The organism is Flavobacterium fructosi (assembly GCF_042787335.1).
In the GTDB taxonomy this organism is placed as follows: domain Bacteria; phylum Bacteroidota; class Bacteroidia; order Flavobacteriales; family Flavobacteriaceae; genus Flavobacterium; species Flavobacterium fructosi.
On the sequence record NZ_JBHZQA010000009.1, the window covers coordinates 1 to 57,671 of the forward strand.

Annotated in this window: 44 protein-coding genes and 1 pseudogene (1 of these 45 running past the window's edge); 24 read left to right on the top strand and 21 right to left on the bottom strand. The window is 33.7% G+C overall.

From position 1 onward, the window contains the following. The 7 genes from ACFX5D_RS12820 to ACFX5D_RS12850 all read left to right on the top strand — a co-directional run. A partial coding sequence (locus ACFX5D_RS12820; protein WP_379858581.1) for a hypothetical protein occupies positions 1–222 on the top strand: 222 nt, incomplete at its 5' end. A 35-nt stretch (positions 223–257) separates the two neighbouring features. Then, positions 258–2,558 (top strand): DNA topoisomerase 3, encoded by a 2,301-nt coding sequence (locus tag ACFX5D_RS12825; RefSeq protein WP_379858582.1) that lies wholly within the window; start codon positions 258–260, stop codon positions 2,556–2,558. A gap of 143 nt (positions 2,559–2,701) precedes the next feature. Next, entirely contained in the window at positions 2,702–3,181 is a 480-nt protein-coding gene (locus tag ACFX5D_RS12830) for a DUF6265 family protein (protein ID WP_379858583.1), read from the top strand. Positions 3,182–3,375: 194 nt separating this feature from the next. Beyond that, entirely contained in the window at positions 3,376–5,580 is a 2,205-nt protein-coding gene (locus tag ACFX5D_RS12835; protein ID WP_379858584.1) for a TonB-dependent siderophore receptor, read from the top strand. 61 nt (positions 5,581–5,641) lie between these two features. Continuing rightward, a complete protein-coding gene (locus ACFX5D_RS12840) occupies positions 5,642–6,190 on the top strand; it encodes a PepSY-associated TM helix domain-containing protein (protein ID WP_379858585.1) in 549 nt (182 codons plus the stop codon). A gap of 167 nt (positions 6,191–6,357) precedes the next feature. Continuing rightward, positions 6,358–7,674: an APC family permease gene (locus ACFX5D_RS12845; RefSeq protein WP_379858586.1), complete on the top strand. Its 1,317-nt coding sequence runs from the start codon at positions 6,358–6,360 to the stop codon at positions 7,672–7,674. Between the two features lie 172 nt (positions 7,675–7,846). Then, positions 7,847–8,662, top strand: coding sequence for a hypothetical protein (locus tag ACFX5D_RS12850; RefSeq protein ID WP_379858588.1), 816 nt, complete (start codon positions 7,847–7,849; stop codon positions 8,660–8,662). 105 nt (positions 8,663–8,767) lie between these two features. On the opposite strand, the gene ACFX5D_RS12855 is transcribed toward ACFX5D_RS12850, so the two are convergent. After that, the gene (locus ACFX5D_RS12855) at positions 8,768–11,401 is read right to left on the bottom strand and encodes a valine--tRNA ligase (RefSeq protein WP_379858589.1); all 2,634 of its coding nucleotides are present in this window, start codon (positions 11,399–11,401) and stop codon (positions 8,768–8,770) included. Between the two features lie 161 nt (positions 11,402–11,562). Between ACFX5D_RS12855 and ACFX5D_RS12860 the strand changes: the two genes are divergently transcribed. Further along, positions 11,563–11,952 (top strand): DUF1573 domain-containing protein, encoded by a 390-nt coding sequence (locus ACFX5D_RS12860; RefSeq protein ID WP_379858591.1) that lies wholly within the window; start codon positions 11,563–11,565, stop codon positions 11,950–11,952. Between the two features lie 57 nt (positions 11,953–12,009). Here the strand turns inward: ACFX5D_RS12860 and ACFX5D_RS12865 are convergent, their stop codons facing one another. Continuing rightward, positions 12,010–13,344, bottom strand: coding sequence for a PDZ domain-containing protein (locus ACFX5D_RS12865; protein ID WP_379858592.1), 1,335 nt, complete (start codon positions 13,342–13,344; stop codon positions 12,010–12,012). Between the two features lie 125 nt (positions 13,345–13,469). Here ACFX5D_RS12865 and ACFX5D_RS12870 point away from each other — a divergent pair, with 125 nt between their 5' ends. From ACFX5D_RS12870 to lgt, 5 genes are all read left to right on the top strand, one after another. Then, positions 13,470–14,690: a pyridoxal phosphate-dependent aminotransferase gene (locus tag ACFX5D_RS12870; RefSeq protein ID WP_379858594.1), complete on the top strand. Its 1,221-nt coding sequence runs from the start codon at positions 13,470–13,472 to the stop codon at positions 14,688–14,690. Positions 14,691–14,931: 241 nt separating this feature from the next. Further along, positions 14,932–15,603: a GTP cyclohydrolase I FolE gene (gene folE, locus ACFX5D_RS12875; protein WP_379858595.1), complete on the top strand. Its 672-nt coding sequence runs from the start codon at positions 14,932–14,934 to the stop codon at positions 15,601–15,603. Between the two features lie 118 nt (positions 15,604–15,721). Beyond that, positions 15,722–17,200, top strand: a complete 1,479-nt coding sequence (gene cysS / locus ACFX5D_RS12880; RefSeq protein ID WP_379858597.1) for a cysteine--tRNA ligase — start codon at positions 15,722–15,724, stop codon at positions 17,198–17,200. A gap of 79 nt (positions 17,201–17,279) precedes the next feature. Beyond that, the gene (gene yidD, locus ACFX5D_RS12885) at positions 17,280–17,519 is read left to right on the top strand and encodes a membrane protein insertion efficiency factor YidD (RefSeq protein WP_379858598.1); all 240 of its coding nucleotides are present in this window, start codon (positions 17,280–17,282) and stop codon (positions 17,517–17,519) included. A gap of 66 nt (positions 17,520–17,585) precedes the next feature. Then, entirely contained in the window at positions 17,586–18,512 is a 927-nt protein-coding gene (gene lgt, locus ACFX5D_RS12890; protein ID WP_379858599.1) for a prolipoprotein diacylglyceryl transferase, read from the top strand. Positions 18,513–18,594: 82 nt separating this feature from the next. Here the strand turns inward: lgt and ACFX5D_RS12895 are convergent, their stop codons facing one another. The 11 genes and pseudogenes from ACFX5D_RS12895 to ACFX5D_RS12945 form a co-directional block, all read right to left on the bottom strand. Next, the gene (locus ACFX5D_RS12895) at positions 18,595–20,859 is read right to left on the bottom strand and encodes a T9SS type B sorting domain-containing protein (protein ID WP_379858600.1); all 2,265 of its coding nucleotides are present in this window, start codon (positions 20,857–20,859) and stop codon (positions 18,595–18,597) included. Between the two features lie 208 nt (positions 20,860–21,067). Beyond that, positions 21,068–21,304: pseudogene (locus ACFX5D_RS12900) on the bottom strand (acyloxyacyl hydrolase); the annotation flags it as partial. 520 nt (positions 21,305–21,824) lie between these two features. Further along, positions 21,825–24,797 (bottom strand): protein translocase subunit SecDF, encoded by a 2,973-nt coding sequence (gene secDF / locus ACFX5D_RS12905; protein ID WP_379858601.1) that lies wholly within the window; start codon positions 24,795–24,797, stop codon positions 21,825–21,827. A gap of 222 nt (positions 24,798–25,019) precedes the next feature. Beyond that, entirely contained in the window at positions 25,020–25,955 is a 936-nt protein-coding gene (gene mdh / locus ACFX5D_RS12910; RefSeq protein WP_379858602.1) for a malate dehydrogenase, read from the bottom strand. Positions 25,956–26,070: 115 nt separating this feature from the next. After that, entirely contained in the window at positions 26,071–28,014 is a 1,944-nt protein-coding gene (gene gyrB / locus ACFX5D_RS12915) for a DNA topoisomerase (ATP-hydrolyzing) subunit B (protein ID WP_379850983.1), read from the bottom strand. 484 nt (positions 28,015–28,498) lie between these two features. Next, the gene (locus tag ACFX5D_RS12920) at positions 28,499–30,124 is read right to left on the bottom strand and encodes an amidohydrolase (RefSeq protein WP_379858604.1); all 1,626 of its coding nucleotides are present in this window, start codon (positions 30,122–30,124) and stop codon (positions 28,499–28,501) included. Between the two features lie 177 nt (positions 30,125–30,301). Further along, positions 30,302–31,978, bottom strand: coding sequence for an asparagine synthase B (gene asnB, locus ACFX5D_RS12925; protein ID WP_379858606.1), 1,677 nt, complete (start codon positions 31,976–31,978; stop codon positions 30,302–30,304). 199 nt (positions 31,979–32,177) lie between these two features. Further along, complete coding sequence (locus ACFX5D_RS12930; RefSeq protein ID WP_379858607.1) at positions 32,178–32,627, bottom strand: hypothetical protein; 450 nt, start codon at positions 32,625–32,627, stop codon at positions 32,178–32,180. 113 nt (positions 32,628–32,740) lie between these two features. Then, entirely contained in the window at positions 32,741–34,561 is a 1,821-nt protein-coding gene (locus ACFX5D_RS12935) for a porin family protein (protein WP_379858609.1), read from the bottom strand. Positions 34,562–34,611: 50 nt separating this feature from the next. Beyond that, complete coding sequence (locus ACFX5D_RS12940) at positions 34,612–35,472, bottom strand: PhzF family phenazine biosynthesis protein (RefSeq protein WP_379858610.1); 861 nt, start codon at positions 35,470–35,472, stop codon at positions 34,612–34,614. Between the two features lie 83 nt (positions 35,473–35,555). After that, positions 35,556–38,570 carry a tetratricopeptide repeat protein gene (locus tag ACFX5D_RS12945; protein WP_379858612.1) on the bottom strand — a complete coding sequence of 1,005 codons (3,015 nt, stop codon included), beginning with the start codon at positions 38,568–38,570 and terminating at the stop codon, positions 35,556–35,558. A 239-nt stretch (positions 38,571–38,809) separates the two neighbouring features. Here ACFX5D_RS12945 and ACFX5D_RS12950 point away from each other — a divergent pair, with 239 nt between their 5' ends. From ACFX5D_RS12950 to ACFX5D_RS12960, 3 genes are read left to right on the top strand one after another with little or no spacing between them, the layout of a single operon-like run. Further along, positions 38,810–39,493 (top strand): cell division ATP-binding protein FtsE, encoded by a 684-nt coding sequence (locus ACFX5D_RS12950; RefSeq protein WP_379858613.1) that lies wholly within the window; start codon positions 38,810–38,812, stop codon positions 39,491–39,493. After that, complete coding sequence (locus ACFX5D_RS12955; protein WP_379858614.1) at positions 39,493–40,383, top strand: glycosyltransferase family 2 protein; 891 nt, start codon at positions 39,493–39,495, stop codon at positions 40,381–40,383. Before ACFX5D_RS12950 ends, ACFX5D_RS12955 begins: the two co-directional genes overlap by 1 nt. After that, on the top strand, positions 40,384–41,310 hold the full coding sequence (locus ACFX5D_RS12960; RefSeq protein WP_379858616.1) for a glycosyltransferase family 2 protein: 927 nt from the start codon (positions 40,384–40,386) through the stop codon (positions 41,308–41,310). On the opposite strand, the gene ACFX5D_RS12965 is transcribed toward ACFX5D_RS12960, so the two are convergent. Then, positions 41,296–41,700 carry a sugar 3,4-ketoisomerase gene (locus ACFX5D_RS12965; protein WP_379858617.1) on the bottom strand — a complete coding sequence of 135 codons (405 nt, stop codon included), beginning with the start codon at positions 41,698–41,700 and terminating at the stop codon, positions 41,296–41,298. The genes ACFX5D_RS12960 and ACFX5D_RS12965 overlap by 15 nt on opposite strands. A 4-nt stretch (positions 41,701–41,704) precedes the next feature. Continuing rightward, positions 41,705–42,787, bottom strand: a complete 1,083-nt coding sequence (locus ACFX5D_RS12970) for a glycosyltransferase (protein ID WP_379858618.1) — start codon at positions 42,785–42,787, stop codon at positions 41,705–41,707. A 41-nt stretch (positions 42,788–42,828) separates the two neighbouring features. Between ACFX5D_RS12970 and ACFX5D_RS12975 the strand changes: the two genes are divergently transcribed. Then, positions 42,829–43,977, top strand: coding sequence for a glycosyltransferase family protein (locus ACFX5D_RS12975; RefSeq protein ID WP_379858619.1), 1,149 nt, complete (start codon positions 42,829–42,831; stop codon positions 43,975–43,977). Positions 43,978–44,034: 57 nt separating this feature from the next. Here the strand turns inward: ACFX5D_RS12975 and ACFX5D_RS12980 are convergent, their stop codons facing one another. From ACFX5D_RS12980 to ACFX5D_RS12995, 4 genes are read right to left on the bottom strand one after another with little or no spacing between them, the layout of a single operon-like run. Further along, positions 44,035–45,309, bottom strand: a complete 1,275-nt coding sequence (locus tag ACFX5D_RS12980) for an O-antigen translocase (protein ID WP_379858620.1) — start codon at positions 45,307–45,309, stop codon at positions 44,035–44,037. A gap of 1 nt (position 45,310) precedes the next feature. Next, complete coding sequence (locus ACFX5D_RS12985; protein ID WP_379858621.1) at positions 45,311–46,438, bottom strand: DegT/DnrJ/EryC1/StrS family aminotransferase; 1,128 nt, start codon at positions 46,436–46,438, stop codon at positions 45,311–45,313. Further along, positions 46,435–47,436: a GNAT family N-acetyltransferase gene (locus ACFX5D_RS12990; RefSeq protein ID WP_379858622.1), complete on the bottom strand. Its 1,002-nt coding sequence runs from the start codon at positions 47,434–47,436 to the stop codon at positions 46,435–46,437. The genes ACFX5D_RS12985 and ACFX5D_RS12990 overlap by 4 nt, the downstream gene beginning before the upstream one ends. A gap of 35 nt (positions 47,437–47,471) precedes the next feature. Beyond that, positions 47,472–48,074 (bottom strand): trimeric intracellular cation channel family protein, encoded by a 603-nt coding sequence (locus ACFX5D_RS12995; protein WP_379858623.1) that lies wholly within the window; start codon positions 48,072–48,074, stop codon positions 47,472–47,474. Positions 48,075–48,214: 140 nt separating this feature from the next. Between ACFX5D_RS12995 and ACFX5D_RS13000 the strand changes: the two genes are divergently transcribed. The 7 genes from ACFX5D_RS13000 (at position 48,215) to ACFX5D_RS13030 (ending at position 56,486) form a co-directional block, all read left to right on the top strand. Then, a complete protein-coding gene (locus ACFX5D_RS13000) occupies positions 48,215–49,000 on the top strand; it encodes a TrmH family RNA methyltransferase (RefSeq protein WP_379858624.1) in 786 nt (261 codons plus the stop codon). A 130-nt stretch (positions 49,001–49,130) separates the two neighbouring features. Continuing rightward, on the top strand, positions 49,131–50,711 hold the full coding sequence (locus ACFX5D_RS13005) for a serine hydrolase (RefSeq protein ID WP_379858625.1): 1,581 nt from the start codon (positions 49,131–49,133) through the stop codon (positions 50,709–50,711). 77 nt (positions 50,712–50,788) lie between these two features. Continuing rightward, positions 50,789–53,014 carry a RelA/SpoT family protein gene (locus tag ACFX5D_RS13010; protein WP_379858626.1) on the top strand — a complete coding sequence of 742 codons (2,226 nt, stop codon included), beginning with the start codon at positions 50,789–50,791 and terminating at the stop codon, positions 53,012–53,014. A gap of 156 nt (positions 53,015–53,170) precedes the next feature. Next, positions 53,171–53,641 carry a Fur family transcriptional regulator gene (locus tag ACFX5D_RS13015; RefSeq protein ID WP_073210514.1) on the top strand — a complete coding sequence of 157 codons (471 nt, stop codon included), beginning with the start codon at positions 53,171–53,173 and terminating at the stop codon, positions 53,639–53,641. A 44-nt stretch (positions 53,642–53,685) separates the two neighbouring features. Then, a complete protein-coding gene (locus ACFX5D_RS13020) occupies positions 53,686–54,957 on the top strand; it encodes an adenylosuccinate synthase (RefSeq protein ID WP_379858627.1) in 1,272 nt (423 codons plus the stop codon). Positions 54,958–55,019: 62 nt separating this feature from the next. Beyond that, entirely contained in the window at positions 55,020–55,601 is a 582-nt protein-coding gene (gene nudK, locus ACFX5D_RS13025; RefSeq protein ID WP_379858628.1) for a GDP-mannose pyrophosphatase NudK, read from the top strand. A gap of 3 nt (positions 55,602–55,604) precedes the next feature. Then, positions 55,605–56,486 carry a DMT family transporter gene (locus ACFX5D_RS13030; protein ID WP_379858629.1) on the top strand — a complete coding sequence of 294 codons (882 nt, stop codon included), beginning with the start codon at positions 55,605–55,607 and terminating at the stop codon, positions 56,484–56,486. 92 nt (positions 56,487–56,578) lie between these two features. Here ACFX5D_RS13030 and ACFX5D_RS13035 read toward each other — a convergent pair whose 3' ends face one another. Together ACFX5D_RS13035 and ACFX5D_RS13040 are read right to left on the bottom strand one after the other, a co-directional pair. Continuing rightward, complete coding sequence (locus ACFX5D_RS13035; RefSeq protein WP_379858630.1) at positions 56,579–57,217, bottom strand: peroxiredoxin; 639 nt, start codon at positions 57,215–57,217, stop codon at positions 56,579–56,581. Between the two features lie 188 nt (positions 57,218–57,405). After that, a protein-coding gene (locus ACFX5D_RS13040; protein WP_379858631.1) for an MFS transporter crosses the window boundary here: on the bottom strand, positions 57,406–57,671 show its 3' portion. 952 nt of this gene lie beyond the right edge of the window; the window shows 266 of its 1,218 coding nt (coding positions 953–1,218); the start codon falls outside the window, past its right edge; it ends in the stop codon at positions 57,406–57,408.

Consider the following 57,671-nt stretch of genomic DNA (forward strand, 5'->3'; position numbering starts at 1 on the left):
TTTCTCTTAACGCATCGGGATGCTTTTTTTTGTAGTCATAATTTACGAATTTTAATTATCTTCGTAAGGTACAAAATCTCGGTAAGTGCTACCGAAGGTTTAGTTCAACAATGGCTAACTAAAACAATAGACAAACTGGGATGTGATTGCTTCGTTCCTCGTAAAGCCTCACTCCTATCCGTTCATAACTCCTACCGATTTTTTTTTAATACCAATTTCTAAATTCCTAATTTGCGCCCTTAAATTAGAAGGAGAAAATGAAGGTCTGTATTGCCGAAAAACCAAGTGTAGCACGCGAAATCGCATCCGTTTTGGGAGCTAATACCAAGCGAGATGGGTATTACGAAGGTAATGGTTATGCTGTAACCTACACTTTTGGGCATTTATGTACCTTAAAAGAACCGAACGATTACAAACCCCATTGGAAAAGTTGGGAACTGAACAACCTGCCCATGCTTCCCGATAAATTTGAAACCAAAGTGGTCGAAAATTCGGGGATCCAAAAGCAATTCAGAATCATAAAAAGCCTGTTTGACAAAGCGGAATTGGTCATCAACTGCGGGGATGCCGGGCAAGAAGGAGAACTTATTCAGCGCTGGGTGATGAACGAAGCCAATTACAAAGGTGAAGTAAAACGCTTGTGGATCTCATCCCTAACCACCGAAGCCATCAAAGAAGGCTTTCAAAATCTAAAACCATCCGCCAACTACGATAATTTGTACTATGCCGGATTTTCCAGAGCCATTGGCGACTGGTTGCTGGGTATGAACGCCACACGTTTGTACACCGTAAAACATGGCGGATACAAGCAAGTATTGTCCATTGGAAGGGTACAAACCCCAACATTAGCGATGGTCGTGGACCGCTTCAAGGAAATTGAAAATTTCAAGCCGCAACCGTATTGGGAGTTGCAAACGGTATATCGAGAGACGCTTTTTAGTTACGAGGAAGGACGCTTTTTGAAGAAAGAAGATGGCGAAATTTTGGCCCAAAAAGTCAAAGAAAGTGATTTCGAAATAGTTTCTGTCGAAAAAAAGAATGGCAATGAATTTGCACCTAAGCTTTTTGATTTAACAGGCTTGCAAGTATATTGCAATACCAAGTTTGGATTTACGGCAGATGAAACGCTTAAAATTGTTCAGACTTTGTACGAACAAAAAGTAGTCACGTATCCCAGAGTCGACACCACGTTTTTGCCGAATGATATTTATCCAAAAGTGCCCGGGATTCTGCAAAATTTAACCAATTATGCCCCGTTGACGCAAGCACTTTTAGGAAAAAAGATTAAAAAATCGACCAAAGTTTTCAATGACAAAAAAGTAACCGATCACCATGCGATTATTCCAACGGGGATTCAAAGCAATTTGCAATACAATCAGCAACAGGTGTATGACATAATTACAAAGCGTTTTATTGCCGTTTTTTATGACGATTGTTTGGTTGCCAATACCACCATAATCGGGAAAGCAGGCGATTTAGCTTTCAAAACCACCGGAAAAGAAATCTTAAAAAAGGGCTTTCGAATAGTCTTCGAAGACTCAAACGCCAAAGAAAAAGAAGCCGATATATTACCCAGTTTTGTTGTAGGCGAAAAAGGACCGCACGAACCTTCGTTTTTAGAAAAGGAGACCAAACCACCCAATCAGTTTACGGAGGCAACCTTATTGCGCGCCATGGAAACCGCGGGCAAACAAGTGGACGATGAAGATTTACGCGAATTGATGAAAGAAAACGGTATTGGGCGTCCATCCACACGAGCTAACATTATCGAAACGCTGTTTAAACGTCAGTACATTGTTCGAAACAAAAAACAGGTGTTGCCAACGCCAACGGGAATTCAGCTGATTGACACCATTCAAAATGATTTGGTAAAGTCGGCAGAACTGACGGGTTCCTGGGAAAAGCAGTTGAAAGATATTGAAAAAGGAACCTTTACCGCTGCTGCGTTCATCAATAATATGAAACGCATGGTAGAAGTCTTGGTTTATGAAGTACGCAGTGAAACCAGACGCGCCAATATTTCGCATGCAGGAAGCGTTCAAAAAGTAGTGGTTAAAGTTGAGAAAAAGAAAGCGGCAGGAATTTTGGCGGAAGTCTGTCCGAAATGTAAAAAAGCGACACTTATTAAAGGAAAATCTTCTTATGGTTGTGGCGATTATAAAGCAGGTTGCACATTTCTATTGCCTTACACTTTTGCGGAGAAAAAAATATCTGAGAACCAATACTTGCGATTGCTGCAAAAAGGATCTACCGTAAATTTAAAAGACTTTAAAACCGATGCTGGTGCTGTGGAAGGTTTGCTCCGCTTTGATAAAAATTTTAAACTCAAATTAGAACCTAAGAAAACGGAGGCGAAAGCTATTCCAGACGAATTAGCCTGTCCGAAATGTCAAAAAGGAACGGTTTTGAAAGGAAAAACCGCTTATGGTTGCAGCAACTATAAATTGGGATGTGATTTCAAAGTTACTTTTGAGGTGGTCAGAGCAAAACTAAAAGATCAAAAACCGACTAAAGAATTGGTTTATACTATTTTGAAAGAAAACGAAAATAATTGCTGATTTCTGATTTGGGTTAATAAATTAGTAGATTGTCAATTTAAGAAATCTATAATATCAAAAATCGTTAATCTAAAATCAAAAATCTTTCTATTCTATTTTTTCATACTTTAGCTTATCCAAAATAAAACTCAATATTTACACCAATGTTTCAAAAAACGACTCTTATACTGCTTTTGTTAGCCATTGTTTCTTGCAAAAATTCTGATTCAAACAAAATTGAAAAAATCAAAGCAGCAAGTTGGCTTTTGGGCAATTGGGAAAACAAATCAGCTGATGGCAATTTAACGGAAAATTGGGAAAAAGTAAACGACAGTACTTTTCAAGCACAATCCTATTACATTAAAGAGAAAGATACGTTACATTTTGAATCGATCACATTACAACAAAAAGGAGAAGATTTGACTTATAATGCAGCCGTAAAAGGACAAAACGATGACAAACCGGTTTCTTTTAAATTGACAACTGCAACCGAGAAACAATTGGTTTTTGAAAATCCAAAACACGACTACCCTCAAAAAATCAGTTATACCCAAATTACTCCTGACAGTTTGGTGGCTAAAATTTCGGGAATTCAACAAGGGAAACCAAGTTCAGAACAGTTTTCGATGAAGAAAATCAAATAAAATTTTAACATTTAAGTTCCAATCAAAACCTTGCTCTACATAAGCAAGGTTTTTTTATGTCATAAAATACTGACTTCCAAATCACTAAAAATTATTTTTAAATATTATTTATATTTAGTCTAAATAAGTTTTATTAAATCAAAAGTGGGTTATATCTTTGCATTATTATTTTTAATCATTCCAAATAAATAATCATGAAATATATTTTGCTCCCAACTTTAACATTATTATTTAGTATGGCTGGCTTTGCCCAAGAAGCTGCAAATATTATTGAAAAAGCAAATTCAATTGAAACATTCGATACTGTTTCAGATACTATAAAAAATAAAAAAGGAGGAATTCTTAAAGAAGTTATTGTAACACAACAACAAAAATCAGTTTCAGCGGTACGATCAGGCTTAAAACCAATGGATGTTCCGCAAAGCATGCAAATAATTGGTGCAGAAATCATAGCGCAACAACAATCAATTCGACTGAGCGATGTAATAAAAAATGTTAATGGTGTTTACGTTGGATCTATACGCGGTGGGGCTCAGGAATCTTTTTGGTCAAGAGGCTACGATATGACTACTAACAACATGTTTAAAAATGGATTTCGTTTTAATGGCGGTTCAATACCTGAAGTTTCTTCATTAGAAAAAGTAGAAATACTAAAAGGAAGTGCTGCATTATTATACGGAAACGTAGCCCCGGGTGGAATTTTGAACATGGTAACCAAAGCGCCTTCATTCAAAAAGGGAGGAAAAATAGGGATGCAAATAGGAAGTTATTCATTTTACAAACCAACAATTAATATTTATGGTCCCTTAAATAAATTTATCGCTTACCGCTTTAATGGTACTTATGAAAATTCGGAAAGCTATAGAGATGTAGTAAAAAAAGAACGTTATTATATCAATCCCTCTTTTCTTTTCAAATTGAGTGATAAAACCGAAATTACCTTGCAAGGAGACTATTTAAAAGACAATTGGACACCTGATTTTGGAACGGGAAGCATTGGAAAAGAAATTCTCGATCTTCCTCGTAGTCTATATTTAGGGGCAACTTGGTCTAATGGACAAACCAAAACAGCTTCCATTTCTGGATTGGTAAGCCATGATTTCAATAAAAACTGGAAACTCGATTTTAATACTTCATTGCAAGATTACAGCAGAACTTCTAAAGGAACAGAACGTATCGTACCTGCAACTAATGGAGATTGGAAACGACCATTGGGAGAAAATAAAAACTTAGAACAAATCATAGGAGAACAATTCAGTTTGCAAGGAACTTTTACAACGGGAAAAGTTAAACACCAATTATTTATTGGTATGGATTTTGAAAACTCTTTTTTACAAGCCTATACCTTTACCTTTTCTCCAACAACTTATGGTAGCGGTACTATTTTTGATTTTAATAATTTTGATCAAGGTGGAGCTATACCAAATTCAAAAAACACTAAAATAGTAAAGACAGATACCAATCGTTTTGGAATTTACGCACAAGATTTAATTTCCGTTACCGAACAATTTAAGGTTTTGGCAGGAGTACGTTGGTCTTGGCAAGAAGCACAAGCGGAAACATCAGACATAATAAAAAACACCGTTACGGAAGAGAAAAAACGTATTGACGAGGCTTTTTCGCCAAAATTGGGACTGGTATTTCAACCCGCAAAAAACATGTCTTTGTTTGCTAGCTACGCCAACTCATTCACACCAAATACTGGATTTACAGTAAACAATGAAGTAATTAAACCTTCGGTTATAGATCAATATGAAGTTGGAGTTAAAAAAGATTTCTGGAGAGGAATATTTAGTACTAATGTAACTTTATACCAAATTACAAATAACAATTTAGCTCAGACTGCTGAATTTAAAACGGATGGTGTTACACAAAATACAGATTCGAACGTAAAAGTTTTGAGCGGAGCAACTAAAAGTAAAGGAGTAGAAATAGACATCACCGCAAAACTAATGGATGGTTTGAATATCATGGCTGGTTACAGTTACAATGACATGCGTTATACTAAAACTTCAGGATTAAACGGAAGCAATATTGAAGGAGATCGTTTGGTTAGAACTCCTGCCAACACTGCTAACTTCAGTTTATTCTACAAATTACCTGCAGGCATATTAAAAGGATTTTCTGTAGGAACCATAGCTAATTACATCGGAAAAAGAATGGGAGGATGGAACAATCAAATCGATACCACATTGCCTTCAGGAATTAATATACGAGAAATTCCTTTAAACGATTACACCACTATTGACGTATCTGCAGGGTACGAATGGAAACAGTTTTCAATCCTTTGCAAATTATCTAATATTACAAATGAATTGAATTATACCGTTCATGAAAACTACAGCGTGAACCCTATTGCACCGCGCCAAGTAATGACGAGTTTAAAATATAAATTCTAATTAAACCTTTTATTAAAAAAAAAGTCTAATTTTTTTCAAACCATTTTAACAGACCAAAAACATGAACAAAAAGACTTTCAGAAATTTACATAGAGATTTAGGCTATTTCTATATTGGACTAATCGTATCATTTGCTTTATCAGGACTTATGATGAATCATAGAGATTCTTGGCATCCTGAAAAATACACGACTGAAACTAAGACTATAGAAGTACAACTTCCTGCAGAAAGCGAAATCAACGAGAAATTTGCTGAAGATTTTGGGAAAAAATTAGGCATCGATGATAAGATGAGACGTCACACGGTAAAAAAAGGAACATTTAAAATTTCTTATGAAAACCACGATGTCGAAATTGATATGAAAACAGGAAAAGGAGAAATAGTCTCTTTTATGAAAACGCCAATCATCAGCCAATCGATGAAATTACATAAAAACGATTCCAATTTTTGGATTTATTATTCAGATATTTTTGCTTTAAGCCTAATTACCATTGCATTAACCGGAACAATAATGATCAAAGGAGGAAAATTCAGTTTCAAGCAGCGCGGCTGGAAACTGGCAGTCGCCGGAGTTATATTTCCTTTACTATTTTTGATTTTCTTTGGGTAAAACGCGTTCAACAACAATATAAAAACCTCGTATCGAAAGAAACGGGGTTTTTTGTTTAAAAAAAGAAATTGCGTTTTACTATATTTGGAGAACGGATAACAGGTTTCCAATAACTCAAATTATCGAAAAACACACCTTAATCAAAAAGTGAAAGCGAAAAAGTCATTATGAAAAATACAAACAACAACCAATTAAAGAAAAGTCTAGGTTTTGGTTTTGGTATTGCAGTATTAATTGGCGGTACAATTGGTGTTGGAATTTTACGTACACCAGGTATTATTGCAGGTATGTTAGATAATTATTGGCTTATTCTTGCCTGTTGGCTTTTTGGTGGAATTTACATCCTAATTGGGGCAAACTCCTATGCTGAATTAGCCACAATGCTACCAAAAGCGGGGGGATCGTACAATTATATAAAAAGAGCTTTTGGGGATTACGCCGGTTTCCTTTCAGGGTGGTTTGACTATATCGCAAATTCAGTTCCACCCGCTTTTTACTGTATTGTTATCAGCGAATATATTGTTGTTTTATTTCCAAGTTTAGAAAGTCAGACTACAGTTATCGCCATTGCTTTTTTAATCGCCTTTACCACACTTCATGTCAGCGGTGTAAAAAATGGAAGTTACTTCCAGCAGCTGACAAGTATTATTAAAGTTGGAGTTTTTCTAGCCTTAATCGTCGCCTGTTTTATGTATTCGGGAGTCCAGTTTAATCCTATAGAGAAAGATACCCCGTTTTTTGAAATGGGAATACTATTTGGATTTTTTAAATCACTTCAATTAATAATTGGAACTTACGATGGCTGGTATGCCGTTTGCTTTTTTGCAGAAGAGGATAAAAACCCCAGCAAAAACATTCCAAAATCATTATATACCGGCGCTATAATTGTCATTGTCCTTTATGTATTAATAAATACAGCGTTCTTTTATGTATTGCCTGTTTCCGTATTAGCCAATTCACCATTGGTAGCTGCCGATGTTGCTAAAGTGGTGTTTGGAACTCAGGGTGCAATTATAGTAACCGTTATAGCCATTTTTTCTTTGATCAGTATTCTCAATGCCTATATGATGATTCCGGCACGAATCCTATTCGGATTAAGTCGCGATGGTTTTTTTATTCAAAAAGGAACTAAAATTAACAAAGGCGGTACTCCAATAGTAGTACTTTTAGTCTCATCCTTAATTAGTTTACTACTGATCTATATCGGTTCCTTCGAAGTCTTATTTTCATTTGGAACCTTCATGTCGGTCATTGTTTGGGGATTGGCCTATTGTTCGCTTATAAAATTGAGAAATAAAGAACCCGATTTACCCAGACCTTATCGCTCTTGGGCTTATCCTTGGTCTACAATACTCGTGATTATAGCTACAGTGGCCCTATTGATGGGTTTTGCCTATAGCGACACTAAAAATTTTGTAATTATTCTCGCTATTTCATTGTTTTCCTATCCTGTTTTTTTATTTATAAATCGAAACAAAAATTAAGAAAATAAAACATATAAAAACATTTGAGATTGATCTACGTTAGAGATTTTTTAAATAAACACAATCATTTACAATGTGTTTTTTATAACATTAGCTGCGAATATTTTTTCATTTTTAAAGATTTCTATTGCAAAACTGACAACCATTAACTTTCTTTAAAAAAATCATTTAAATGAATAAATTAACGACCATAATTGGAGTTTTATTCCTAATCATTATCTCATGTTCAGAAAATGAAACCAAAGAACCAACAAATGAGAATAAAAATCCACTAATTAAAACAATAAAAGAGATAAGCTCCACAAACGGTTTGTCAACTTCATTTACTTATGATGGATTTAAGATTAAAGAAGCGACGACTACTGGTTTAAATGTTGGTCAGTTTAAAATTATTTATACCTATACTGGAGATTTGATAACTCAAGAAGATGGGTATATAAATGATATTCTTTATGTTAGTACTGAATATACTTATGAGAATAACAGGCTAAAAACTACAATTTTTAAGGATACAAATAGTGGAACTATTTCTCCCCCAATGAATCAGACTAAATTAGTTTATAACTACCTATCTGGAAACATTGTAGACATAGATATTTACACCTATAGTAATGTTTGGCAACTACATTATTCTTTCCCTAAAGTAAAAGTTCATTTTAATGGTGGTAACATTTTAAAAAGAGAAAAATTTAACTCAGAGGGGGCACTTATATCTACTATTAATTATGAATATGATAACAGCCCTAATATCTATAAAAATATAATAGGATTCGATAAGTTGTTTTTTATAAATTCCTTTGAGAATAATTTTAATAGACATTTTGATATAAAAGATATAAGCAATACTAATAATATTAAACGTATTCCGTCAGAAAATGAATATTATGGTTATAATTATAACTTAGATGGATATCCAAAAGAAAAGCTAAATTATTACAATTACGGTTTAGGTCAATATATTATCGAAAAAGGATATACTTATTATTAAACTCTATTCGTTTTTTAGTTTATGATTTTCTTAAACTATAAAATTAAAAAAATCCCAATCCTGAAATTTTCAGCATTGGGATTTCATATTTTAGAAAACTAATCCTTATTTCAATCCAGCCAAACTATGCTTGATGGTTTCAATCTTAGACAAAGCATCTGCTTCTTTTTGAACTTCGTTAGCCAATACTTTTTCTGGCGCACCAGCCACAAATTTCTCGTTTGCTAATTTGCTTTGAACTGATTTCAGGAAACCTAGCGTATAAACTAATTCCGCTTCTAATTTTGCAATTTCTTCTTCTACATTTATATTTCCGGTAATAGGAATAAAATACTCATTTGATTTTACACGGAAAGATAAAGCGCCATCCACTTTATCAGAAACATAATCCAATGAAGTGATGTTCCCTAATTTCGCCACTACCGAATCAAAATAGGTTGAAGCTTTATCATTATTCACGATTTTCAATTCAATGGTATCTCTAAAAGGAATATTCTTGTCTTTACGAATCGTTCTGATTCCAGAAATTACTTCAATAGTATTTTCGAAGTCTGAAATTAAATGGGCGTTAAAAGGTTTTATTTCCGGCCAGGTCGAAACGATTAATGCTTCTTCACTAGTTCTTTCGGCAAGAATTTGCCAAATTTCCTCTGTCAAGAACGGCATAAACGGATGCAATAATTTCATGTTGTTTTCTAACATTTCTATGGCTTTCGCCAAAGTTGCGCTGTCAATTGGTTGCTGGTATGCCGGTTTTATCATTTCCAGGAACCAAGAACAGAAATCATCCCAAACTAGTTTGTAAATCGCCATTAAAGCATCTGAAATTCTATATTTTTCGAAATTGTCCTCGATTTCCAGAAGCGTTTGTTGCAATTTGGCTTCATACCATTCAATTGCTACTTTAGATGATTCCGGTTGCGCAATAGCATCTGAAACTTCCCAACCTTTTATAAGTTTGAAGGCATTCCAAATTTTATTGGTAAACGCTTTTCCTTGGTTACACAATTCCTCGTCAAACATAATATCATTACCGGCAGAAGCGCTCAAAAGCAATCCTACACGAACTCCGTCAGCTCCAAATTTTTCGATTAAATCCAAAGGATCAGGTGAATTTCCTAATGATTTAGACATTTTACGTCTTTGTTTGTCCCGTACCAAACCAGTCAAATAAACATTCGTAAATGGTTTTTTTCCCGTATATTCATAACCCGCAATAATCATCCTCGCCACCCAGAAAAACAAAATATCCGGACCGGTTACTAAATCATTGGTTGGATAATAGTATTTAAAATCTTCGCTTTCTGGATCCATTATCCCCCCAAAAACGGACATTGGCCATAACCAAGAAGAAAACCATGTATCGAGAGCATCAACATCCTGAGTTAAGTCTGAAGTTGTAAGTAGTAAGTTATTGGTTCTTTCTTTAGCCAAAACTAAAGCTTCCTCGATGCATTCAGCAACTACAAAATCTTCCTTTCCGTCTCCATAGAAATAAGCAGGAATTTGTTGTCCCCACCATAATTGACGGGAGATATTCCAGTCACGTATATTATTTAACCAGTGTGCGTATGTATTATTAAAACGAGCAGGGTGTAATTTAATTTCACCATCGACCAATACCGATTGAATTGCAGGTTTAACCAAATCTTCCATTTTCAGGAACCATTGGTCCGACAATCTTGGCTCGATAACTGCTTTGGTTCGTTCAGAGGTTCCTACTTTATTCAAGTGTATTTCCATTTTTGCCAAAGCACCGATACTTTCTAGTTCTTTGGCAATTTCTTCCCGAACCACAAAACGATCTTTCCCTTGGTATTGTAATCCAAAACTATTCAACGTTGCATCCTCATTGAAAATATCTATTATCTCCAAATTATGCTTCTCCCCTAGTGCCTTGTCATTCATATCATGAGCAGGCGTCACTTTTAGACAACCGGTACCAAATTCGATATCTACATAGGCATCTTCAATAATTGGAATCACTCTTCCACAAATAGGGACAATTGCCTTTTTCCCTTTCAGGTGAGAAAAACGTTCGTCATTTGGATTAATACAGATAGCGGTATCGCCAAAAATAGTTTCTGGACGCGTCGTAGCAATTGTCAGGAAATCTTCACTTCCATCGATTTTATATTTTAGGAAATACAATTTCCCTTCTTGTTCTTCATAAATTACTTCTTCGTCTGACAAAGTCGTTTTTGCTTCAGGATCCCAGTTTACCATTCGGTATCCTCTGTAAATCAATCCTTTGTTATATAAATCTACAAAAGAACGAATTACCGAAGCTGACATGTCTGGATCCATAGTGAATTTTGTTCTTTCCCAATCACAAGAGGCACCCAATTTTTTCAATTGGTCTAAAATTACACCACCATATTTATCAGTCCATTCCCAAGCGTGAGCCAGAAATTCTTCCCGAGTCAAATCATTTTTATTAATTCCTTCTGCTTTCAATTTTGCAACAACCTTAGCTTCAGTAGCTATCGAAGCATGATCTGTTCCAGGAACCCAACAAGCGTTGAAACCTTTCAGACGTGCTCTTCTTATTAAAACATCCTGAATCGTATTGTTTAACATATGTCCCATATGCAAAACTCCAGTTACATTCGGTGGCGGAATTACAATAGTATATGGCGTTCTCTGATCGGGCTCTGAGTGAAAGTAATTGTTCTTCATCCAGTAGTCGTACCACTTATTCTCAATAGTTTTAGCGTCAAATTGTGCAGGAATTATCATAAAAAGCAACTGTTAAAACCAAAATTATACTTTGGTCTGATATTTGTAATTAATAGTGGGAACAAAAGTAAATAATTAAGTACACTATAAAAAGAGAAATAAATATTTGTACGTTAATTAAAACAAAGTACTTTTACTAAAATGAATTTAAAAAAATGAAAATGAAAAAAATAATTACTTTAATAGCAATCCTGTTAGTTAGCAGTGTGGGTTTTGCTCAGTCTGGAGCTAAAATTGATTTTTCAGCTAAAGACAATACTATCGATTACGGTAGAATAGCTAAATCAAACGACAATGGAATACGGGTTTTTGAATTTACAAATACGGGGAATGCACCTTTGATTATTTCCTCAATTCAGTCAACAGCAAATTGCACCATATTATCGAGTACAAAAGACCCTATACTACCTGGTAAAAAAGGAAAAATTGAGATAAAATACAATATGACTGCAGGGCCAATTCGAAAAACAATTACGGTTGAATCTAATGCCGTGAACTACGAAGAAGGAAGAGTAGCCCTAAAAATAAAAGGCGAAGTTATTGGCAATTAAATTTCCGCAGATAATTATAAAAAGCACTTTATGAAAATAATCATAGAGTGTTTTTTTTTATAAAACATTTTGCAATTGAAACTTAATTTTTAGTTTTTTGTTATTTCGTTCGACTTCCATCGTAATCCAAAGATTCTCTTCTGATTTCAAAAAGGAATTCATTTGTTGCAACGAATACTTATAGCTTGGATTCCCGTTTATAGACAAAATCATATCTCCTTTCTCTAAACCAGCAGCAAAAGAAGGTGAGTTTTTGCGAATATTTGCAATAGAATAAACAGGTTTTAGATTAAAGCTATATTTAAAATTATTGCCAGTCTTTTCTGCTTTTGTTTTAAAAGAATCCTCGGTAACAACAATAGGAACCGTTTGCAGATATACTGTTTCTTGCACCCATTGCATTCCTTGCTGCTGAATTTCGATTCCGCTTTTATTATAATTAAATGGCGCATTAAATTCCTTATTTTTCTTTAAATATAGAAGCCCGTTAGTATAATCCATAATAATTGTAAATCGTCTTAAAATATCACCCCCTACTGAGCCTACTCGACCAGCAACCATTTTTACACTTCGTAATGAACTAGAATCTGGAAAGGCAGCAATTGGATTTTTAAATTCAAATTCAGACATTTTAAATTTATTAATTCGCGCACGTTTCCCTTCAACATCTCCGCTGAATCCTTTTCCCAGAAAATCCTCAAAACTTTTAGAAGGAATTTTTATTAATTTTGAACGATTTTCAAAGAGCCAAATTGCGTCACTGTTGCCAATATCAATTAATAATTTTGCAGGAAACTCTACGGAATCGATAGTTACTGTACTTAATATATATGGTTTTAGACTTTCTATTGCGATAGCAACCTTTTCAAATTTTTTTTCTATTTTTTTTCTATTTTTCTCAATATCCCTGTGAACAATTACTCTTTTTTTTTCGTAATTGATTTCAATCAGATTATTTTTAAAAAATTGATGTCCAATAATCCCATTCACAGGAATCCCAATATGAGAGGAAAGATTAAATTCCTGGTCTAAAACAATATATAGCAAATGATTTATAGATTTTAATCCTTTAATTTCCAAGATATTATTAGTCGATTTTAATCCTTGGATGGCGTCTTCACTTCCTAAACCACGCAAAGTAATTTTTTCCACATTAGAAAATTCAATTTCTTTTTTTTCTTCCAAACTAAACAAAATAGTTTCTTCAACACCTGAATCCAACAAAAAATTTAATTCTACACCGTTGACGTTGATTGGAATGAAAATTAAATTATTAATAAATTTAAAAGGAATACTCACTTTATCAACCTCTTTACTAAACTGAAAACCATCTTGTGCTAAAATAGTCAGGGAGCTGATAAGGATAAAAAATAAAAAAATTACCTTTTTCATTAAAAATTCTTTCTATAAAGTTACTAAAAATACAACATAATTATGTGTTTTTCATGCCAAATAGACTCACTAATTGCTATAAATTTGGAAAAAAATTTGCAAATTTGCATTTCAATAATTAAATCATGCCAGAAATATCAAACCGAGGCAAACAAATGCCCGAATCACCTATACGAAAATTGGCTCCTTTTGCTGAAATGGCTAAGAAAAAAGGCCATAAAGTATATCATCTAAACATTGGTCAACCCGACATAAAAAGTCCAGAAGCCGCCATTAAAGCCATTAAAAATATTGATTTAACTATTATTGAATATGGTCCGTCAGCTGGTTATGAAAGTTATAGAAAAAAATTAGCTCAATTTTATACCAATCAAGATGTAAAAGTCTCTTTTGAAGACATCATGATAACAACTGGAGGGTCTGAAGCACTTTTATTCGCCTTAGGAAGTATTATGGACCAAGGAGATGAAATCATTATTCCAGAACCCTTTTATGCAAATTACAGTGCTTTTTCGGCAGAATCAGGTGCTACGGTAGTTCCCGTAAATTCGGTTTTTGAAAGTGGTTTTATGTTGCCCCCGATTGAAGACTTTGAAAAACTAATTACTTCAAAGACCAAAGCCATTTTAATTTGCAATCCAAGCAACCCTACTGGTTATTTGTATTCTGAATCCGAAATTTTGCAATTGGGTAAACTAGCGAAACAATATGATTTGTTCCTGATTGCAGATGAAGTTTATCGAGAATTTATATATGATGAAGACATTCATTATTCTGTAATGAATCTTGAAGGGCTTGAACAAAATGTTATTATGATCGATTCTGTTTCCAAACGATACAGCATGTGTGGGGCCAGAATTGGCTGTATGGTAACAAAAAACAAAGAGGTAATTTCAGCAGCAATGAAATTTGCTCAAGCACGTTTGTGCCCTCCAACGATTGAACAAATCGCTTGTGAAGCTGCCATTGATACTCCGCAAAGTTATTTTGATGAAGTAATTTCAGAATATAAAGAACGTAGAGACACCTTGATTTCCGAATTAAATAAAATCGAAGGCGTAATCGTTACCAAACCTAAAGCTGCTTTTTACTGTATTGCACAACTTCCTGTTGATAATACGGATGTTTTTGCACAATGGCTTTTAGAAAGTTACGATTTGAATGGTGAAACCGTTATGGTTGCTCCTGCTGCCGGTTTTTATTCGACACCAGGAATGGGATTGAATCAAGTACGCATCGCTTATGTTCTTAAAAAAGAAGATCTAATTAGCGCTGTTCGCATTCTAAAAGAAGCGATTCCAGTTTATAATTCAACTCGATTGCAAAAATTAATTGAAGTAGAATAATTACAAATTAAAAACCTCTTTGTTATTCTATTAATAACCAAAAGATTTCAAATACTTTACAAAAAAAGGCAGTAACCGAAAAGTTATTGCCTTAGTTTTTTTAATACAATTAGAAAATCCTGCTTTGCCGATGATCACTATAAAGTCATCATTAAATAGTATAAACGATAGAAATTCTTTAGTTTTTATTAATTATCTTTACCGCTTAAATTTACATACCCAATATAATAGTACCTTTTTGATGATAAATAACGAAGAATTTCAAGACGAGATAGGAAACAACCATATTAGTACAAGTGCAAAAAATCCATTAAGAGAAGATGCATTTGCTATTTCTGATGAAGAAAAAATAGAAAAAATAAAAAAAGACGTTGAAAATATTCTGATTACTCTTGGAATGGATTTAACGGATGACAGCATGAAAGGAACTCCAAATCGTGTTGCCAAAATGTTTGTAAAAGAAATTTTTGGAGGTCTAAATCCTGCTAAAAAACCAAAAGCTTCAACATTCGACAATAACTACAAATACGGCGAAATGTTAGTAGAGAAAAACATTATCGTCTATTCTACATGTGAACATCATTTACTGCCAATCATAGGAAGGGCTCACGTAGCTTATATTTCTAAAGGAAGAGTAATTGGGCTTTCTAAAATGAACCGAATTGTAGAATATTACGCCAAAAGACCACAAGTTCAAGAGCGTTTAACTATGCAAATTGTTCAAGAATTGCAAATTGCTTTGGGTACCGAGGATGTTGCTTGCGTAATTGACGCGAAACACCTTTGTGTAAATTCAAGAGGAATAAGTGATATTGAAAGTAGTACTGTAACTTCTGAATTTGGCGGTAAATTTAAAAATGATCAAACGCGAAGAGAATTTCTAGATTACATTAAGTTAGAGACGAAGTTCTAAAATACAAATAAATCCTATTTAACCGATAAGCCCTAGCCCTGATTGAAGAGGAAATCCCACGTTTTTTGGCGTGGATTGAAACGGAAAGCAGGAAATAGCTCCAAAAAAACAAACGTAAATGCATTTATACAAATCTCAAACCCTAAAAATATACAATTCTCTTTCGGGAGAAAAAGAAACATTCAAGCCTATCCATGAAGGAAATGTTGGGATGTATGTATGCGGACCTACGGTTTATAGTAATGTGCATCTTGGGAATGTGAGAACATTTATGTCATTTGATGTGATATTTAGGTATTTTTTACATTTAGAATACAAAGTGCGTTACGTTCGTAATATTACGGATGTAGGCCATATCGTCGACGATGTCGACGAGGGTGAGGATAAAATAGCTAAAAAAGCACGTTTAGAACAACTGGAACCTATGGAAGTCGTGCAGCGTTACACGGTTGATTTTCATGATATTTTGAATGCTTTTAACTTTTTACCTCCAAGTATTGAACCTACGGCAACAGGACACATTATTGAGCAAATAGAAATTATAAAGACTATAATTGACAAAGGTATTGGTTATGAAGCCAATGGCTCTGTTTATTTTGATGTGGTAAAATTCAATGAAACCAATCACTATGGTAGATTAAGCGGCCGAAATATTGAGGATATGCTTGCCAATACGCGTGATCTTGACGGGCAATCTGACAAGAGAAATCCACAAGATTTTGCACTTTGGAAAAAAGCCGAACCACAACACATTATGCGTTGGCCTTCCCCGTGGAGTGATGGTTTTCCGGGTTGGCACTTAGAATGTACGGCTATGAGCACTAAATATCTGGGCAATCATTTTGACATTCACGGAGGTGGAATGGATTTGAAATTCCCACATCATGAATGTGAAATCGCACAGAATGAAGCTTGTACGGGCCAAACTCCGGTAAATTATTGGATGCATGCCAATATGCTAACCTTGAATGGCAAAAAAATGGCTAAATCAACTGGAAATAATATCTTGCCAAGGGAGATTTTAACTGGTGATAATAGTATTTTAAGCAAAGCATTTTCTGCTTCTGTAGCTCGTTTTTTTATGCTGCAAGCACATTATAGAAGTATTCTTGATTTTTCTGACGATGCCATTGTTGCCGCCGAAAAAGGATACAAAAGATTGATGGAAGCATTAGAATCATTGAAAGAATTAGATTCAAGTTCCAATAGTACATTAGATATAGCGAGCTGGAAACAGTCTTGCTATGATGCTATGAATGATGATTTTAACACTCCAATTTTAATTGCACAATTATTTGAAGGAGTTCGATTTATCAATTTGTTAAAAGAAGGAAAAGAAACGTTGACCGCTACTGATTTAAAGACTTTTTCAACAGCAATACAAGCTTTTGCATTTGATGTTTTAGGTCTTAAGGACGAGAAACTTTTAGACATCAGTAATGATAAATTAGAAGGTACCGTAAATATGCTTATTGAAATGAGAAAACAAGCCAGAGATAATAAGAACTTTGCATTGTCTGATCAAATTCGCGATCAATTAATTGCCTTAGGAATTCAATTGAAAGACGGAAAAGAAGGCACTACTTTTACAATATAATAGAATAATTTTTTCAATTAGAGAATTAATTAATTAGCCATTTTCTAATTGACACATTAATTAATTTTCTGTTCAAATCATGAAATTAACTGCCCCTTTGATTTTATTAGTTCGGTTTTACCAAACTGTTATATCTCCTTTTACACCTTCTGCCTGTAGATTTGAGCCTACTTGCTCTTCTTACATGATTGAAGCGCTGCAAAAACATGGATTATTTTACGGTGGTTTTTTAGGAGTGAAAAGAATTTTGAGCTGTCATCCCTGGGGCAGAACCGGCTATGACCCTGTTCCTGAAAAAAAATGTAATCACGAACATTAACCTTTTATTGGTACGAATTTTACTTTAATTCTTTATTTTTACAGAACATTAAAAAAACAATCATAAATGACACACGCTTTAAATATAATTTGGAATCCATCAGAAGGAATTGATTTAGGTTTTTTTGTAATTAGATATTACAGCTTAATGTTTGTTATCGCTTTTGGATTAGGATGGTATATTATGAAGAATATATTTGAACGAGAAGGAGAATCAATAGAAAAATTAGATTCTTTGTTTATATGGACCGTATTAGCTACATTAATTGGAGCTCGTTTGGGGCATGTTTTATTCTATGATTGGGAATATTTTCGCAATCATTTACTAGAAATATTTTTGCCTTTTCGTTTTTCTCCTCAATTTGAGTTTACGGGCTATCAAGGGTTAGCAAGCCACGGTGCTGCTATATCCATAATAATTGCGATGTATTTTTATAGTAAAAACGTATTGAAAAGACCGCAACTATGGATTTTAGACAGAGTAGTCATTCCGGTTGCCAGCGGAGCCATTTTTGTAAGATTAGGGAATTTCTTCAATTCGGAAATTGTCGGAAAAGAAACAACATCTTCTTTTGGAATTCGTTTCATTCGTGATAAATTTAGTTCTAATGACGCCACTAACGCAACTCAAATACCTAACCCAAATGACGCTTATCATGCTATAGCTACTGACCCAAAATTTGCTGCTTTATTAGAGCAAGTTCCTGCAAAACATCCTGCACAATTATATGAAGCCTTTTGCTATATTTTTGTTTTTGCAATTTTGTTTTTCTTATATTGGAAAACTGACGCTAGAAAAAAATCAGGATTTTTATTTGGATTATTCTTAGTTCTATTATTTTCTGTTCGTATTGTCGTGGAATCTGTAAAAGAAAGCCAAGGTGGATTTGAAAACGCTTTAGGATTATTATCTACGGGACAGTGGTTAAGTATTCCATTTATATTAATCGGATTATACTTTGTTTTCACTGCCGAAAAGCCTGTTAGAATTTAAACAATATTTCTATTACCGCTTAAAATAGAAAAAAACTTGACTACCCTCAAAAAGCTAGATGCTATTTGGGGGTATTTTATGACTACCTTTTTAAAGAAAAATGAGATTTGAATATTTTAGAAACATTCTGTTCTGCATATTCAACACTAAACCAATAATCATTTGCCGGCATGGGATTTCCATTATACATGCCGTCCCATCCCAAACTTTTAGGTCTAATTTCTTTTAAGAATTTCCCATAACGATCAAATATTAGAATCCTGAAATTTGTTTGATCTTCTAAACTAAAGATGTTCCAATTATCATGAAAACCATCATTATTTGGAGTAAAATATTTAGGATAATCAATCACTAAAACATTTGAACGTGTTATTGGAGGGCTGCAGCCATTTCTATCTTTTACGGTGATGGAATGAATGCCTAAAGCAACATATTCAAAAACAGGGCTATCTTGAAACGGACCGCTATCCAACTGATATAAATAATCTCCAGGAGCAGTGGCTGTAATAGTCACTACCTGGTTTTCAGAAAAAGCATCTGTAACATTCCACACTACATTTACGAGGGTAGATTGGTTAACGGCAACATTAATCGTTTTTTTAGTTGCGCATTGATTTGGATTTGGAGAAAAAACATATGATCCAGCCGTTGTATTATTAATAGTAGACGGAGACCATGTACCACTAATTCCATTAGGAGATACATTTCTCAAAATAGGAGCGATACTACTAAAACAGATAGAGAGATTAGTGAAATCTGGTACAATAAGAGGATTAACTGTTACCGCTAATGTTTGTGTAGTCGCACATTCTATAGTATTAGGTGTAAAAACATAACTACCACTTGCTGTGTTACTTATTGCTGCTGGAGACCAAGTACCTGTTATTCCATTCGGCGACATAGTTGCTAAAGTTGGTGCTGTAGTTCCCGTGCAAAAAGAAGGGATAGCTGCAAAATTTGGAACTGATTTTACTTTGACCGTTACATTTAAGGTTTGAGTTGTAGCACATTGATTTGCGTTAGGAGTAAACAAATAACTTCTACTTGTTGTATTACTGATTACTGAAGGTGACCATGTCCCCACAATTCCATTTGGAGATGTACTCCCCAAAAGTGGCGCGGTTGTTCCAGAGCAAAAAGGAAGAATAGAGGCAAAATTTGGCACTACAGCAGGAACAACTGCTATTGACGCCATTGTAGGAGTTACTACAGTACACTGGCCTGGATTAGGCGTAAAAGTATATGTTACTGGGCCTAAAACTGCGGTATTAACTGTAGCTGGGCTCCAAATTCCTGAGATCGGAGTTGCATTAGAAGAATTTAAAGGCAAAACCGGAGCTGTTGCATTTTGGCAAACTGTAACTGGTATAGTTGTGAAAGTTGGAGTTACTAATGACGAAACCGTTACTGGCAACGTTTGTGTTGTAGCACAAGGAAACAAAACTGGGTTTGGTGTAAATATATAATTCCCACTTGTAGTATTACTGATTATTGCCGGTGACCAAGTTCCTATTATTGCATTTGGGGAAATGGGTCCTAATATTGGTGCTACAGAACCTGAACAAAAAGGGGGAACGGCAGCGAAATTAGGAGTTATCGTTGAGGCCCCGCATGGTACAATACAAGTTAAAGTTTTGGCCGGGACACAAGGATGCGTTGCTGATGTCAGTGTTAATGTTGCGGATTGACCAGGTACCATTCCAAATACTTGGACATGCGAAACACCTGTAGTCCCACTGACTGGAGAACTACCTTGGATCGTATATGTGTAATTATACGAATTAGAAATTAGCGGATTGTTTCCCCAATCAAAAAATACTGAAGAAGCTTTATCAGCCGCTGCTATTTGCGATGGATCACAAGTAAAACCCAAGATAGTTGCCCCATTATCTGCAACCACATTTACAACAATCTTAGAGCGTGAACTTTCAATTCCACCAACAGTTTGACTAACAAAATATGGTGTTGTTCCAACAGCGGCTGTAGAAGGAGTTGGAGCCGTTGGAGATGCCGTTCCGCCCGTTGCATTAGTTCCATACCAATTCAAAGTTCCCCCTGCACTGGCAGTTGCTGTTAATGGTGCTGCAGGGCTATTTTGGCAATAATAAATGGGCGAAGTTACTGCTGGTGGAGCAGTAGCAATACTTGAAAGAAACAAATTCGTATTTGCTTTTCTCAAAATTCCATCAGTAAACATATTCTCAACTGAATATGGCGTATTATGTAAATTACTTTTAACATTAATAATCCAAATTTCAAAATCAACTTCATTACTAATTTTATTGGCGTAAAGATTAACATTGATAAAAAAATAAACAAATAGTAATAGTTTAGTAAATTTTTCCATTGTTTTTGACTTATTAAATAACTTCAAATATCACGTAGTACTAAATCAGAATGCTAAGTAAATATATAAAATTAGAAACTATTAAAGATTTATTTTTAATAATATTATTCATTTCGTAAAATTAATAACATGATTATCAATTTAATAACTAAATGCTCATCAATAAATCGATTTAACTTACAACATAAATAATATAGTTCTGAATTATTTAAAAATGCAAAGAAATACCAAACTCCATATTTTTTGTATTAAAACCTATATTCGGACTTGTCAGACCTGCATTAGTCACATAATAGACATTAGGCCGTACATCTAATTCAAATCTTTTAACTTTGTAAGAAACCCAAATTGCTAAAATATTCGAAAAAGCAAAACCTTTAGCAAAACGCTCAGTTTCACCATCAGAAATCATAGCTCCTGTACTGGCTAAAACATAAATACTAAATGTTTTTGAACTTGTTTTTTAAGTACGACACCTAGAGTCAAAACATACTGATTAATTACCTATTTTGTAGAAAAAATTTCTCTTTTCGCGATATAATCAGGATCATCAGGAGTACTAAAATAAGGTTTAATAAGTTGATGTTCTGCAAATTAATTTCTGGCTGAATCACTATCTTTTACTGAAAAAATTTTTCCTCCCGTAGCAAATAATTAAGTTCCAATTTATAATACTGTGCGGTAAACGTGTAATCATCATTCTTAAATTCATTACTAAAAGCAAAAAAAAAACAACTGATAAATGTGTTTTACTTATTTTGTCCGAAGAAAGCATTAAAAAACAAAAAGAAGAACTACAGTAAAATGGACCTTTTTATAAATACAACTTTAGTATTAATAATTATAAAATATTTCGCTATATCTCCTAAATTAATCATTTTATATATAAAAGACCTTTTGATTTAAACAAAAAAAAGATCCAACTTTCGTTGGATCTTTTCAATTATAATAAGTTGAATACTAAATTAAACTTCTTGATGATGCTGTTCGATTAACTTTTTATCTTCTTTAGAAATCGTATCTACCAATACTGGAGTTGCGATAAATAATGAAGAATAAGTACCCACAATAATACCAACTAACATAGCGAAAATAAATCCTCTGATAGATTCACCTCCAAAAATGAACATGATAAACAATACACCGATCATAGTTAATGACGTATTGATTGTTCTTGACATTGTTGAATTAATTGATTTGTTAACAATTTCAGCGAAAGAACCTTTAGTTTTTCCATCCAAAAATTCACGCACTCTGTCAAATACAATAACAGTATCATTCATTGAGTAACCAATTACGGTAAGAATAGCTGCAATGAAATGTTGGTCAATCTCCATACCAAAAGGCATAAATTTATAACACAACGAATAAATTCCTAAAACAAAAATAACATCATGCGCTACAGCAGCGATTGCGCCTAAACCATATTGCCATTTTCTAAAACTAATAAGTAAGTATAAGAACACAATTAGCATAGCCCCAAGTACAGCCCAGTACGCATTAGTTTTAATATCTTCGGCAACAGTTGGTCCCACTTTCGAAGCCTGTAAAATTCCCAGTTTTTTACCTTCGTAAGCATTTACAAATCTACCATACGTTAAACCTGCAGAAAAATGCTGTTTCAAATTATCATATAATAATCTATTTACTTGTTCATCTGCTTTAGTCCCGTGGTCTTCTACTTTATATTTAGTAGTAATTTTCAATTGGTTGTCATTACCGAATATTTTTACTTCGGCACTTCCTTCAAATACTTTTGCCAATTCTGCTTTTACAACTTCTGCTGCAACTGGTTTTTCAAAACGAACTTGAAAAGTTCTTCCTCCCACAAAATCTACACCTTGATCTAATTTATTTGTAAATAAGGAGATTACACTAACAATAACTACAATTGTAGAAAAAGCATAAGTCCATTTTTTTACCCCTAAGAAATCAAAATGAAAGTTTGTAAAGAAATTTTTAGAAAATCCTGTAACAAAAGTCAAATTATTTTTTCCAGCAATATTTCTATCAATAAAGATTCTTGCGATAAATATAGAAGTAAATAAAGAGGTCACAATTCCAATCAATAATGTTGTCGCAAAACCTTTAATTGGTCCTGAACCAAAAATAAATAATACCGTACCGATCAAGATATGTGTAACGTTTGCATCTACAATAGAACGCATTGCACCTTTCCAGCTGTAGGAAGCTTCAACAGCCTCTCCTAGTGTTTTACCCGCACGTAATTCTTCTTTTGCTCTTTCATAAATAATGATATTTGCATCTACTGCCGTACCCATCGTCAATACAATACCTGCAATACCTGGTAATGTTAATACAGCACCTAAGCTTGCCAAAATTCCGAATAAGAACAATAAGTTAACTGCTAAAGCAATATTTGCATACCAACCCGCTTTACCATAATAAACAATCATCCATAGTGATACCAAAAGTAATCCAACAAGTGCTGAATTTGTACCATTATCAATTGCTTCTTGACCTAAGGATGGACCTACTACTTCTGATTGAACAATTTCTGCAGCAGCTGGTAATTTACCCGCTCTTAAAACATTGGCTAAATCTTTAGTTTGAGTTACATCAAAAGTTCCAGAAATTTCAGATCTACCCCCAGCAATTGGACCGCTAGAAACTCCTGGTGCAGAATAAACTACATCATCCAGAACGATAGCAATGTTACTTTTTTGTGTAAAAGCTCTCCCTGTTAATTCTTCCCATGCTTTTGCACCTTGATTATTCATTTGCATAGAAACAGCTGGCTTTCCTGCTTGATCAAAAGTATCTTTAGCATCAGTAACAACGCCACCAGCCATTGCAGGAATATTGTCTCTATTTCCTTTTAACGCGTATAATTCTACTGCATCAACATCTTTTTCTTTTGCATCCTTAATAATTGAAGGAATGCCCCAAACAAACTTAGCATAACGTTGATCGCCCGCTAATAAAACTCTGATATCTGGTCTTTTTAAATATCCGTTAACAACAGCGGTATCTTTTGGTGAGAAAAGACCCAAAACCGGTCCACCACCTTGACCTATCATTTTATCCAATAAAGGATTATTTCCTTTTTTAGTCGCCGCAGAGTCTTTTCCGTCCGTTAATAAAGCACTCAAAGAGTCTTTAGCAACTGTTTTTACTTCCCCTTTGGTGATTTCGGTTTTTTTCAATGACTCATTGGCAGCCATCAAAAAGTTTCCAATTTCATCAATTTTGTAGGTTTCCCAAAACTCTAATTGAGCCGTACTTTGTAATAATTTCTTGATTCTATCTACATCTTTAGCTCCTGGAAGTTCAACAAGAATTTGTCCAGACTCTCCCAATTTTTGAATATTAGGTTGTGTTACACCAAATTTATCGATACGTTTTCTTAAAACACCAAAAGCACTTTCTACAGACTCATCTACTTTTCTAGAGATTACTTTTTTTACTTGTGCATCCGTCATTTGAAAATCTACTCCACCCTCACCTTGCAAACTTCTGTTCGCAAAAATATCAGGAGAAGCTAATTTTACTGTTCCTTTTGAATTTGCTTCAAAAGCATCAAAAAACTTATCTAAGTACGATTTATTACCTTGTAAATCTGCAGTAGCATCAGCCAAAGACTTATTGAAAACTGGGTTTTTAGAATTATTAGATAATCCTTTCAAAATGTCTTTAACAGAGATTTGAAGTATTACATTAATACCACCTTCTAAGTCAAGACCTTTATTGATTTGCTTGTCACTTACTTCATTGAACGTAAAATCAGTAAACCCAAGATTAAATACTTTTTCTTTTCCAATGGAATCTAAATATTTAACTTCTTTTTCAGGATTTCCACCAGCAAAAGATTTTGCATCATTTTTTACTTTGCTTGAAACAAAAGTGAAAGAAAGTTGGTAAATACTTACCAATGCAAATAGAATTGCGAAAAATTTAATAAGTCCTTTATTCTGCATTATTACTAAAAATTAATTATTTTTATTTATTTATTTTTGTTTTAACCCTATAAAATAAGCCCTGACATCGATTTTTAATACAAAAAACGAATATTCCGAATTACATCATTTTTTTAAACCGAGCAAATATATAATTTAGGTTAAGATTAACAAATTATTTATGGATTAATCTCAAGAAAAAGACTGCAATAATGCAGTCTTCCCTCTTTTATAATTAAAATATTATTCTAATATCGATTTTAATGCATCATTCATTTGTCTGACTGCATCAGCACTTTTAGCAAATAATGCTTTTTCTTGGTCATTTAACTTAACATCAAGAATTTCTTCTACTCCATTTTTACCAATGATACAAGGAACACCAATACAAATATCATTTTGACCGTATTCTCCCTCTACAAAAACAGAACAAGCTATCATTTTCTTTTGGTCATTCAAAATACTATCTACCAAAAAAGCAACAGAAGCTCCAGGAGCATACCATGCAGAAGTTCCTAAAAGACCTGTAAGTGTAGCTCCGCCAACCATTGTATCAGCAGCTACTTTTGCCAATACTTCTTCTGAAAGAAATTGAGATACGGGAATTCCGTTATAAGAAGCCAATCGGGTTAATGGAATCATAGTCGTATCACCATGTCCACCAATCACCATTGCTGAAATATCATTTGCCGGTTTATCTAAGGCCAAAGATAAATACGTTCTAAAACGAGAACTATCTAAAGCTCCACCCATTCCAATAATTCTATTTTTTGGCAATCCAGTAGATTTTAATGCTAAATAAGTCATTGTATCCATAGGATTAGAAACCACAATAATAATAGTATCTGGGGAATGTTTCAGTACATTTTCAGCAACAGTTTTTACAATTCCGGCATTGATACCTATTAATTCCTCACGTGTCATACCCGGTTTTCTAGGAATTCCTGATGTAATTACCACTACATCACTCCCTGCCGTTTTTGAATAATCATTAGTTACACCCGATACTTTAGTATTGAAACCGGTATTGGTAGCACATTGCATGACATCTAAAGCTTTTCCCTCAGCAAAACCTTCTTTGATATCCAATAATACTACTTCACTTGCAATCCCTCTATAAGAAATTACGTCTGCACAGGTTGCACCTACATTCCCTGCTCCTACAATGGTAACTTTCATATTATAAAATTTATTCGGTTATTAGTTAATTTTTATCGTTGATCACATAATTGTTTATTCGATTAATCGCGTAGCTTATCACTAGACAATTAACCAAATAAACAATTACGCTTTATTAAGCGTCGATCTTCGCATAAACTGCATTTTTTTCAATAAATTCTCTTCTAGGCGGAACCTCATCACCCATTAGCATAGAGAAGACTCTGTCGGCTTCCGCCAAACTGTCTATAGTAACCTGACGCAATGTTCTGAAACTTGGATCCATTGTTGTTTCCCATAATTGTTCCGCATTCATCTCTCCAAGACCTTTATAACGTTGAATTCCTGCGCTTCCGCCCATTCTTTCATTCGCCTGATCACGTTGTACGTCATTCCAAGCGTATTCTTTCTTATTTCCTTTTTTAACTAAATATAAAGGTGGCGCTGCAATATATACGTGACCTTCTTCGATTAATTCTTTCATAAATCTAAAGAAGAACGTCAAAATCAAAGTAGAAATATGACTACCATCGACATCGGCATCACACATAATAATTACTTTATGATAACGGAGTTTTGAAATATTCAAAGCTTTACTATCCTCTTCTGTACCAATCGTTACACCAAGTGCTGTAAAAATATTTCGAATCTCTTCATTTTCAAAAACTTTGTGATGCATCGCTTTCTCGACATTCAAAATCTTACCACGTAATGGCAAAATAGCCTGAAATGCACGATCACGTCCTTGTTTAGCCGTTCCACCTGCCGAATCTCCCTCGACAAGATATACTTCACATTTTGCAGGATCTTGTTCTGAACAATCTGATAATTTTCCTGGTAATCCCCCGCCACCCATTACGGTTTTGCGTTGTACCATTTCACGTGCTTTTTTAGCTGCATGACGCGCTTGAGCCGCAAGGATAACTTTTTGAACAATGATCCGCGCATCATTTGGATTTTCTTCCAAATAATTTTCAATCATTTCACTCACCGCTTGACTCACTGGTGAAACAACTTCTCTGTTTCCTAGTTTCGTTTTGGTTTGTCCCTCAAATTGTGGCTCAGCAACTTTTACAGAAATAATTGCCGTCAATCCTTCACGGAAGTCATCTCCTGAAATATCAAACTTTAATTTATCTAACATTCCAGATGCATCGGCATATTTCTTAAGCGATCTGGTAAGACCAGTTCTAAAACCTTGTAAGTGCGTTCCTCCTTCGTGCGTATTGATATTGTTTACGTAAGAAAAAATATTTTCTGTGTAACTCGTATTATAGATCAAGGCAACCTCAACTGGAATCTCTCCTTTCTCATTATCCATTGAAATAACGTGTGCTATAATTGGCTCACGATTTCCATCTAAATAGCGGATGTATTCTTTTAAACCTTCATCAGAATGAAATACTTCTGAAACAAAATTTCCGTCTTTATCTAATTCTCTTTTATCTGTAAAAGTAATTGTGATTCCCTTGTTCAAATATGATAACTCCCGCATACGCGCTGACAATGTATCATAAGTGAACTCTGTAGTTTGAGTAAATATCGTTTCATCAGGGTAAAAAGTAACTATAGTACCTCTTTTTGTAGTTTCCCCAATTTGTTTAACAGGATAAAGTGCTTTCCCTTTTTCATACTCCTGTTGGTATACTTTACCATCACTACTATGAACTGTTGCTATCAAATGATTTGACAATGCATTTACTACCGAAACCCCAACACCGTGAAGTCCTCCGGAAACTTTGTAAGAATCCTTATCAAATTTTCCTCCGGCACCAATTTTTGTCATTACAACCTCAAGAGCCGAAACTCCTTCTTTTTTATGAATTCCTACTGGAATACCACGTCCGTTATCCTCCACAGATACAGATCCGTCTTCATTTATATCAACTATTATCGTATCGCAATGGCCTCCCATTGCCTCATCGATTGAGTTATCAACAACTTCATAAACTAAATGATGCAGACCTCGAACACCTACATCTCCAATATACATCGATGGACGCATTCTTACGTGCTCCATTCCTTCTAATGCTTGAATACTATCTGCTGAATAATTGTCCTTCTTGATTTCTTCGCTCATATATTTTAATCTAAAAAAAATGTAATTTTTGTCTAACACGCAAATATATAAAAACACAATTTATATAACCGTTAAAATCAAATTTTAAGCTGTTAAGTTATTAACAAAAAAGTGTCGATTTCAATAGCAATAGCAAAAATCAATTTCTAAAGAATAGAAGAAAAAACTAGTATAAAAGACAAATTTCCAATACAAACATTTATACTGCCGTTTTGCAAATTTGAAAAATTAATCACTTTCATCCGGGCCATCATTCGATATTCTTTAAGAAAGCGCCTGTACCAACTTTTCATCTTTTCCTTTTCGATAACGGCCAATATGCCTCTCGTAACTCTATTTTTTAATATTCTATTCTTTTTTTAAGACAAAGGTGCCGTAGCAATTATAAACCCAAATTAATAATTTGCATTAAAAATGTGAAATAAACGTACTTAAATTTAAATACTGCAAAATAAATTATAACGTATCACTTGCAAAGACTTGCTTATTTTACTTTATCTCCTTTCAAATACGTATTCACTGGCTTCATTTTTACAATTTGATCCTCATTGATCTTCATTAAATCTTGATCGTAGATAACAAAATCAGCCCACTTACCCACTTCTAAACTTCCCTTTTCTTTTTCTTCGAAATTTGAATAGGCAGCCCAAATAGTCATTCCTTTTAAAGTCTCTTCCCTTGTCAATGCATTTTCTACTTGAAAACCTCCTTTTGGATAATTCTTATTGTCTTTTCTCGTCACTGCAGCGTGAAAAGTTAACATAGGATTTACCTCTTCTACGGGAAAATCAGTACCTAAAGCTATAATTCCAGCTTTTTGAAGTAACTTTTTATAAGCATAAGCATTTTTTATTCTTTCTTTCCCTAATCTTTCACTAGCCCAATACATATCTGAAGTGGCGTGCGTAGGTTGCACCGAAGGAATGATTCCTAATTTAAAATAATCAAAATCTTCTTCCCTCAAAACTTGTGCATGTTCAATTTTCCATCTTCGGTCTTTTTTACCAGCTAAAACTTCCTTATATATCTTTAGCAAAACCGTATTTGCCGAATCGCCAATAGCGTGCGAATTCAACTGAAATGGAGAAGCTGCAATTTGTTTAGCTATCGATTTTAATTGTGAAATAGGAGACAGTAACGCTCCAAATTGTTTTGGCATATCTGAATAAGGCTTGTGCATACAAGCACCGCGGGAACCCAAAGCGCCATCTCCATACATTTTAAAGGAACGCACATCTAAATTATCTGTTTTATAAATTCCTTTTTTCAGATACAAATCGATATTTTTTTTGTTTGCACTAATCATTGCATACACATTAAGTTTCATTGCTTTTACTTTTTGCAAACTATCAATCAAATTAATAATATCCGGATCTAAACCGGCATCATTTACTGTTGTCAATCCATAATCAAACATCACTTTTTCAGCGTCCAATAAAGCGGCAATTTGTATTTTACGGGTTGGTTTTGGAATTATTTTAAAAATTAACTCCATCGGATTATCCACTAAAATTCCGGTTGGTTCACCATTTGCCATTTCGATCTGTCCACCAACTGCTTTCGTATCTTTTGTAATTCCCGCTAATTGTAACGCTTTACTATTCACAAGTATTGCATGGCCATCGACTCTATTTAAAACAACGGGAATATTTGGAAATTCGGCATCTAAATCTGCTTTTGTTGGGTATTTCTTTACCTCCCAATCATTTTGATCCCAACCATTACCAACAATAAAATCGGGATTTTTTTCTTTTTGAAAAGTCTTTATACGCGTAATTATTTCCTTCATACTCTTCGTCCCACGCAAATCAACTTCTTGCAAGCTGAGTCCAAAGCCATAGTAATGACAATGTGCATCAATCAGACCAGGGTATATAAATTTCCCTTTACCATCCACCGTATTTTTAGATTCATACCTATTTATTATCTCTTCATTGGAACCAATTTCTACAATTTTTCCATTACTCACAGCCATCGCAGTTGCAGTGCCAAATGTATTATCCACTTTATAAATAGTTGCGCCTGTAACAATTAAATCAACAGCGGTCTTATTTTTTTTAAGACAAGAAACAAGTGAAAATAAAGCAATAATTAAAATATAGCGTTTCATAGAAGGGTGTTTAATTAGGCTAATATAAAAAACTGCAACCAATTATTTATATAATGTACAATTATAAAAAAATTTTTATAATTCCATATTTTCCGACAAATGATATTTTTCCAAAAAAAGACGCTCTCCTAATGGAGAACGTCTCAGTCTATTTATAAAATCTTAATTAAATCCTACTTATGCCTTTACATACGCGTCATCATGCACACTAGCCACCGCTCTTCCGGAAGGATCATTCATGTTTTTGAATGCTTCATCCCACTCTAAAGCGATTTTTGTACTACACGCCACACTTGCTTCTTGTGGAACACACAAAGCAGCTGCATCACTTGGAAAATGCTCATAAAAAATAGAACGATAATAATATTCCTCTTTTGAAGTTGGCGTTTGTAAAGGGAACTTGTATTTCGCATTTGCTAATTGTTCATCCGAAACTTCTACCGCTACAACTTCTTTTAAGGTATCAATCCAACCGTATCCTACACCATCACTAAATTGTTCCTTTTGTCTCCAAGCTACACTTGGCGGTAACATATCTTCAAAAGCTTTACGAACTACCCATTTTTCCATTGGGTGTTCTGTATTGATCATTTTATCTTGTGGATTAACTCTCATCGCCACATCCATAAACTCTTTATCTAAAAACGGCACACGTCCTTCAATTCCCCATGCAGCTAAACTTTTGTTAGCACGCAAACAATCATACATGTGCAATTTACCTAATTTACGTACGTTTTCTTCATGAAATTCTCTAGCGTTTGGCGCTTTGTGGAAATACAAGTATCCTCCAAAAAGTTCATCCGCTCCTTCACCTGATAACACCATTTTGATACCCATAGATTTAATAACTCTTGCCATTAACCACATTGGTGTTGATGCTCTAATCGTAGTCACATCATACGTTTCTAAGTTGTAAATCACATCTTTAACCGCATCCAAACCTTCTTGGATAGTGAATTTTATTTCGTGGTGAATGGTTCCAATATGATCTGCAACTATTTGAGCTGCTGCTAAATCTGGAGAACCTTCTAATCCTACCGAGAAAGAATGTAATTGTGGATACCAAGCATCGGCAACATCTCCGGATTCAATGCGTTTTTGTGCATATTTTTTGGCCACAGCCGAAGTAATAGAAGAATCTAACCCTCCAGAAAGTAATACTCCGTAAGGCACATCACTCATTAATTGTCTGTGAACTGCTGCTTCTAGCGCCACTTTAATTTCATTAATGCTGGTTACATTGTCTTTTACGGCATCATAATCAACCCATTCTCTTTTATACCATTGTACAAATTCGCCATCTTTGCTTGACATATAATGTCCCGGAGGAAACAATTGGATTTTTGTACAATATCCTTCTAATGCTTTCAATTCTGAAGCCACATAGAATGTTCCGTGTTCATCCCAACCAATGTATAATGGAATGATTCCCATGTGATCACGAGCAACAAAATACTCATCTTTTTCTACATCATAAATGGCAAATCCAAAAATTCCGTTCATTTCATCGATAAAATGGGGTCCTTTTTCTTTGTAAAGTGCCAAAATAACTTCGCAGTCACTTTCCGTTTGAAAGTTATATTTACCTTCAAATTGTTTACGCAATTCTCTGTGGTTATAAATTTCACCATTTGCTGCTAAAATAAGTTGTTTATCTTCACTGAACAAAGGTTGTTTCCCGGAAGCCGGATCAACAATTGCCAAACGCTCGTGAGACATAATCGCTTTTTCATTACTGAAAATTCCACTCCAGTCCGGTCCACGGTGACGGATAATTTTAGACATTTCTAATACTTGTGGTCTTAAAACTTCCGCTTTTTGTTTTAGGTCAAAGGCACATACTATTCCACACATAACTATATATTTTTAATGTTTTATTTATTTTGACAGGGCAAAGATGCAATAACAGTTACAATTGAAAAACACTAGTAGCTATTTCAGTTTCAATTTATAACTAAAAAGTGATTTTTACTATAAAGATGCAAGTATTTTAAAGTTCAAAATAGTATTCTGGTTATAATTCTTAATTCATGGTAAATTAATTACAGAAATATTATAAAATTTCCTCAATCAAGTATTTAGTCGAATTAATTTCAAAAGTAAATCCCACTTCATTACCCAACAATTTATTGCCCAAAGGGGATTGGGGAGATAAAGCAATAATACTTATTTCATCGACCGTAATTTTTGGGAGTGCTACACTTAAATACAAGTAAATTCCATTGGCACGAATCAAACTTCCAACAATAATGTTTTTAGAGATATTAGCAGCGTCAATTTTATCTAAAACTGCTTTTTGATTCAGTACTTCTCTTAATTTAGTATTGAGTTTTTCCTGCTCGATATGCATCATAGACAAAGCCGTTTCATGCTTGTCTCCGGCAGAACCTTTGGCGTCGTTCTTAGAGTCTTCGGTAAGCGCAACAATCATATCTTTGAAAATGTCGATACGGTCTTGGACTAGCTGCAGGTAATATTGATGTATTTTTTGTTTGAAAGTCATTGGATGGGATTAACGGCGAAGTTCGCAAAGTTTTACGCAAAGTTCACAAAAAAGTAAATCAAAATCTTTGTAAACCTCACGCTTTATTAGATCGATTTGCAATTGAAAAAAAATTAAAAATCGAATTTATAATTTACACCCGCCACTATTTGAAAACCTTGAACCGTATAGTTCAACCATTTTTCATAAGCTTTGTTAGTAATGTTATTTGCTCTTAAAAAAGCAGTAAATCTTTCATTGTATTTGAATCCAACGTTAGCATTTAAATCAAAATAAGATTTCAGTACAATTGGATTTTGACTTGGAGCAACGATATAAACTATATCCGTATTCGTTTTATAATCCTTACGTTCCCCTACATAAAACACATTGACACCAGCAAACCATTTTTTAGTTATAGCAAAATCGATGTTTGAATTCACTTTTATTTTTGGTAAATTCCAAGCATCGCTTTCTAAATCATTGTTATAAGTGCTAAAAGTTCCATTGATTCCAAAAGTCACATTTTGTGAAAAATCAGCTTTTAGTTCTCCATAAAAACTCAAAGTTCTCATATCATCATAAACCACTTGCAAGGAATTCCCAAATGCATAATTTTCATTTGTGCTTCTTTCTGTGTAATCATTGCTTCTAAACAAAGCTTTATTTCTTTCATTAAGATAAGAACCTCTAACATTATAACTTACATTATTCGTCAGTTTCCCTTTCAACCCGGCAAAAATATCATATTGTTTGTCCGTTGGTGAAATATTTAACGTTGGTGAAAGAAATGGGTTTTCCTTAACAAAGTCCTGATAAGAGTTCTGCTCTAAATTCCCTTTGGCTCCGGCGTAAAAAATCATCAAATCACCAACCACTTTGTACGAAGCACTAATTTGTGGGTAAATTAAAAATTTATTATTGCTTTTTTCATTGTCCAAACTATAATATATACCGGCTCCAATATTCAACGTCCAATCGTCTTTTAGCACAACAAAACTAGGTTCAATTCCAAAATTAGTAAAACCATATTTTAGCGGTTCTACATTTGTATTTGAATAATTTTTCTTGAAACTTCCTCCTACATAATCAACAATTACATTTGTTCTTATAGCGGTGTCCATTATATCAACTTTAAAAGAAGGTTTTACGTAAAACCGATTCTCCGAAGATCCATACATGTCTGAAAAATGATTAAACTTAACAACCGCTTCATCAAAAACACTTTCTGTAAAATCTATTTTTCCGCCAGCCGTAATTGTATTGTAATCCTGTTGCGGTTTTATTCCGTTAATTAAAGTCCTCCTATCCGACGGAGTCATTCCGCTTCCAAAATCAGTAGGCAATCCATACCAGTTGTATACTTGATTCTGATAACCCAAATCAAAATTCCACGACAAATCTTTTTCATGGGCGCCATAAGTCAAATCGATAGCCGTATCATAAAACCGGTCGTCAAGCGCCACACCTTTTATGCCTCCTTGCGAAGAATGGTGTTTAAACATTCCCCCCACATAATTATTGTTGCTAAGATCATGATTAACGAATAATTCTCCAACAAAAGTTCCGTAATTTCCAATGCCAAAAGTCGCATAATTCTTAAATAAATGTTCTTGTTTCTCTTTTTCTACTCCTTCAGCCTTTCCTTTGGACGGCGTAAAAGTCGAAGCTACCGGAAAAGAAAAAATAGTATATTTTATAGTTTCTTTTTTAGCATTTCCTTCCTCTTCCAACATAGGCGTTTCCTTAACTTTGAAAGCATCTGAAATTGTTGGCGTATAGGGTTTCACAACATTTACAGTTTCTGTACCAATCTGTTCCTTTTTTTGAGCAAAAGAAAACTGGAAGACGAAGAAGAACAAAATTCCTAACCCAACCTTGCAAAATGGGAAGGGAGCCGAAAACGTTGCTATCTTATTTGCGAATGATTTTATGTTTAAATATTTAAATGCCATGTTTTATTTTTTTACTTCTTATTTATAAATCTTACCTTCTAACCTAATCGTTACACTTCCCATTCCCCTTTTGCAACGAATTGTGTTTTTCCTCCAATTTTTATATCGAAATGATTTTCTGATAATTTACCCTTAAAATAAATTTGAGAAGGTCTATTAATATAGTCCCCTTGATGGTTTATGATTTCAATTTCAGTCGAATGATATTTCAAAAGAAAAGCCTGCAAACAAGTACTGGCACTTCCTGTGGCTGCATCTTCTTTGAGTTGGTCGTCTTCTATACACAACATTCTGCTGATTAGTTTTGAATCTTCTAAGCAATAAAAATACAAGGCTCTATGACTGGTTTTGCAATGCGCATGCAACCATTTGTTCATTTTACCTTGATCCAGAATTAAATTTTCTAATGCTTTTTTATTTTGAAGAGGTACAATCACAAAAGCGCTCCCTGTGGTAACTTCTTGAATTGGGAACTTATCATCAAAATCCGTACTGCTTAAATTACTGAAGGATGAAAAATCTTCGATTGAAAAAGTATCCAAAAACTGCGGTTGAGCTGCCTGCAACCAAACTAAATCTCCTGATTGATTAACAGGAATTTCACCTATTGGAACCGATAAAACTATATTTTGAGGCAGCTTTTCAAATATTTTATTCATCAAAACCCACGAAGTACCAATTATTGGATGCCCGGCAAATTTCATTTCATATTCGGGAGTGAAGATTCTGATTTCTGCAGTATTATTTTTATCAAGCTTGGTAATAAAAGTGCTTTCAGCAAAGTTAATTTCACGAGCAATTGTTTGCATTTTATCATCACTTAAATTTTCGGCATCTAAAAAAACAGCTAATTGATTCCCAGCATATTTTTTTTCAGCAAAAACATCCACTATATAAAAGGGTATTTTCATTCTTTTTTATTTTTTAAACTTTTGTAATTTCAAAATTTATTTGTTTAATAAACCCCAAAATAATTCCATTCTTTATCTTTAAATTACTTCGTTACGGATGAATTTGTTTTGGATTCCTCGGCTTTAATAATATCTAATTCCGTTTGCGCTTCAGAAACTACATCTGGAAAATCCGTGAAATTTTGAATCACATTCTCCAAAATATAAGTTGCCTGATAACTGTCTTTCAATCCATAAAAGTTTTTCGCCATCAATACCAATCCTTTGGCTCCAAAATATTTATAGCTGGAATAATTTTTTGCTAATTTTTGAACCGCTGTATTCGATGCTTCAAACTTCGCCTCTTTATTTTTAAAATAAGCATCGTAGTACAATGCTTCGGCAGCCAATTCTCCTTTGGCAATAGCCAATAATTTAGCATAAGCAGTTCGAGCTTTTGCCTCATCACCTGTTTGTAGTGCGGCACGCGCGATTATAATTTGAGCATCACTTTTTACATTATCATCCGTTTTTGGATTCATTAAAACTTTCTCCGCATAAATCACAGAATTCGAATAGTCTTTGATGTCATAATAACTTTTCATCAAATTCGACTGCGCAAATGTTCTATTTTGAGATAAATCAGCTTCGTTTTCTAATCGAGACAGAACTGGAATTGCTTTATTGTACTCTTTGTTTTTTAGAAAAATCTGAGCTAATCTTGACAAAGATTGATCTGTAAATTCACTTCGTGGCTGTGCGATAACAAACTCATAATTAGGAATTGATTTGTCTACTAAACTTTCTGCATAATACAGTTGAGCCAGATAATAATTTGCATTTAAAGCGTGAATTCCTCTTTGAAACTTAGCCACATAACCACTAAATCCTGCAATAGCCTGTTTTGTATTATTTTGTTGAAATTGTTTTTCGGCAGCTTCGTACGTATCGTTGTCAAGTTCTGCATCGGTAACCGCAACAAAATCTAAAGTTCGTACCCAGTTCGCATATTCATCGACTCTGCCTCCATCCACATAAATCAGTCTGGCTGTAGCAACGGCTTCTAATGCTTCTGGAGTCCTAGGAAAATCAGCCGCTACTTTTTTGAATTTAACCAACGCCTGCTCGTCTTTGTCAGAATTATAATATATTAATCCCTGACGTAAAATAGATCTTGAAGTAAAAGAACCTTTTTTAAATTCGCTATTTAATCGATCGTATGTTTTTATCGCGAGATCATTTTTATTCTCGGAAACATACGAATTTCCAAGTTCGAACATTGCATCATCTCTATAATCTGATTTTGGATACAATTGTAGAAAAGCATTTAGATCATCAATTTTTTTATCGTTTTTAGCGATAAATCCGTAAGAAATTGCTTTTTGGAAGTAAGCGTAATCTGCATCAACACTTTTCGATTCGACCACTTTAGTGTAAGCATCCATCGCCGCTCCGTATTTTGAAGTAACAAAACGACAATCCGCTAAACGCAAGTAGGAATCATTCAAACGTACTTTATTGTCTTTTGAGGTTGCTATTTGGCTTTGGAAATAATTCCCTGCCTGATCGTACTCTTTCAATTTGAAATAGGCGTAGGCAATATTATAATTAACGTTTTTAAACTCCGGTGTATCTTTGGCTGAAGCCAAACCCATAAACTGTTTAAAACTCATCAAAGCCTCTTTATAATCATTTAAAACATATTCCGTTTCTCCTTTCCAGAAAGTAGCTCGTGCGGTAAAAATGGCCTCTTTTTGTTCGTTTATTGATTTAGTAAACATTTTTGATGCTTCCTCATAATTTCCATCGGTATACAATTCTAAACCTCTGTAGAAAAGGACTTTTTGATACGCTAATTTATTTTCAGGTGATTTATTTCTTTCCAATAAAACTAAGGCTCCTTTATAGTTTTTAGAGGAAATATAAGAATCAATCAAAAGTTTTTCTATTTCTGAACGACTTGCATTATCCGGATATTTTTTCACGAAAGCTTGCAAAACGGAAGGAACACTTTGATACGAATTTCCTATTTCATAACTCAATTTTGCATAATTTAAACTAGCATCTTCTTGAATTGCTACATCAAAATTCATTTCGGAAGCGTTTTTGAAAGCATTCAAAGCCTGTTGCTTTTTATCCGTATTCAAATAACTTTCTCCCAAATGATAATACGCATTTTGAGCTACAAAATCTTTTCCTCCAATGATTTTATTAAATTGTGAAATGGCGTTTTCATAATCTTTTTGTTTGTAATACGCATATCCCAATTGATAAAAATCCGTATTGTTCCATCTTCCTTTTTTTCCTTTATAAGCGACCAAATAAGGAATGGCTTTGTCATATTGTTTTAAATTAAAATAGCTTTCGCCAATAATTTTATTCAATTCTGATTTCTCGGAAGGATTTGATTTAGCCATCGCTTTTCCGCCTAAATCAATTGCTTTCTCAAAATCTCCTAGTTTAAAGTTCATATCAGCCTGATAATACGAAAGCTTCTCTTTGTATTTTTCTTCGCCAGAAACTTCGTCAAAATATTTCGTAGCTTGCTTATAGTCATCACCTTCATAAGCCATAAAACCCAAGTAATACTTAGCCTGAGAACCATATTCAGCTGAGTTTACCACTTTATTGAAATAGGCAATAGCGTCCTTTTTCTTTTTGGCATTAAAAAAACTATACCCTTTTTGGAAATTAAATTTATCACGATCACTACTGCTCAATTGGCTTTCGTCCACTTTATCAAACCATTGTAGCGCCTGCGGATAATTCTCTTGGCCAAAATAATAATGAGCCACTTCAATAAACGCTTGGTTTTGTTTCGTGCTGGTAGGATAATCAGCGACAAATTGTTCCATCAATTCATCGGCATTGGGTTGATTAGTGCGAATAGCACAATTTGCAATATAATAGGCACAATCCGATTGTAATTCTTCGGTAGCAGCCGTTTCTTTTACTTTGTTAAAAATAATTTGAGCTGATGCGTATTGCTTATCATTAAATAAAGAGAGCGCTTTATTATAGTCTTTTAAATCATGTGTATAAATAGTTGATTGTTGCGCTGAACTGGCAGCAGATATAATAAAAAGAAGAAATAAGTAGAGCCAAGAAATTTTACGCATTGTATTTTTTTTTAATAATTCAAATGTATCATATTCTGTACTCTATAACGAATCGTTATTCGTTTTTATTATGAACATTTTTTTAAACAATTTAGATTTAGTGAGTCAAGAGGAGTCTCTGCTAGATAATGATTCCACCTTGTAGCACTTATTATTTCTGTAATTCTTCTTAATTGAATAAAATTTATTTTGAATACAACCGTTATCTTATTACTTTTACCCAATAAACAAAATCTCCTATGTCTCAACCTGTATTGTCTTTAAAAAATGTAACCATTTACCAAGAAGGAAAAACGATTTTATCTCAAGTAAACTTGGAGGTAAATCACGGAGAATTTTTGTATATAATTGGCAAAACAGGTTCCGGAAAAAGCACCTTAATGAAAACCTTATATGGAGATTTAGCATTAACAGAAGGCGAAGGACATATCGTAGATTTTGATTTAGCTACTTTAAAAGAAAATGACATTCCTTTTTTGAGAAGAAAGATTGGAATCGTTTTTCAAGATTTCAAATTACTACCAGATCGTACTGTAAAAGACAATATGTTATTTGTTCTTAAAGCAACCGGCTGGACTGACAATCAAGAAATGCAACGAAAAATTGACGAAGTACTGGATAAAGTTGGCATGATCGAATTTGGCAATAAAATGCCACATCAACTTTCTGGTGGTGAGCAGCAGCGCGTAGCCATTGCAAGAGCTTTGCTAAACGATCCTGAACTAATTCTTGCGGATGAACCAACAGGAAACCTTGATCCACAGACCAGTGCCGAAGTATTAGAAGTGTTAAAAAACATCAATGCCAACGGTAAAACTGTAATTATGGCTACTCACGATTATGCTTTGCTAATGAAATTCCCATCGAAAACATTAAAATGTGAAGACGAAAGAATATTTGAAGTAGTTCAGAGAACGGCATAATGCTTTCTATTCTTATTCCGATATACAATTACAACGCTTATTCCCTTGTTCTGGAATTACATAAGCAATGTACGGATTGCGGAATAAATTTTGAGATTATAAGTATTGATGATGCATCAACACAACAAAAATCAAAAAACAAGCCGATTCAATTTTTGACAAATTGTTTTTTTGTTGAATTATTCGAAAATATTGGAAGAAGCAAAATCCGAAATCTTTTGGCTTCAATGTCAAACTATGAGTGGCTGCTTTACGTAGATTGCGATACTTTTCCCAAAAATTCTGATTTCATTTCAAATTACATCAGTCAAATTAATTTATCTGATAAAAAAGTATTTTTTGGAGGAATCGTTTACACCAAAGATAAACCGGAGAATGACCGATTATTACGGTGGATATTTGGCCAAGAAAGAGAAGCTATACCCCTTTCTGAACGAAAAAGAAATCCATATAAAACTGCATTTGTTTCCAATATTTTAATAAAAAAAACAGTTTTTGATATATTCTCATTCGATGAAAAAATAACCAACTATGGTTACGAAGACTTCGCTTTTATTCAAACTTTAAAACTAGAAAATATTGATATTGAACATATCGAAAATCCTGTGTCTCATTTGAATTTAGAAACTTCATCGGTATTTTTATTAAAAACAAAAACGGCTCTTGAGACACTTTTATTTATTTCAAAAACAAATTCTAAAGTTGAAATCGAGAGTAAAATAATTAAGACACACAAAATACTGTGCGCTTTGAAATTTAATTTATTTATAGCAAAGTTGTTCCAAAAATTACAAGTAAGGCTCGAACATCATTTAACTTCAGAAAAACCATCTCTGTTAGTATTTGACTGTTACAAAATTGGCTATTTTTGTTATTTAAACCGTAAATAGATGCCTTTTTTTTCTGTAATAATTCCACTTTTCAATAAAGAAAAATTCATTGAAGCCACTTTAAAAAGTGTTCTTAATCAAACATTTATTGACTTTGAAATACTGATTATCAATGATGGCTCGACAGATAACAGTGCGACGATTATTGAAGGATTTGACGATCCCAGAATTAGTTATTTCTTAAAAGAAAATGCAGGAGTTTCATCAGCAAGAAATGATGGAATCGAAAAAGCACAGTCTAATTATATCAGCTTTATAGATGCGGATGATTATTGGTACCCGGATTTTTTAGAGGAAATGTTTAAAATCATTCAAAACTATCCCCAGCAAAAAGTGTTTTCGGCAGCTATCGAAATTGAAACATCAAAAAAAGTTATTCCTGCGAGCTATTCGATTATAAGAACGAACGATTGTGAAATTGTAAATTACTTTACTGCCAGTACTAAGGAAACTGTTATTTGCACTTCCTGTGCCGTTTTTCATAAAAGCATTTTCGAAGAAATAGGAAATTTTGACCTTACAGTAAAAAGCGGTCAAGATACTGATATGTGGATTCGAATCGGGATAAATCACCCTGTTGTATTTTCTTGGAAAATCTTGGCACGATATATTTATGATAAAAATAGCCTTTCAAAAAACAAAAATTATCTAAACAAAAAAATTAATTTTTCGAAATTTGAACAACAAGAAAAAACGAATCGAAGACTAAAAAAATTCCTTGATTTGAATCGGTTTTCATTGGCAATAAAATCAAAATTAATTGCTGATGATGAAAATTTCAATTGTTATTATAAAGCGATTGATTTGAAAAACATAACATTCAAAAAACGATTTCTACTGGCCATGCCTTCGCTTATATTAAAAGCATTAATCCATTTGAAATTAATTTTAGCCAATAGCGGCGTGGGTTCGTCAGTCTTTAAATAATTTGAAATCTTGATAATCTCTGATGTAATCCCCTTCATCAAACTCATCCGACGCCAATACCAAACAAACGGAACCAGAAGAAAAATTTTCTAATTCTCTCCAAATTCCCAATGGAATCAAAAGGCCAATGTTAGGTTTGTTTAACGTTACTTTTCTTGTTGCCTTACCATCGTTCAAAATAACATCAAAACTTCCGCTTAAAGCAACCAACAGTTCTTGTTGTACTTTGTGTGCATGTCCTCCCCTTTCGCTGCCACTTGGAACATCATATAAATAGTATACTCTTTTGGATACGAATGGTATTGTATCTCTTTCTATAACAGAAAGATTCCCCCTTGAATCACAAATTTTTGGGATTTCAATTAATCTAACATCAGTAATAACTGTCATAGTTTTAAAATAAAATGGATTCCCACTGTTTTGAAATGGTTTCTAAAGATAAATGTTCTACACTTTTAGACGCATTTTTTTTACAAAAATCATACAAATTAGTATTATCTACCAGTTTTTTCATTGCTGATGCCAAAACAGGTGAATTATTATTTTCTATCAATAAACCATTGAAGCCATCCCTTATCAGCTCTTTAGGACCAGAATCGCAATCTACGGAAATGACAGGAGTTCCTAAAGCTAATGATTCAACTATAGACAAAGGAAATCCTTCATGGCGACTTGTCAGAATCGTAAACTTGGCTTGTTGAACGTATTGAAATGGATTTTTATTAAACGGATAAATGCTAACAAAGTCTTTTAATTGTAACCGTTCAATGTTTTCCTCGATAATCGCTAAATCAGATCCCTCTCCCATTAAAAGCAATTTATACCCTTGAAGGTAAATTTTTGAAAGATAAAATGCTTCCAACATTAAACTAAAATTTTTTACTTTTTCGTCAAACCTTCCAAAATACATGATATATTCTCCGGAAATTGGCGTTTCCTTTTCTATTTCAATTTTAGAAAAATCATATGGATTGTGAATCGTTATGGTGTTCTTCAGATCAAATTTTTGTTTTATTATTTCTTCGATAGCATGAGAAACGCTTATAACTTTATTTGCATTTTGATACAACCATTTAGAAAAAAAAACAGATTTTGGAAAATATGTAACGGTATTAAAACTGTGAACCACGTACCATTTCTTTCTTTTGCCATAAATCCATTTAGCAATTATTTCTCTGGGCAAATTGTTTCTGGGCCTGTTATCAATAATACCATTTATTCCATTTTTTTTTAAATAGTGATTCAGTAGAAATCCTTTATTAATTTTTTTAAAAAATGGAAAAGAGTCCGCACTTTCAATCCCTAAGTTCATTAATTTACCGGCATATTCATAATCAACAACATCGTTTATAATTATGTTGTGTACTTCTATATTTAATTTTTCCAACATAAAACTTAACAAGGAAGCAAATCGCTCTGCTCCGCCACTTCCTAAAGAGGTAGAAATTATGGCTACTTTGTTTTTGTTTTGTGTCATTATGATCTAAAAGTAAATATATTTGTCAAATATACACATAAATGAAAGTTTTACTTGTTGGTGAATTCAGCCGATTACACAACTCTCTAAAAGAAGGTTTGCAGGAATTAGGTCATGAAGTTTATATTTTGGGACATCAGGATGGTTTTAAAAATTACCCGGTGGATTTTCCTATTCAAAAAAAATGGGACAGCGGATTTTTGAAAAAAATAAAAGTAACTGTACATACCATTTTTGGGTTTGATATAAGTTCTTATTGCACTTATATTCAGTTCAATAAAAACAAATCCAAATTTACTGGCTTTGATGTCATACAACTCATCAATGAAAATAGTTTTTATTGCCAATATTATTACGAAAAAAAAATTCTGGATTTCCTTTTTCAAAACAACTCAAAGACTTACTTATTATCTTCCGGTTATGACTATCTGAATGTAAAATATTGTTTTGAAAATCCAAATTACAAATCAGGTATTCAAGGGTATTTAGCAGGGAAAATTAATCCGAAAAGTTTCGAAAATGTATTGAAATTTAGAACTGCATCCTTTAAAAAATTACATCAATTTATATATTCTAATATTCAAGGAATTATAGCGTCAGACATTGATTATCATATTCCGCTGTTACAAAATTCAAAATATTTAGGATTAATTCCAAATCCAGTAAACACCATTAAAATTGACTTTCAGCCTTTGAGAATTTCGGATACGATTATTATTTTTCATGGAATTAATGAAGCTAATTATTACAAGAAAGGAAATGATTATTTTGAAAAAGCATTGTCTATTATTGAAAAAAAATATGACAATACCGTTCAAATAATTACAACTCGTAACATTCCTTATTCGACCTACATTGATTTATATAATTCTGCTCATGTTGTATTAGACCAAACCTATGCAAATGACCAAGGATATAATGCACTGGAAGCAATGGCAAAAGGGAAAGTAGTTTTTACGGGAGCTGAAAAGGAGTTTACAGCACACTATAATGTAACGGAAAGAGTCTGCATAAATGCTTTACCTGATATCGATTATTTAGTCCATGAATTGTCATTTTTGATAGAAAATCCTAACGAAATAATCGCAATTGGTAAACGAGCCAGAGCCTTTATTGAGAAAGAACATAACTATATATTGATTGCTAATAAATATTTGGAGGTTTGGAATTCCAAAACTACTTCTTATTAATTTCTCTTGGTTGCAGAATATCTAATTATTTTGTTTTTGTCCAATTGCTATAAAAGATCAAAACAAACTTTTTCTAAAATAAACGCAAAGCACCACCAAATAAACAAAATTATCAAAAGCTTGTGCCATTACTATTCCTTGAATTCCAAATTCATTAATAAAATAAAGGCTTGAAAAATACAACACGGTAAGCGAAAATAACTCTGAAATTATGAAGGCTAAAGTTAGCTTTTTTGCAAAAAATTGATATCCTAAAATCAAGGAAGCCACTTTTAGAACATCCCCTGTCAGTTGCCAAAAGAACAAAGTGGTTACGGGAAGAAACGCATTGGTAAAAAGTAAATTGACAATGAAAAAGCGCAAAATATAGACTATTACAAGCCCAACAATAAAAACAGGCAAAATCATTTTATAAAAACTCCAAAACACTTTTTTAGTCTCCAGATTATTCTGTGCAACAGCCAATTTCGGCAAAAAATAAACACTCACAATTGTGGTGACAAATAACATGTAATAAGTCGAAATTCGGGTGATAGTTTCCCAAAAACCAGCTTGCTCTAAGCCAACAATCTCAATTGCATTTTTTCTAATGACCAAAAAAACCAAAGGTCCTAAAACGGATGACACGAAAGCCATCAAAGAGTACGATGATAAATTTTTTATAATTTGAAAATCATATTGATGCAACCGAATCGTTTTGAAAAAATTAATTTCTTTGTTTATAAAATAGAACATTACAAAAAACATCAAAGCAGGTGAAATCACTAAAGAAAGTAAAGCTCCTAATGTTTCATACTGTAAAATCATACCGATTGACACCAATAACCCAACTGCATTTCCTGTTATATTAATCCAAATTACTCTTTTGAATTGCCCCAGACCGTTAATTACGGCGAGCATAAAAACAGAAATAGCATACCAAGGTAAAGCCAATGCTAACACTTTAAAAATAATTATGTAATCAAAATTATTTCCGAAAATCGCGTTGTTCCAAAACGTGGCAAAAAAAAACAAAACGCCACTTAAAACAGTGACAATAGCTAACAAACTTATAAAAACTGTTGCAATTATCTTAGTAAGCTGATTTTCATTTTTTTCGTTTTCGGCAGTATATTTTATAATTCCGTTTTGAAATCCTAAAGTCGAAATACTTTCTAATGAAGTCAAAAAATTTCTAAGATTCCCCACTAATGCCATACCGCCTGGACCTACAAATACCGCTAATAATTTTGACGTGATTAATCCAATTCCAATTTTAAAAATCACACTCAAACTGTTCAAAGATGAAATCTTAAACAGCTGTGTTTGGGTTATCTTTTTAATACATTCCAACTTAATACTTGTTTAAAACAGCTACAATATAGCTGACCTCATCCATCGTCAAAACGGGGCTTATGGGTAGACTCAACACTTCATCATGAATTTTCTGGGTAATTGGAAAAGACAAATGATTCCATAGTAACAGCGCCTTTTGATTGTGCGGAGGAACTGGATAATGCGTGAAGGTTTGAATACCACTTTGTTGCAAATATTCTTGTAAATCAAGTCTGTTTTGTGTTCGAATGACAAACAAATGAAAAACATGATTATTTGATAAATCCCAAAATGGAAGCGTTATTTTTTCGTTTTTTATTTCAGATAAATAACGTCTGGCAATTATTCTGCGTTTTTCATTTTCAGCATCTAAATTAGGTAATTTCACATTCAGGAAAGCGGCCTGTAATTCGTCTAATCGAGAATTTATGCCAATATGCTCATTTTGATATTTCGTTTTTGAACCATAATTCCGCAGGGATTCAATCACTTTCGCTAATTCAGGATCATTTGTAGTAACTGCACCCGCATCGCCTATAGCTCCCAAATTTTTTCCAGGATAAAAACTATATGCCTGGGTTTTAACATTTATATTCTGCATGTCCAAATTTTCGACTCTCGACTCTCGACTTTCGACTGCTGAAATTGCGCCATGAGCCTGAGCTGCATCTTCGATAACCAGCAAACCATTCGCAACTGCAATTTCATTTATCTTATCCATTTCCCCTAATTGGCCATAAAGATGAACTACTAAAATCGCTTTTGTTTTTGAAGTAATTTTTTCCGAAATTAAATCCGGATTGATGTTGTAGGTTTCCAACTTTGGTTCGACCAAAACAGGAATTAAGTCAGCTTGTAAAACAGCCAGAATACTGGCAATATAAGTATTTGCTGGAACAATAATTTCATCGCCTTTTTGTATTTTTCCAAGTTGAATATACCCTTTAAAAATCAAAACTAATGCATCAAAACCATTTCCAGTCCCAATGCAGTGTTGTGCCCCGCAATACTTGGCAAATTTAGTTTGAAATTCTTTGACTTCATTTCCTAAAATATACCAACCGTTGTCTAAAACAGTTTTCAATTTCTCGTTAAAAGCGGATTCATACGGCTCGTTTATTTTTTTTAAATCAAGAAATGGTATCATTTAGTAAGTATGTTTTTTGATTTAGTTAAAAATGAATTTAGTTTAACATAATTAGTAGTTTCCACCTCATAAAAGTCGTGAATTATTGTACTGGCACCGAAACTCTCTTTCCAATACGATAATCCATCGTTGAGTTTTTTTCCTTGTGCTTCATTCGAAATTCCAAAATCAAAAAATCGTTTATTGGCAAAAGCTTTTGTAATCAAAAAGTGATACAAAAAATCTAAACTTCCAAGATTATCCTCTTTCTCATATTTAGAAATGTATTGGCAATGAGCGACTATCTCGCTTTCAAAAACAGTCGTTCCCGCAACAATTTTGTCATTATAATATACATTAAACTGGCGAATATTTTTAGGAAAAAGGCTTTTTAAAAGATTCATTTCTGCAATGGAATGAACCGGTTTTGCGCTATGTCTTTCGTCTAAATTCGGAATTAAAACTTCGTTCCAAAAAGATTCAAAATCAGTTTCTTCTTTAATAACTAATCCGCATGCTTTTCCTTTTTGAATGCCTCTATTTCTACTTTTTGAAAAATCATATTTTTGTGATAAATCAATTACTGACAAACTATCTCTTCGCACTAATTTGGCTTCTGCCAAAAACAAAGCATATTGAATTTCTTCAGCAGGCTTATTGTGATAAATTGATGGAATTGTTTTTAGATGCAGTTTTTCTATCTTAATATCTTTTAAAAACAACAAAACAGCCCTAAAAGTAGTAATTATAGTCGCCAATTTTGAACGATCATTATATACTAATCCTCCGTAAGTCAATCCCTGATGGGAAAAAAGTTCATTCCCAACTTTATTCGCTGGTAAAATTGCAATTAACTTTTCATTATCAAAAACCATCAAAGAATAATCCTCGAATCGATCCTTATGGTATTCCATGAAATCACGGTGAAACAAGAAAGTAGCATTTTTGGCTTGACCTACAAAGACATTCCAAGTTTCATAATCGCTTTCCTGATATTTTTTGACGGAGAAATTTTTCACTATTTGATTTTAGACTTCGTGAAAGTAATCATTTTTTATTTATGTTCTAAAGTGGGTAAATACCATTTAAATTTCACGGCCATTAAACGAACTGAGATTATAACCAACGAGGTTGTCAGGTATAAAACATCGTTGTCTAAATCTAATTTTCGAAGCAGAAAAAAGACGATTCCACCCAAAATACAAATCGTGGCATAAATCTCTCTTCTAAAAATAACAGGAATCTCCGTACACAAAATATCTCGGATTACACCGCCAAAACAAGCTGTCATGGTTCCTAATGCTATACATATAACAGGATGAAGACCAACACTTATGCCTTTTTCAAGACCTATTAATGTAAAAACACCCAATCCAATCGTGTCAAATAAAAATAAGGAAGTTCGTAATTTGTATAATTTTTTTCTAAAAAGTATGGCCAAAAAAAATCCAATCGCAATTACATAAACATAATTCAAATCCCGCATCCACCCCACCGGCGTTCTGCCAATCATGATGTCACGCAAAGTTCCTCCACCCACAGCGGTTACAAAAGCAATGATAAAAACCCCAAAAGGATCCAGCTTTTTATTCATGGCAGTCAATGCGCCAGACATGGCAAATGCCATCGTACCGATGATATCTAATAGGTGAAACATTTAAAATATAGGATTTTGGATTTTTACAAATTTAAGGAAAATACTCCTTAAAAACCGCATTTCTGATAGGTAAACTATTCCATCATAGAATTTAAAAAAAGGTGGTAACTTAGCACCATAATAACTTAGCATCATTTCCATTGAAACAAATCACTTCGATACAAAATCCATACATCAAATCTTTAGTATTATTGCAGGAAAAAGCAAAGGCACGCAAACAATCCGGAACATTTTTAATAGAAGGAAAACGGGAAATTTCGATCGCCATAAAGGGAGGTTATGAAATAGAAACGCTACTGTTTTTGCCTGAAATTTGTTCCGAAACCGAAGCCCGAAAATTATCGTCCAATACCGAGTTAATTGAGATTAACAAAGATGTTTTTCAAAAATTAGCCTATCGGGATACTACCGAAGGTATTTTGGCTGTAGCCAAAACCAAATCGTTGCAATTATCCGATTTAAAACTATCAGAGAACCCTTTGATTCTTGTTGCTGAAGCTCCCGAAAAACCGGGAAATATAGGTGCTTTATTACGCACCGCAGATGCAGCCAATTTAGATGCCGTGATTATTGCCAACCCAAAAAGCGATTTATACAATCCAAATATTGTTCGTTCCAGCGTGGGTTGTTTGTTCACCAACCAAATCGCTACCGGAGCAACTTCGGAAATTATTGCTTTTTTGAAAGAAAGAAAAATCAATTTTTATTGTGCAACTTTACAAAATTCAACCTCATACCATACGCAAGATTACACTACGCCAACCGCTCTGGTCGTGGGTACGGAAGCAACAGGCTTGACTTCAGCATGGCGAAAAGAAGCAACGCAAAATATTATAATTCCAATGCAAGGCGAAATCGATTCTATGAATGTTTCAGTTGCAGCAGCAATTTTGATTTTTGAAGCCAAAAGACAAAGAGGATTGTAGATTTTTGATTACAGATTTAAAAAACAAAAAAATATTAAATATTTTCAATTTTCGACTGATTTTGTCATTTCTTCAGCCGGTTAGAACGAAATTTCATCTTGAAAAAACAAAGTTTATTAAATAAAAAACTATGAAAAATAAATTATTCGTTGCGATAGCATTAATTTCAACTACTCTTTCTTTCTCCCAAATCAGTTCATCCCAAGTTGATGAATTAGTGAATCGTACCTTAACCGCCTTCAATGTTCCGGGAATTGCAGTTGCTATTGTAAAAGATGGAAAAATAATTCACGCGCAAGGATATGGCGTAAAATCAATTCAGACAAAAGAAAAAGTCGATGCGAATACCCTTTTTGGAATCGCATCCAACAGCAAAGCTTTTACCAGTGCTGCCTTAGCAATGCTTGTTGATGAAGGAAAAGTAAAATGGGACGATAAAGTAATCAGCTACCTTCCAAATTTCAAAATGTATAATGATTATGTAACCCAAGAATTCACCATTCGGGATTTATTGACGCATAGAAGCGGACTCGGTCTTGGAGCAGGGGATTTAATGATTTGGCCCGACGGAAGTAATTTTACAGCACAAGATATTGTGCAAAATTTGCAATATTTGAAACCGGTTTCAGCCTTTAGAACCAAATACGATTATGATAACTTATTGTATATTGTTGCCGGCGAAGTTGTTGCTAAAGTAAGTGGCCAAAAGTGGTGTGATTTCATAGAAGAACGCATCATGAAACCATTAGAAATGAATCAAAGTGCGGCCTCCTTTTTACGATTAAAAGACACCACAAATATTATAGCTCCTCACGTTCCTATTGACGGAAAGCTTAAGGTAATCAAGCGTTACCAAAATCAACTATTTGATGCGGCCGCCGGAATTTATTCCAGTATTAATGATTTAAGCAAATGGACCATCATGCAAATGAATAGCGGAAAATACGGCACTGAAAACAAGCAATTATTCTCTGAGAGCGAACACAATCAAATGTGGCAAATGCAAACTATAATTCCTGTAACTACCAGAGCACCTTACAATACCCATTTTAGCGGTTATGGTTTAGGCTGGTTTTTGAGTGATGTAAAAGGATATAAACAAGTAACACATACTGGCGGATTAGAAGGAATTGTTACTCAAGTGACCTTGATACCAGAGTTACAATTAGGCATAATCGTATTGACAAACCAGCAATCCGGAGCAGCGTTTAATGCTATTACCAATACAATAAAAGATAGTTATTTGGGAATTAAGTCTGAGGATTATGTAACTATTTACAGTAATAAATTAAAAGCAAATGAAGAGACTGCTGATAAAGTTACCGATGAAGTTTGGGCTGCTGTTGCAAAAAATAAAATTGATAAAATCAAAATAGATTTCAATACGCTCAAGGGAACTTTCAAGGACAATTGGTTTGGCGAAATCATCATTTCAGAAAAGAAAGGCAAATTATATTTTGCATCAAAACGTTCCCCTCAACTAACCGGAGAAGTTTTTTTCTATAAAAAAGACAATTATGTGGTGAAGTGGAACAATGCCTATTTTCATGCTGATGCCCATTTGTTTTTTGAATTTGATCCAACTGGCAAAGCAGTTGGTATAAAAATGAAACCAATCTCCGAGTTGACCGATTTTAGTTATGATTTTCAGGATTTGGATTTCAAAAGAGCAGAAAATAATATCCCTAAAAATACTATTTCCGGTAATTAAACCTAAAATCAAAAAACAAATAATCCTTGTATATCTCCTAACTTATATTTATTTTTAGAAATTGAACCCATGCCGTTATGATAGAAATAGATTTAGAAAAAGAAAATAAAGCGATTGCTCAAGAATATAAAGAGTTACTTCGGATTAGTTATCAAACCTTAAGTGATGAAGATAAAAAACTGATCCGTAAGGCTTTTGATGTTTCAGTAGATGCCCATAAAGACCAACGAAGAAAATCTGGCGAAGCGTATATCTTTCATCCTATTGCTGTTGCAAAAATTGTAGCATCAGAAATTGGGTTGGGAGCTACCTCTATTGCGGCCGCATTGTTACACGATGTTGTCGAGGATACACTAATGACAGTGCAAGATATTGAACGTTTGTTTAATCCAAAAATCGCACAACTTGTTGAAGGTTTGACTAAAATATCCTTAGTTCAGAGAGATTTGAATGCGTCATTACAAGCCGAGAATTTCCGCAAAATGATATTGACCCTTAATGATGACGTACGCGTAATTCTTATAAAATTAGCGGATCGTTTGCACAATATGCAAACAATGGATTCGATGCAAGAAGACAAACAGACCAAAATTGCATCAGAAACTTTATACATTTATGCACCTCTTGCCCATCGATTGGGTTTATACAATATTAAAACTAAATTAGAAGATTTAGGCTTAAAATATACCGAACCAGCAATTTACAACGAAATTGTAAGTAAAATAAAAGAAACCAAGGAAGAACAGGATGAGTACATCAAAGACATCTCTACAGTCCTTAAAGAATCGTTGGATGCTGAAAAAATTGACTATGTAATTAAAGGACGTCCGAAATCCATCTACTCGATTCGTAGAAAGATGAAAGCCCAAAACGTAAGCTTTGATGAAGTTTATGATAAATTTGCCCTTCGTATCGTTTACAAATCAAGTAATCTGAATGATGAAAAATTTCTGGCCTGGAAAATATACTCAATCGTAACAGACCATTACAGACCTAGCCCGAGTCGTTTACGCGATTGGATTTCATCGCCAAAATCTACGGGATATGAAGCCTTACACATCACGGTAATGGGTCCTAAAGGCCGCTGGGTTGAAGTTCAGGTTCGCAGCGAACGCATGGATGAAATTGCCGAAAAAGGATATGCTGCACATTACAAATATAAAAATGGTGCGACGGAAGAAAGCGGTCTGGATGTATGGCTTAATTTACTAAAAGAAGCCTTAGAAAATTCGGAGACTAACGCAGTGGATTTTGTAGAAGATTTCAAAATGAATTTGTATTCAAAGGAAATATTCGTCTTTACTCCAAAAGGAGAAATTAAATCATTGCCAAAGGGCGCTACTTCGCTTGATTTTGCTTTCAGTATCCACTCGGAAATAGGAATTCGCACCCGAGGGACGCGTGTAAATGGTAAATTAGTTCCTTTGAACTTCGAATTAAAAAGCGGTGATCAAATTGAAGTTATTACTTCGCAACATCAAAAACCAACAATCAACTGGTTAGATTATGTAACTACTTCAAGAGCTAAAACCAAAATAAAAAACGTTCTAAACGAAAATACGAAGAAAATTGGCGAAGAAGGAAAAGAACTGCTGACTCGAAAATTAAAACATCTAAAAATAACTTTAAACGAATCAGTTGTCAATGAATTAGTTAATTTTTTTAAATTAAAAACAAGTTTAGATTTATTTTATCGTGTAGGAATTGGCGCTATAGAAAACCAACAGCTAAAAGACTATGCTGCGCAAAAAAGCAACACGTTTATAAATTTTTTTAAAAATAAAATAAAACGTTCTGCAAGTAGCACAGCTGATGAAGATATTCATAAGCCTGTTATAAGCAGCAATTATGATTTGCTTGTTTTTGGTAAGGAACATGACAAATTGGACTATAAATTATCGCCTTGTTGCAATCCTATTCCGGGCGATGATGTTTTTGGTTTTGTAACGATAAATGAAGGAATTAAAATACACAAAAAAGATTGTCCAAATGCTATCGGGATGCAGTCTAATTATGCTTATCGAATTATGACTGCCAAATGGATTGACTCTTCGCAGGAAGAATTCAAAGCAATAATAAACATTACCGGAATGGATATACTGGGGCTAACAAACCAATTAACGAAAGTGATTTCAAATAATATGCATGTAAATATCCAGAGCATTTCTTTGAGTACTGATGCAGGAATCTTTCATGGTCAAGTGACTGTTATCGTTCAAAATAATACCATTTTAAAAAAGATGATTAGCAACATCAAGAAAATTGACGGTATCGATAAAGTAACCCGAGTTTACAAAACATAAGAAAGTTTACGGTTTCAGTTTTATAGTTTACCGTTGTATTATAGCTATAACAACCTAAAATATAACGAAAAATCAAATCAGTCCATTTTAAACTATTTGATTTTTTAAACTTTAAACTTTAAACTTTAAAAAATAAAAAATTATCTTTGCCAGCATATGACACTCATTTCCACAGATAATACTAAAAACCAAGAAATTGTAAAAAATGTATTTACAATGTATCTTGAAAAAAAAGGACATCGCAAAACTCCCGAACGTTACGCTATCCTTCAGGAAATTTACGATAGCGAAGAACATTTTGATGTAGAGAATCTATATATTAAAATGAAAAATAAAAACTATCGTGTCAGCAGGGCTACGCTTTACAATACAATCGAATTGTTATTAGATTGTGCTTTAGTGCGTAAACACCAATTTGGACAAAATCAGGCACATTACGAAAAATCGTATTTTGATAAACAACACGATCATATTATTATGACCGATACCGGAGAAGTTATTGAATTTTGTGATCCAAGAATTCAAAGTATTAAGAAAACAATCGAAGAAATATTCGATATTGAGATCACCAATCATTCCTTATATCTATATGGAATAAAAAGACAAAAAGACAATTTAGACAGCTAATTAGATGTCTTTGATATAAAAATTAACTACAAATAACATACAGAATGACGGTAGATTTATTACTAGGATTACAATGGGGAGATGAAGGAAAAGGAAAAATTGTTGATGTTCTTACTTCAAATTACGATATTATTGCTCGTTTTCAAGGCGGACCTAACGCAGGACACACTTTGGAATTTGACGGAATAAAACATGTTCTAAGAACTATTCCTTCTGGTATCTTTCATAAAACTGCCATAAACATTATTGGAAATGGAGTTGTAATAGATCCTGTAGTTTTTCAAAAAGAAATTGAAGGTCTTGAAAAATTTAATTTAGACATAAAAAGTAAATTAATCATTTCAAGAAAAGCGCATCTAATTTTACCTACACACCGCTTGTTAGATGCAGCTTCGGAAGCGTCTAAAGGAAAAGCAAAAATTGGTTCTACATTAAAAGGAATTGGTCCAACTTATATGGATAAAACCGGAAGAAACGGAATTCGTGTAGGAGATATTGAATTAGAAGATTTTAAAGAACGTTACAGAGCTTTGGCTGACAAGCATGAAGCTATGATTAAATTCTACGATGTTGCTATTCAATACAATTTAGAAGAATTAGAAAAAGAATTTTTTGAAGCTATTGAAGAAATAAAAAAACTAGACTTTATTGATAGTGAAGAATATTTAAACCAGGCTCAAAAAGCTGGTAAATCAATATTATGTGAAGGAGCCCAAGGTTCATTACTAGATGTTGATTTTGGAACTTATCCATTTGTAACTTCATCAAACACCACAGCTGCAGGTGCTTGTACTGGCTTAGGAATTGCTCCTAATAAAATAAAAGAAGTTTACGGTATTTTCAAAGCATATGTGACACGCGTAGGAAGTGGTCCATTCCCAACAGAACTTTTTGACGAAGATGGTGCAACTATGGCACGTGTAGGAAACGAATTTGGTTCTGTTACAGGAAGACAAAGACGTTGTGGATGGTTAGATTTAGTGGCACTTAAATATGCCGTTCAAATAAATGGTGTTACACAATTAATGATGATGAAAGGTGATGTACTTTCTGGATTTGAAACTTTAAAAGTATGTACGGAATACAATTATAAAGGAGTAAATATTTCTCATTTCCCATACAACATCGAGCCAGAAAATGTAACTCCGGTTTACCAAGATTTCAAAGGATGGAAAGCTGATTTGACTGGTATGACAACTTATGATGAATTACCAATTGAATTGAAAGAGTATATTGAATTCATTGAAAAAGAAGTTGAAGTTCCGATCAAAATAGTTTCTGTAGGACCAGACAGAAAGCAAACTATTCTTAAATAAGATTTTTAAACGCTCTGAAAATTCAGAGCGTTTTTTTTAGTTTATAAATTAAAAAAAAACGCATGAACAACCCAAAAATAAAAATCCAAAAAACCGAATTACTTTCTGATAACTGGTATATTTTAAACAAAGTAACTTTTGATTATCAAAAAAAAGATGATTCGTGGATTACCCAAAAAAGAGAAGTTTATGACAGAGGCAACGGCGCGGCCATTTTACTATACAACACCAAGCAAAAAACCGTTATTCTAACACGTCAATTTCGTTTACCAACTTATCTCAACGGAAATAAATCAGGAATGATGATTGAGGTTTGCGCAGGACTTTTGGACGAAGACCATCCAGAGCAATGCGTTATTCGAGAAACCGAAGAAGAAACTGGCTACCGCCTTACAAAAGTCGCTAAAATCATGGAAACGTATATGTCTCCTGGTGCCGTAACCGAAATTTTATATTTATTTGTTGGAGAATACGATGAATCAATGAAAGTTAGTGATGGTGGAGGAGTTGCACATGAAGAAGAGAATATCGATGTCATGGAAATGAACTATGACGAGGCCTATGCTATGATTGAATCCGGAGAAATAATAGATGCCAAGACAATTATGTTGCTGCAGTACGCGAAAATAAAAAATCTCGTTTAATAAATGAACAATCAAACTAAAGGAGCATTATTTGCTTTACTAGCCACTTTACTTTGGTCCGTGAATATGGTAATCGCTAGCGGTATTAAAGGTCACATTCCTCCTGTTGGATTGGCTTTTTGCCGCTGGACAATCGCTTGCATCGTTTTGGCTCCATTTGCCATTAAAAATTCAATTGAGAATTGGAGGATTATCAAAAAGAACATTCGGTATCTTATGCTTACCGCATTGTTGGGCGTCACTATTTTTAATACTCTGATTTACTTTGCAGGAAAAACAACAAGTGCTGTCAATTTATCATTAATTGCCATTTCAATTCCGTTGTTCATTGTTGTCCTCTCCAGAATCATTTTTAAAGAAAAAGTTTCAAATATAAAGATAGTGGGAATTGCAATTATAATCACAGGCGTTTTTGTTCTCATTACCAAAGGTTCTCTGCAAGCCTTGTTTCATATCAACTTTACAATTGGAGATTTATTGATGCTAGTGGCCTGTTTCTTTTTTGCCTACTACACTATATTAGTACGACAAAAGCCAAATGAACTAAACCCAAAAGTATTTTTATTTAGTATTTTTGTTATTGGCACCATTTTCCTATTCCCTTTTTATATTTGGGAGCATTTGTTTTATAAAAAAGTGATTTTCGATGCTAAAACAGTATTAACGACTAGCTATGTTGGGATATTTGCTTCGCTAGTTTCTTATTATTTGTGGAATGAAGCAATCCGGTTGATAGGCACTTCAAAAACAGCATTAATTTATTATTTAATTCCAGTGTTCAGTGGAATTTTGGCCTATTTTTTTCTGGGTCAAGCCATAGTAATTACTCAGATTATAAGTATGGGAATCATCATTACCGGTTTATTGATAACCAATAGGACGTAACGAGTTTTAAGCTATAATAGAAATAAAAAAGGTGCAATGAAGATTTTTTCATTGCATCTTTTTTATACCAAAATAATTATTCTACAAAATGACTATTTGTTAGGTTGTGGTGTCATTCTTAAATAAGGTTTCACTCTCTCGTACCCTTTTGGAAATTTAGCTGCAATATCTTCGTCTTTTATCGCTGTCGAAATTACCACTCGCTCTCCATCTATCCAGTTTGCCGGTGTTGCTACGCTATAATTCGCGGTCAATTGCAAGCTATCAATAACACGTAGCAATTCATCAAAATTTCGGCCGGTTGATGCTGGGTAAGTTAACATTAATTTTATTTTTTTGTCAGGCCCTATTATAAAAACAGAACGCACTGTAAAACTTTCATTCGCATTGGGATGAATCATATCATACAATTCTGCTATATGCTTATCCTCGTCTGCAATAATAGGAAAATTGACTACTGTATTCTGCGTTTCATTGATGTCTTTAATCCACTCCATGTGAGAATCTAATCCGTCAACACTTAACGCAATAACTTTTACATTTCTTTTTTCAAATTCAGGATAATAGTTTGCCACTGTCCCTAATTCAGTGGTACAAACTGGAGTAAAATCTGCGGGATGCGAGAATAAAATACCCCAAGAATCGCCCAGCCAATCGTGAAATTTTATTTTTCCTTGCGTTGTTTCTGCTTCAAAATCTGGAGCAATATCGCCTAATCGTAATGATGCCATAATAATTTCTTTTTTATTGATTATTCACAATCTAAGTTATTGAATTACGAGTGATAAAAATCAAAAAAAATCTTAAAGTTGTATTAAAAAATTAACAATAGGTAGCTGATGATTGTTCTAAGTTCCAAAAACAACTTAGAACAAAATCCCTACCTTGATAGCCATAAAAAAGCTACTATAAAAAAACATCATTTCTTTTTTATATTGGGCAAGAAATAAGTAAAAATGCCAATCAGTGGTAGAAAAGAACTTAATTTATAGACATATTCAATACTCGTTTGATCCGCAACGTAACCCAAAATTGCCGACCCTAAACCGCCCATACCAAAAGCAAAACCAAAAAACAATCCCGAAATCATTCCCACTTTTCCAGGCATTAATTCTTGTGCAAAAACCAAAATTGCTGAAAATGCCGAAGCAATAATTATTCCTATAATAACCGATAATGCTCCGG

Excerpts from the sequence above, each read along its gene's own strand:
- ACFX5D_RS12825 (WP_379858582.1), top strand. The coding sequence starts at position 258 with ATGAAGGTCTGTATTGCCGAAAAACCAAGTGTAGCACGCGAAATCGCA.
- ACFX5D_RS12830 (WP_379858583.1), top strand. The coding sequence starts at position 2,702 with ATGTTTCAAAAAACGACTCTTATACTGCTTTTGTTAGCCATTGTTTCT.
- ACFX5D_RS12835 (WP_379858584.1), top strand. The coding sequence starts at position 3,376 with ATGAAATATATTTTGCTCCCAACTTTAACATTATTATTTAGTATGGCT.
- ACFX5D_RS12840 (WP_379858585.1), top strand. The coding sequence starts at position 5,642 with ATGAACAAAAAGACTTTCAGAAATTTACATAGAGATTTAGGCTATTTC.
- ACFX5D_RS12845 (WP_379858586.1), top strand. The coding sequence starts at position 6,358 with ATGAAAAATACAAACAACAACCAATTAAAGAAAAGTCTAGGTTTTGGT.
- ACFX5D_RS12850 (WP_379858588.1), top strand. The coding sequence starts at position 7,847 with ATGAATAAATTAACGACCATAATTGGAGTTTTATTCCTAATCATTATC.
- ACFX5D_RS12855 (WP_379858589.1), bottom strand. The coding sequence starts at position 11,401 with ATGATAATTCCTGCACAATTTGACGCTAAAACTATTGAGAATAAGTGG.
- ACFX5D_RS12860 (WP_379858591.1), top strand. The coding sequence starts at position 11,563 with ATGAAAAAAATAATTACTTTAATAGCAATCCTGTTAGTTAGCAGTGTG.
- ACFX5D_RS12865 (WP_379858592.1), bottom strand. The coding sequence starts at position 13,344 with ATGAAAAAGGTAATTTTTTTATTTTTTATCCTTATCAGCTCCCTGACT.
- ACFX5D_RS12870 (WP_379858594.1), top strand. The coding sequence starts at position 13,470 with ATGCCAGAAATATCAAACCGAGGCAAACAAATGCCCGAATCACCTATA.
- folE (WP_379858595.1), top strand. The coding sequence starts at position 14,932 with ATGATAAATAACGAAGAATTTCAAGACGAGATAGGAAACAACCATATT.
- cysS (WP_379858597.1), top strand. The coding sequence starts at position 15,722 with ATGCATTTATACAAATCTCAAACCCTAAAAATATACAATTCTCTTTCG.
- yidD (WP_379858598.1), top strand. The coding sequence starts at position 17,280 with ATGAAATTAACTGCCCCTTTGATTTTATTAGTTCGGTTTTACCAAACT.
- lgt (WP_379858599.1), top strand. The coding sequence starts at position 17,586 with ATGACACACGCTTTAAATATAATTTGGAATCCATCAGAAGGAATTGAT.
- ACFX5D_RS12895 (WP_379858600.1), bottom strand. The coding sequence starts at position 20,859 with ATGGAAAAATTTACTAAACTATTACTATTTGTTTATTTTTTTATCAAT.
- secDF (WP_379858601.1), bottom strand. The coding sequence starts at position 24,797 with ATGCAGAATAAAGGACTTATTAAATTTTTCGCAATTCTATTTGCATTG.
- mdh (WP_379858602.1), bottom strand. The coding sequence starts at position 25,955 with ATGAAAGTTACCATTGTAGGAGCAGGGAATGTAGGTGCAACCTGTGCA.
- gyrB (WP_379850983.1), bottom strand. The coding sequence starts at position 28,014 with ATGAGCGAAGAAATCAAGAAGGACAATTATTCAGCAGATAGTATTCAA.
- ACFX5D_RS12920 (WP_379858604.1), bottom strand. The coding sequence starts at position 30,124 with ATGAAACGCTATATTTTAATTATTGCTTTATTTTCACTTGTTTCTTGT.
- asnB (WP_379858606.1), bottom strand. The coding sequence starts at position 31,978 with ATGTGTGGAATAGTATGTGCCTTTGACCTAAAACAAAAAGCGGAAGTT.
- ACFX5D_RS12930 (WP_379858607.1), bottom strand. The coding sequence starts at position 32,627 with ATGACTTTCAAACAAAAAATACATCAATATTACCTGCAGCTAGTCCAA.
- ACFX5D_RS12935 (WP_379858609.1), bottom strand. The coding sequence starts at position 34,561 with ATGGCATTTAAATATTTAAACATAAAATCATTCGCAAATAAGATAGCA.
- ACFX5D_RS12940 (WP_379858610.1), bottom strand. The coding sequence starts at position 35,472 with ATGAAAATACCCTTTTATATAGTGGATGTTTTTGCTGAAAAAAAATAT.
- ACFX5D_RS12945 (WP_379858612.1), bottom strand. The coding sequence starts at position 38,570 with ATGCGTAAAATTTCTTGGCTCTACTTATTTCTTCTTTTTATTATATCT.
- ACFX5D_RS12950 (WP_379858613.1), top strand. The coding sequence starts at position 38,810 with ATGTCTCAACCTGTATTGTCTTTAAAAAATGTAACCATTTACCAAGAA.
- ACFX5D_RS12955 (WP_379858614.1), top strand. The coding sequence starts at position 39,493 with ATGCTTTCTATTCTTATTCCGATATACAATTACAACGCTTATTCCCTT.
- ACFX5D_RS12960 (WP_379858616.1), top strand. The coding sequence starts at position 40,384 with ATGCCTTTTTTTTCTGTAATAATTCCACTTTTCAATAAAGAAAAATTC.
- ACFX5D_RS12965 (WP_379858617.1), bottom strand. The coding sequence starts at position 41,700 with ATGACAGTTATTACTGATGTTAGATTAATTGAAATCCCAAAAATTTGT.
- ACFX5D_RS12970 (WP_379858618.1), bottom strand. The coding sequence starts at position 42,787 with ATGACACAAAACAAAAACAAAGTAGCCATAATTTCTACCTCTTTAGGA.
- ACFX5D_RS12975 (WP_379858619.1), top strand. The coding sequence starts at position 42,829 with ATGAAAGTTTTACTTGTTGGTGAATTCAGCCGATTACACAACTCTCTA.
- ACFX5D_RS12985 (WP_379858621.1), bottom strand. The coding sequence starts at position 46,438 with ATGATACCATTTCTTGATTTAAAAAAAATAAACGAGCCGTATGAATCC.
- ACFX5D_RS12995 (WP_379858623.1), bottom strand. The coding sequence starts at position 48,074 with ATGTTTCACCTATTAGATATCATCGGTACGATGGCATTTGCCATGTCT.
- ACFX5D_RS13005 (WP_379858625.1), top strand. The coding sequence starts at position 49,131 with ATGAAAAATAAATTATTCGTTGCGATAGCATTAATTTCAACTACTCTT.
- ACFX5D_RS13010 (WP_379858626.1), top strand. The coding sequence starts at position 50,789 with ATGATAGAAATAGATTTAGAAAAAGAAAATAAAGCGATTGCTCAAGAA.
- ACFX5D_RS13015 (WP_073210514.1), top strand. The coding sequence starts at position 53,171 with ATGACACTCATTTCCACAGATAATACTAAAAACCAAGAAATTGTAAAA.
- ACFX5D_RS13020 (WP_379858627.1), top strand. The coding sequence starts at position 53,686 with ATGACGGTAGATTTATTACTAGGATTACAATGGGGAGATGAAGGAAAA.
- nudK (WP_379858628.1), top strand. The coding sequence starts at position 55,020 with ATGAACAACCCAAAAATAAAAATCCAAAAAACCGAATTACTTTCTGAT.
- ACFX5D_RS13030 (WP_379858629.1), top strand. The coding sequence starts at position 55,605 with ATGAACAATCAAACTAAAGGAGCATTATTTGCTTTACTAGCCACTTTA.
- ACFX5D_RS13035 (WP_379858630.1), bottom strand. The coding sequence starts at position 57,217 with ATGGCATCATTACGATTAGGCGATATTGCTCCAGATTTTGAAGCAGAA.